The organism is Stenotrophomonas sp. Ker107b, from assembly GCF_053847245.1.
Window position 1 is genome coordinate 396,451 of sequence record NZ_JBSPHX010000003.1, and the last position, 56,413, is coordinate 452,863.

Genomic DNA, 56,413 nt, shown 5'->3' on the forward strand with positions numbered 1-56,413 from the left:
TAATAGGCATCGAAGTAATCCGAGGCATGGCGCAGCTCGTTCCACTCAAAGCCCAGCCAGCGCACGTCATCCTGGATCGCGGCCACGTACTCCGGATCTTCCTTGGCCGGGTTGGTGTCGTCAAAGCGCAGGTTGCACACACCGTTGAACTCACCGGCGATGCCGAAGTTCAGGCAGATCGACTTGGCATGGCCGATGTGCAGGTAGCCATTGGGCTCGGGCGGGAAGCGCGTCTTGATCGCGGCATGCTTGCCGCCGGCCAGGTCCTCGCGGACGATCTGACGGATGAAATCCCGTTTTTCCTGGGTTTCCGGAAGGGCGTCGGTGGGGGCGGCGGTAGACTCGGACATGATGCGCGGTCGCAGTTAAAAGGCAGAAAGACCAACAGTTTAGCCTGTCGGGGGTGGGCTTGCCCGGCCGCGTGGGTCGGCACGCCTTCAGCCCCCGGGCGTATGCTGGGCCCATGTCCTCCGGAGCCGCCCCATGCATGTGATCTACCAGGCCGACAACCTGTTCGACGCCCATCTGGTCAAGCACGCCCTGGAGGACGCCGGCATCCCCGCCTTCGTCTTCGGCGAATCGCTGCTGGGCGGCATGGGCGAGCTCCCGCTGTTCGGCGTCCTGCGCGTGTGCGTCCCCGATCTGGCCCGTCCTGAAGCGGAAGGCATCGTCGCCCAGCTGGACTTGGGCGCGGCCCCGGACGACCCCATATGGGACGGAGACGAAAGCGCCGGCCTGTTGCCGGCCTAGGAGAACGCCATGTTGGGTATTGGAAACGGTCTGTTGGGCATCGGCGCCTTCAAGCAGCGCCTGCCGCGCCCGGAAGAAGCGTTGCCCGGCCGCGAGCAGCCCTTGCCGTTGCTGCACAACCAGCATTACGTCAACAGCCACCCGCTGAAAGACAGCTTCACCGGCCTGGCGCGCATCCGCTTCGCGATGGGCTGTTTCTGGGGCGCGGAGCGCAAATTCTGGACCATCCCCGGCGTCTACTCGACCTCGGTCGGCTACGCCGGCGGCGTCACCCCGAACCCTACCTACGAAGAAGTCTGCTCCGGCCTCACCGGGCACACTGAAATCGTCGAGGTCGTCTACGACCCGGCCATCGTCACCCTCGAACGCCTCCTCCAGGTTTTCTGGGAAAGCCATGACCCCACCCAGGGCATGCGCCAGGGCAACGACACCGGCACCCAGTACCGCTCCGCGATCCACGCCACCACCCAGGCCCAGCACGACGCCGCCCTGACCAGCCGCGACGCCTTCCAGCAGCGCCTCAACGACAGCGGTTACGGCCCCATCACCACCGATATCGTCTTCCCCGCGCCCGAGTACTACTACGCCGAGGACTACCACCAGCAGTACCTCGCCAAGAACCCCAACGGCTACTGCGGCATCGGCGGCACCGGCGTCAGCTGCCCCATCGGCGTGGACGCCTGACAACGGAGAAAGCCGACCAACGGTCGGCTCTACCAGGTCCAGCAGACAGCCCTAGGCTCGCCGCGCTACTGCTCTCCCCAACGCACCAGCCGTACGCGCCAAAAACAAAAGGCCCCGCATGAGCGGGGCCTTTTGTCGTGCAGCCATCCAACCGCCAGCGCTTACAACCGCTCGCGGATCGTCTGCCGCAACGCCTCCAGATCCTTGGCGAACGCATCGATACCGCTCGCCAGCTTCTCCGTCGCCATCGGATCGGCCGCCAGATCCGCCGCAAACCGCGCCCCATCGATCGGCGTCACCTGCACAGGCTCGGCCGCACCGGCCACCAGCCTGCGCGGCAGCGCACCGTGATCGGCGTCCAGCTTTTCCAGCAGATCCGGCGAAATCGTCAGACGATCGCAGCCCGCCAGCGCCTCGATCTGCGCCGTCGAACGGAACGACGCGCCCATCACCACCGTCGGCGAACCGCGGCGCTTGAACTCGGCATACACGCCGCGCACGAACACCACACCCGGGTCTTCATCGATGGTGGCCGGCGCCTGCCCGTTGGCCACGTACCAATCCAGGATGCGGCCCACGAACGGCGAAATCAGGAACGCCCCGGCCTCGCTGCACGCCAAGGCCTGGGTCGGATTGAAGATCAGCGTCAGGTTGCAGTCGATCCCCTCGGCCTGCAGCTGACGCGCCGCGTCCACGCCTTCCCAGGTCGCCGCGATCTTGATCAGCACCTTGCTGCGCGGCACACCGGCCGCCTCGTACATCGCGATGAACTGGCGCGCCTTGGCCACCGTCGCCGCCGTATCGTGGGCCTGGTCCGCATCGACCTCGGTCGAGACACGGCCCGGCACCAGCGTACTGAGCAGCGTGCCCACGCCCACGGTCAGCCGATCGGCCACCGCGTGCACGATGGTCTCGCGCTCACCCGCCTGCTCACGACCCCAGGCCAGCGCGTGCTCGATCAGATCGGCGTACACCGGCAGATCCAGCGCCTTCTTCACCAAGGTGGGATTGGTCGTGCAATCGACCGGCTTCAAACGCTTGATCGCCTCGACATCGCCGGTATCGGCGACCACCACGGACAGATCACGCAGCTGGGAGAGTTTTGACGGCGAAACGGTGCTCATTGCAACTCCTGGTACGAACGGTGGAGCCTGCGCGGATCGCAGCAGGCAGGGGTCAGGCGTGAGACGCGTGGTGAACGGCGGTCACGCGCAGGCGCAGCTTACGGCCACCCGGCGCGTCCCAGTCCATGGTCTGGCCAACCGACAGGCCCAGCAGGGCGGTGCCCACCGGTGCAAGGATCGAGACCTTGCCCTGTTCAACATCGGCTTCGCGCGGATAGACCAGCGTCAGCACGTGTTTCTCGTTCTGCAGCTCATCTTCGCATTCCACGCGCGAATGCATCATGACGGTGCCCTCGGGCATCGCGTCCGGCGCGACAACGGTCGCACGGTTGAGTTCCTGGGCCAGGGCGAGCGCGGCAGGCGTCTGCGCTACGGCGGGGGATTCGAGCATGGCATCCAGGCGGTCCATGTCGTGGCTTGAAACGATGATCGAAGGGGGCAGTCCGCTGGAAGTGGACATGGTGTAGCTCCTTGCGTGTGTGGAAGACCCAGTAAAAAGGCGGCGCCTGCTGGCACCGCCTCGTTCTATTGTGCTGACAATCGTAGGCGGATGCGACCCGTCCGGCGTATCGGCCCCGCCGGACGGTTCAGTCCGGCTCAGCCTGCGCGGGCGCTGCGTGTCTCACCGGCACCAGGGACATCGGTGGTTTCCAACGCAAACAGGCCCTGCGGCAGTCGTTTGAACTGTTGGGCCAGCTGCTCCAGGAAGCCGGTCATCGCCGAACTGCGTCGCCAGGCCATCGCGATGCGGCGGCTGGGGCGGTCATCGCCGCTGAAGTCCAGCAGGCGGATGTTCTCCGAACGCGGCACCGGCGGCTTGACCGAGAGCGTCGGCAGCAAGGTGATGCCCACATCGGCGGCCACCATCTGCCGCAGCGTTTCCAGGCTGGTCGCGCGGAACTCGGATTTTTCGTTGGCGCCGAACAGCCGGCAGACCGCCAACGCCTGGTCGCGCAGGCAATGCCCGTCTTCGAGCAGCAGCAGTTTCTGCGAGGACAACTCCTGCACGTCCAGATGCTGGCGGCGTGCCAGCGGATGCTGCCCGGACACGGCCAGCAGGAAGGGCTCCTCGAACAGGAATTCCGCATGCAGCTGGTCATCGTCCAGCGGCAGCGCCAACAACGCCGCATCCAGCTTGCCTTCGCGCAGTCGCGCCAGCAGCTCGTCGCTCTTTTCCTCGACCAGCAGCAGTTCCAGCTGCGGGAAGCGTTCGCGGATGTTGGGGATCACATGCGGCAACAGGTACGGCCCCAGCGTGGGGAAGATCCCCAGCCGCACCGTGCCGGCTTCCGGATCGCGGCTGCGCCGCGCCGCTTCCTTCATCTGCTCGACCTCGGCCACGATGGTGCGGGCACGCGCGGCGGCTTCCACCCCGGCCGGGGTCAGCATGACCTTGCGCGGTGCGCGCTCCACCAGCGGCAAACCCAGCTCGTCCTCGAGCTTGCGGATCTGGGTGGACAGGGTGGGCTGGCTGACGAAGCAGGCGGCAGCCGCCTTGCCGAAATGGCGGTGGTCGGCCAGCGCCACCAGATACTTCAAATCACGTAGGTTCATTTCCTTGGACCTCTCACGGTAATGGACCGGGTGATGGCGTGGCTTACCCAGCAGACAGACAGGGCTCCCGGCGAACCGGGAACCGGACGTTTCAGGCAGCTTCGGCGACAGCGCCGCTGCTCTTGGGAACGGAGGTGCGGATCAGGTGATCAAAGGCGCTCAGTGCCGCAGTGGAACCGGCGCCCATCGCGATGACGATCTGCTTGTACGGAACGGTCGTGCAATCGCCTGCGGCGAAGACACCCGGCACGCTGGTCTGGCCGCGGTCGTCGATCAGGATCTCGCCACGCGGTGACAGCGCCACCGTGTCCTTCAACCATTCGGTATTCGGCAGAAGACCGATCTGCACGAAGATGCCTTCCAGTTCCACCCGGTGCGAATCGCCCCCGACGCGGTCCTGGTAGACCAGGCCCGTCACCTTCTGGCCATCGCCCAGCACTTCCTGGGTCAGGGCGCTGGTGATGATGGTGACGTTGCCCAGACTGCGCAGCTTCTTCTGCAGTACTTCATCGGCCCGCAGTTTGTCATCAAATTCCAGAAGGGTCACATGCGTCACCAGACCCGCCAGATCGATCGCCGCTTCCACGCCGGAGTTGCCACCGCCGATCACCGCCACGCGCTTGCCCTTGAACAACGGGCCATCGCAATGCGGGCAGTACGCCACGCCTTTGTTGCGGTACTGATCTTCGCCGGGCACGTTCATCTGGCGCCAGCGCGCACCGGTGGACAGGATCACCGAACGCGACTTCAGCGACGCGCCGTTCTCCAGTTTGATCTCGACCAGGCCGTCATCGCCGGCCGGCACCAGCGCGGTGGCGCGCTGCAGGTTCATGATGTCCACCTCGTACTCGCGCACGTGTTGCTCCAGCGCGGCAGCCAGCTTCGGACCTTCGGTCTCCTTGACGGAGATGAAGTTCTCGATCGCCATCGTATCCAGCACCTGGCCACCGAAACGTTCAGCGGCAACACCGGTACGGATGCCCTTGCGTGCGGCATAGATCGCCGCGGCCGCGCCGGCCGGACCACCGCCCACCACCAGCACATCGAACGGGGCCTTGGTGCTCAGCTTTTCGGCATCGCGCTTGGACGCACCGGTGTCCAGCTTGGCCACGATCTGCTCCAGCGTCATGCGGCCCTGATCGAATACCTCGCCGTTGAGGTACACGGTCGGCACGGACATGATCTGGCGCGCTTCGACCTCGGCCGGGAACAAGCCGCCGTCGATCGCGACGTGCTGGATGCGCGGGTTCAGCACCGCCGCCAGGTTCAGTGCCTGGACCACGTCCGGGCAGTTCTGGCAGGACAGCGAGAAGTAGGTTTCGAACCGGTACTCGCCCTCCAGGTTGCGCACCTGCTCGATCAGCTCGGCGGTGGCCTTGGAGGGGTGGCCACCCACCTGCAGCAACGCCAGCACCAGCGAGGTGAACTCATGGCCCATCGGCAGGCCCGCGAACACCAGATGGATGTCCTGGCCCGGCGTGGTCAGTGCGAAGGAGGGCGTACGCGCGTTGCTGTCGCGACGCACGTCCAGGCTGATCTGCGTGGAGAGCGTGGTCAGCGTGTTGAGCAGCTCGAGCATTTCCTGCGACTTGGCGCCGTCATCCACGTGCGCCGTGATCTGGATCGGACGGGTGACACGTTCCAGATAGGTCTTCAGCTGGGACTGGAGGTTGGCATCCAACATCGAAAAACTCCTTGAATCAGGCAAGGGGGCAGCGTCGACGCACCCCGCGGGTGCATCTGCGCGACATGGGGGTGAACCGAAATCGGCGCGTGGGGCACCGGCTTGGGTTCACCCCCATCCCCGGCGGGCGGGGATGGGGATGAGGAGCGGCTTAGATCTTGCCGACCAGGTCCAGCGACGGGGTCAGGGTCTTTTCGCCTTCCTTCCACTTCGCCGGGCACACCTGGTTCGGGTTGGCGGCGGTGAACTGGGCAGCCTTCAGCTTGCGCAGGGTCTCGGAGACGTCACGGGCGATCTCGTTGGAGTGGATCTCCAGGGTCTTGATCACGCCTTCCGGGTTGATGATGAAGGTGCCGCGCAGGGCCAGGCCTTCTTCGGCAATGTGCACGCCGAAGGCGTTGGTCAGCTGGTGGGTCGGATCGCCGACCAGCGGGAACTGGGCCTTGCCGACGGCCGGCGAGGTTTCGTGCCACACCTTGTGCGAGAAGTGCGTGTCGGTGGTGACGATGTAGACCTCGGCGCCAGCCTTCTGGAACTCGGCGTAATGATCGGCGGCGTCTTCAATCTCGGTGGGGCAGTTGAAGGTGAACGCGGCCGGCATGAAGATCAGCACGGACCAGTGACCCTTCAGGGTGCTGTCGGAGACCTTGATGAACTCGCCGTTCTGGTAGGCGTTGGCTTCGAACGGCTGGATCTGGGTGTTGATGAGCGACATCGTTGTTCCTCTTGGTGAAGGGGGTGGGTGAAGCGACCAACACAGGTTAGCGGCTCCGTTCCCATAAGAACAATCCATTGATTGCATCTATACGATAGACAAAGGCTATCAAAATGGTCTGATCCTGCGATGAATGGTGATGGCCAGATCCGTCAGAACCGTTGCAGCGCAATGACCACGGCGCTCGCGCCGATGATGGGCTCAATAGTCTGTGCTTATCCGGGCAGCGGGCAATCTGAACGCTTGCGGCCCATCCCGCGCCGGGGACCCGTGATTTCCGGCCGAGATCGATAGCGAGCACAAATGTAGATATGTGTTGCGATGGTCGAATTCAATCGCGTGGTCGGTCGCGGAAGGCCGTTTTCCCCGACCGATCCTGGCGGTGGCGTGAATTACACTGCGGCCCCCACCGCTGCTCCGATCCGCCATGACCGCCGCCCCGCCAGACGTCCGCCAGCTGCTCGCCGATGCCGCCACCCGCCTGCCCGGCGTGGAAGGCCGCCATGAGGCCGAACTGCTGCTGCTGCACGTGCTGGAACGCGAGCGCAGCTGGCTGTTCGCGCATGCCACCGATCCGGTCGAGCCGGTGCAGGTGGCGGCGTTCGAGGCGCTGCTGGCCAAACGCCTGGCCGGTGAGCCGGTGGCGTACCTGCTGGGCCGCCGCGGCTTCTGGACCCTGGACCTGGAGGTCAGCCCTGCCACCCTGATCCCGCGCCCGGAGACCGAACTACTCGTCGAGCTGGCGCTGGCACGATCGCCCGAAGATGCCGCCTTGCGGGTCGCCGACCTCGGCACCGGCAGTGGCGCGATCGCGCTGGCGCTGGCCAGCGAACGGCCGCAGGCGCAGGTAGTGGCGACCGACCTCAGCGAGGCAGCCCTTGCGGTCGCCGCGCGCAACGCGCAGCGCCACGCACTGGGCAACGTCCGCTTCCGGCAGGGCGCGTGGTACGCACCGCTGGCAGGCGAGCGCTTCGATCTGATCGCCACCAATCCACCGTACATCGCCAGCGACGACCCGCACCTGGCCCAGGGCGACCTGCGTTTCGAACCGCCCACCGCGCTGGCCTCCGGCCAGGACGGGCTGGACGACATCCGCCTGATCATTCACGGTGCGGCAGCGCACCTGCGGCCGGGCGGCTGGTTGCTGATCGAGCATGGCTGGGATCAGGGCGATGCGATCCGCGCGCTGTTGCAGCAGGCCGGTTTCCAGTCGGTCGCCACCGAACGCGACCTGGAACAGCGCGACCGGGTGAGCCTTGGCTGTCTGCCGGCCTGACGGCATGCCATCCCAGCGCTGACCCCGAGGCTAGAATGACCTGTCCACCGGGCCGCCGCGCAGCGTGATGCGGCGACTGTCATTCCACATGGAGTTTCTGTCATGCGTACGCTGTATCCCGCCATCACCCCTTACGACGTCGGCACCCTGAAGGTCGATGACCGCCACACGCTGTACTTCGAGCAGTGCGGCAATCCCGACGGCAAGCCGGTGGTGATGCTGCACGGTGGCCCGGGCGGCGGCTGCAGCGACAAAATGCGCCAGTTCCACGACCCGGCCAAGTACCGGATCATCCTGTTCGACCAGCGCGGTGCCGGCCGTTCCACGCCGCATGCGGACCTGGTCGACAACACCACCTGGGACCTGGTCGCCGACATCGAGACGCTGCGCGAGCACCTCAAAGTGGATCGCTGGCAGGTGTTCGGCGGCAGCTGGGGCTCGACCCTGGCGCTGGCCTACGCGCAGACCCACCCGCAGCGCGTGACCGAGCTGGTCCTGCGCGGCATCTTCATGCTGCGCCGCTGGGAACTGGAGTGGTTCTACCAGGAAGGCGCCAACCGCTTGTTCCCGGATGCGTGGGAGCACTACCTCAAGCCGATCCCGGCGGTGGAGCGTCACGACCTGATCTCGGCCTTCCACCGCCGCCTGACCAGCGACGATGAAGCCACCCGCCTGGCCGCGGCCAAGGCGTGGAGTGTGTGGGAAGGCGCGACCAGCTTCCTGCACGTGGACGACGACTTCGTGAACAGCCATCAGGATCCGCAGTTCGCGCTGGCCTTCGCCCGCATCGAGAACCACTACTTCGTCAACGGCGGCTTCTTCGAGGTGGAAGAACAGCTGCTGCGTGACGCGCACCGCATCGCCGACATTCCGGGCGTGATCGTGCACGGCCGTTACGACGTGGTCTGCCCGCTGCAGAGCGCGTGGGAACTGCACAAGGCGTGGCCGAACTCGACGCTGGAGATCAGCCCGGCCTCGGGCCACTCCGCGTTCGAAGCGGAGAATGTCGACGCGCTGGTGCGGGCGACGGATCGTTTCGCGGGTTGATGGAGGCGTGCCGACCAACGGTCGGCACCTACCGTGTTACCCCCTGACGTCGTGCGGTGGATCACGACCGTTGGTCGTGATGCGGCGGGTTACCAATTACCGCCCAACAATGCCTCCGCCAGCACCTGCAGCTTCGGTGAGGCCTGCCGCGAAGGTGGATAAACCAGCGACAGCACCCGGCTGCGGCCCTCGAAGGGCTGCAGCACCCGCTGCAGCCGCCCGTCGGCCAACGCATCGGCCACCGCGAAATCCATCACCTGCACGATGCCGATCCCGACCAGCGCCCCCTCCACCAGCGGATCGCCGCTGTCGAACACCATCCGCGCCGGTGCAGTGAACTCGCGCAGCTGGCCCTCGGCTTCGCGGAACTGCCAATCCACCAGCCGCCCGCTGCGCAGGTTGCGCACCGCCAGGCAGGCGTGATCCCGCAGCGCGTCCACGGTGGCCGGTTCCCCGTGCTGCGCGATGTAGGCCGGGGAAGCGACCGTGACCCAGTGCAACGGCCGCAGGGGGCGGGCCACCATGCGCACGTCGCTGATCGGCCCGGTGCGCAGCGCGGCATCGAAGCCTTCTTCGACCAGATCGACCAGGCGGTCGTTGAGCACCAGCTCGAACTGCAGCTGCGGGTGCGCCGCCATCAACTGCCCGGCCAGCGGCACCAGCACTTTGCGCCCGAACATCGAGGGCGCCGTCAGCTTCAACACGCCCGACGGCGTGGAGGGGCGATCACCCAGCCGGCGCTCGGCATCCTCCAGCCCGCTCAGCAGCGGTGCGCAGTGCTCGACGAACTGGCGGCCATCCGGGGTCAGGCTGACGTTGCGGGTGTTGCGGTGGAGCAGCCGCACCCCCAGGGCGCTCTCCAGCCGGCTGATCGCCCGTGACAGACCGGATTGGCTGATCCCCAGCTGGCCGGCGGCGACGGTGAAGCTGCGCGCGTCGGCCACCTGCACCAGCATGCGCACGGCGTTGAGGTCCATCGCTCCTCCGATTCATGCGGATATGCATGACAGATATCGAAGTATCCGGGTTTATTTATGCAGCGTCATCAATGAGACTGCCCACCTTCTTACGCAGTACCGAGTCGGCATGACCTCCCCCCTGTCTCCCGCTGGCGCGCCGGCGCCCGCATTTCCGCGCCTGGCCCTGGCGTTGCTGGCCACCGCCCAGCTGATCATCGCGCTGGACTCCACGATCATCTTCGTTGCCCTGCACGAGATGGGCGCGCAGCTGCGCATCAATGCCCAGCAGCTGCAGTGGATCGTCAGCGGCTACACGGTGGCGTTCGGCGGGTGCCTGCTGCTGGGCGGCCGCGCGGCTGATCTGCTCGGTCGCCGCCGGGTCTATCGGTTGGGCATGGCGCTGTTCGCGCTGGCCTCGCTGGTCGGTGGTTTCAGCACCAGTGCGTGGCTGCTGATCGCGGCCCGCGCGGTGCAGGGCATCGGCGCGGCGTTGCTGTTCCCGGCGACGCTGGCGCTGATCAGCACGATCTACGCCGAAGGCGCGCCGCGCAATCGCGCGCTGGCGATCTGGTCGATGGCCAGCGCCGGCGGCCTGGCCTTGGGCACGCTGCTCGGCGGCGTGCTCACCCAGAGCTTCGGGTGGGCCTCGGTACTGCTGGTGATCGTGCCGTTCGCCGGCGGCTGCGCGCTGCTGGGCGGCTGGTGGCTGCCGCGCGATCCTGCGCCGCTGGCGGGCCGCTCGTTCGATCTGGCTGGCTGCGTCACCGTGACCTTCGGCGGCAGCCTGCTGGTGACCACCCTGGTGCAGGGCCCGGAATGGGGCTGGTCGGCGCCGCTCACGCTGATCTGCCTGCTCGTGTCGGCGGTGATGCTGGCCGCGTTCGTGCAGATCGAACGCCGTAGCCGCGACCCGCTGATGCAGTTCTCGCTGCTGCGCCTGCGCAGCCTGCGTGCGGCGATGCTGCTGACGATGCTGTTCATGAGCAGCTACGGCGTGCAGTACTACTTCCTGGCGCTGTACTACCAGGATGGCTACGGCTGGGGTGCGCTGCAGGCCGGCCTGGCGTTCCTGCCGCCGACCCTGGTGTGCACGTTTGGCATCCGCATCGCCGAGCGCATGCTCGCGCAGCGTTCGCCGCGCCAGGTGCTGACGGTGGGCATGCTGGCCGGCGCGATCGGCATCGCCGCGGTCGCCGTCGCGCTGCCGTACGGCGCGACCTACTGGGCGCTGCTGCCGGGCATCGTGGTGCTCAGCCTCGGCCAGGGCATCACCTGGACGGCGATGTGGATCGTGGCCGGGCAGGGCGTGCCCGCCGCGCAGCAGGGCGTGGCCTCGGGCATGGCTGCCACCGCACAACAGATTGGCGGCGCGCTGGGCCTGGCGTTGCTGGTGATGCTGGCCAACGCTGGTCGCGGCAGCGCCGCCGCCAGCAGTGAGGCGGCCCTGCAGGGCATGATCCATGCGCAGTACGGCGCGGCCCTGTTCGCGCTGCTGGGTGTGGGCGTAGCGCTATGGCTGCGGCCGCAGGAAGACGCTGCGGCCGCAGCGACGGTGTCCGCGAATGAAGGATGAGGCGATGACCGACCTGCTTACCCTTTGCCAGGCGCTTGAGGCGATCGCCGGATGCACCAACGATCGTGACGTGTGGGACCGGTATGGCTGGGTCTATGCCACCGACGGCGACGAACGGGATGCCCGGTTCTGGTTGTCCGACCATGACGCTGAGCATGACGACCCCAGCGTGGAGGCGTTCGCTGCCCAGCATGCGCTGAGCACGTATCTGGAGGCCGCCACCTTCGCCGATGTGCTGGACGTGCAGAAGCGCCAGTGTCCGTTGTCCACGCTGGACGACTACGCGCAGGCGCTGGCGTACTACAGCGAGTACGACGCGTTCGCGCCGGTGGCGGGCATCGATGAAGCACTGGGTGAGGCGACGGCCGAGGCACGACAGGCCGCGCATGCGCTGGGCGTGGGGCGCGGGATTTTCGCCGCGTTCGACGTGGCGCTGGTGCAGTGCCCGGCATCGAAGGTGAAGGACGCTGCCCGCATCGTTGCAGCGGTGCTGGATGTCCCGGTGGGCCGGGCGTTGGCGTTGTGCCGTGACCTGCCGGTGGAACTCGGTCGTGACCTGGAGCGCCCGCGTGCCGCTGCCATTGCGGCGGCGTTCCAGGCGGCCGACATCGCGCTGGAGATGCGGGGATACCGTGCGTTTCCGTGGATGGATGCGCCTGCGACAGTACGCCTTATGCCGGTGGCACTGCGTCCAGCTGCGGCTGCAGGGCGGTGAAGATGCGCGCCAGGCGCTGCGCCCAGGCCTGCTGGCCGGCGGCATCGGCAATCAGGTCCTGGCGGATCTCCAGCTCCACGTGCACCAGCCCGCGGCCTTCGCCATGCACCGGCACGGCATAGTCGCTGGTGCTGCTGACCGCGTAGGGCTGGTTGTCGCCCACCACCAGGTCGCCTTCTTCGCGCAGCGCCTGCAGCAGCGGACGCGCAAAGCGCGTGTCCCGGTGGTACAGCACGCCGGCATGCCAGGGGCGCGCAGCATCATTCATCACCGGGGTGAAGCTGTGCATCATCACCAGCAGCGTTGGCCGGGCCTGTGTCTGGCGCGTGTCCAGCTCGGCATCGATGCGTGCATGGTAGGGCGTGTGGATCGCGTCGATGCGCTGCTGACGCTGCAGCGGTGACAGGCGCTGGTTGCCGGGAACCATGGTGAGATCGCTCACCGCCGGCATCAGCGTGGGCGAGGTCAACGGCCGGTTGCAGTCGATCACCAGTCGCGAGTAGGTCTGCGTGATCGCCCACGCATCGAGCAGGCGCGCCAGTTCAAGCGTGACGCCGGCAATACCGATGTCCCAGCCGATGTGGCGGTCACGTTCGCGCTGCGGCAGGCCGAGGCCGGCCAGCGCCGTCGGCACCTGCTGGCCGGCGTGGTCGGCGATCAGCAGATACGACGAGCGACCGTCCGCCTGATGCACGGTGAACGGCGCCGGGTCGGACGGCCCGAGCAGTGACGCACCGGTGTGCGGATGGGCGAACGCATCAGCCACGCGGCGTGCCGTCCAGATGGTGTTCGATCATCCACAGGCCGGCCCACAGCTTGGCGTCCAGTTCATAGCCCTGGCCCATCTTCTCGACCAGCCACGCGGCGGCGCGGGCGCGCGGAATCTCGTGCACGGTGATGTCTTCGCTGGCATCACCACCGCCCTCACCAACCTTGCGCAGGCCGGTGGCACGGACGAAGGCGATTTTTTCGCTGCTGGCCCCGGAGGAGGTCGGGCCGATCATCAGCACCTCGGCGTGATCGGCGGTCCAGCCGGTTTCTTCCTCCAGCTCGCGCACGGCCGAGACCTCGATCGACTCGCCGGCATCGATGTCGCCGACCAGGCCGGCCGGCATCTCGATGGTCCTGGCCTGCAGTGGCACGCGGAACTGTTCGACGAACAGCACCGTGTCGTCCGGGGTGACCGCGATGATGATCGCGGCCAGGCCGCCGGCGTGGGTGCGCTCGCTGTACTCCCACGTGCCGCGCACGACCATGCGCTGGTACTTGCCTTCAAAAACGACCTTCGGGGCTTGCGTATTTGGGCTCATGCGAACTCACTGGCAACGGAAGAGGAATCGGACAGGCCGGCGGCGGTGAACAGGCGGCGCCGGGTCAACGGCCCGAACCGCAGTGCATCGCACAGGCCCTGCAGCATCTGTGCATCGGCCACGCCCCGGCTGAAATCGACGGCGGCGCCGTCCAGCGGCGCATCCAGCGCGATGGTGGTCAGCTGGCGCCACAGCAGCGCATGCTCGCGCTGTTCACGCAGGCGCACCGCCATCTGCGCCGCACCGCGCAGGCGCAGGAAAGGCACTTCATCCAGGCGCTCGTACAGCACGTCCAGGCTGCCGAAATGGGCCAGCAGCACCGCGGCGGATTTGGCCCCGACCCCGGTCACCCCGGGGATGTTGTCGACCGCATCACCGCACAGCGCCAGGTAATCGGCGATCTGGTGCGCATGCACGCCGTGGCGGGCCTTGACGCCGGCCATGCCCCAGCGCTGGTTGCGCGCGTAATCCCACTGTTCGTCATGCTCGAACAGCAGCTGCGAGAGGTCCTTGTCGGCGGAGATGATCACCCCGCGCATCCCCGCATCGCGGCGTGCATGCAGGGCGCTGCCGATCAGGTCATCGGCCTCGTACTCGTGGTGGGCCAGCACGGCCAGGCCGAGCGCGGTGCACAGTGCCTTGCAGTGCGCGAACTGGCGGCGCAGCGCGTCGGGCGCGGGATCGCGGTTGGCCTTGTAGGCGGCGTAGATCCGGTGCCGGAAGCAGCTGTCCAGGGCTTCATCGAAGGCGATGGCGATGTTGGCCGGGCGCTCGCGCTCGAGCAGGTCGAGCAGGAAGCGCGCGAAGCCGTGCACGGCATTGGTCGGCCAACCCTGCTGATCCTGGAACTCATCGGGCATCGAATGCCACGCGCGGAACACGTACAGGCTGGCATCGACCAGGTACAACGGCGCACGCAGCGGCGGTGACGCCATGCCGGGGCCGGCAGCGAGGGCGGACATCTCAGCCCTCCCAGTCCTGCAGCAGCGCTGCCGGGTCCGGGCGCTCGCGTTCGGGTACCTCGGTCTTCGGCGTGCCGATGTGGATGAAGCCGGCGATCTGCTCGCCCTCGGCCAGGCCCAGGTGGGCGTGCACGGCCGGGTCGAAGGCCATCCAGGCGGTCAGCCACTGCGCGCCGAAGCCGAACGCCTGCGCGGCCTGCAGCAGGGCGAAGCAGACGCAGCCGGCGGTCATCAGCTGTTCGGCCTCGGGTACCTTGGGGTTGGGCCGCGGGCTGGCGATGACGGTGATGATCAGCGGTGCATGGGAGAACCGCTGGCGGTCCTTGTCCAGCTGGGCAGCGGACACCTGGGGGTCGCGCTGGACGGCACGGTCGGCCAGGAACGTGCCCAGACTGTGACGTGCATCGCCAGCGATCCGCAGGAAGCGGTAGGGCACCAGTTTGCCGTGGTCGGGCACACGTACGGCTGAGGTGAGCATCCGCAGCAGGGTGTCCGGATCCGGACCGGGTTCGCCCAGTTGCTTGGCGGGGACCGAACGGCGGGCGTCCAGGGCATGCAGCGCGGGGGGAACGGACATGGTCTCTCAATCAGGCTTCACGATGCCCCGATTATAGTCGTCCGTGTTTGTCACACGGTCTTGGGCTATCTCGGTGCAATTTGCGACAAAGCGTGATGAACATCACCTAATCAGCGGACTTCCTTCACGTGGCTGTACTCGCTTCCACGTCCTGCTGCGCTTACGATACAAGGCCTGCCGGGTCACCGGTAATGAGGTCTAACGTGTCGACTGTTTCATTGTCTTTGATCGGTCGGCCGGCCTATCCTCCGAACGTGGGCGCATGGGGTGCGCCGACGTTCGTTGTATCCATGTTGTACTCAGTACCTGTGAAGGTGGGGAGCCTTCTCGCATGATCGCCACGCCCAATGTAGGGGGGCACCCGGGCCGTGACCCGGCGTTGTTGAAGATGGCCCGTGAGGCCGTGCTGCCTGGGCTGATCGAGTCGTTCTCGACGGTGCTGGCGCGCTTCGACGACGTGCTGTTCGACCGTGCCGGCACTGCCGGCGCGTCGCAGTTGCTGTTCCTGGATGGGATGCGCGAGCTGCGCCGCCGCCGGGACGACATCGTGGCCGGGTTCCGCGCTCACCTGACGCAAGGCTGGGAGGCGCTGGAGCGGGGCGACCCGTTGTCGGCCGAAGCCACCTTGGCCGGGCAGATCGAAGATGGCCTCAGCCTGGTTCCTGAACACGTGCTGGAATCCCGCCTGGCGGTGCGCAACTTCGCCACCGTGTTGCTGCGTGACTTCAAGCCGGTGCTGTCGCGGCTCGATCGCCGCCTGGGCGTGATCGCCGGTGGTGTCGAGCTCAATGCCGATACCAATCCGATCAGCCCCGAGCATATCGGCGTTGCCATCCACGAGGCCTTCGCCGATTGTGAACTGGCCCCGGAAGTGCGGCTGGTGCTGATCAAGCTGTGCGAGCGCGATCTGCAGCAGCCGATCGGCAAGCGCTACGAGTACTTGGATGAACAACTGGCCGCTGCGGGCGTGATGCCGCAGATGGCCGCGCGGCGGCCACCGCCGCGCGCACCCTCGCCGCCGCCGCGCCCCGAGCGCGAGGCCGGGTTTGACGGTTTCGATGCCGACACGGCGCTCGGCAGCAGCGCCGAGGAGGGCCAGGCACCGGCCTGGGCCCGCCGCTTCGCCGATCGCTGGGCCGAGAGCCGCGGCCGCCTTCAGGGCAGCCAGACCGGGCATCAGGACCTGCCCGGCGATGCGGGTGACAGCCTCGGCGGCAACCAGGGCATGCTGCTCGATGCCCTGCACGAACTGCTGCAGCAGACCCGCCATGTGCGCGAGGACGCCACGTCGGCGGCCAGCGTCGCGGTGGGCCAGCAGCGCCCGCTGAGCCAGCGCGAGATGATGTCCGTGCTGTCGCTGCTGCAGGCCACGCCGAGCGCGACCCTGCGCGCGGCGATCGGCGAGGACGGCGAATCGCTGGCGCAGCGGTTGAAGAGTGAAGTGCTGTCCGGCGCGACCCGGCTCGGGGTGGATCCCGCGCAGGCGCGGCTGGACCCGCAGGATGAAGATGCGATCGATCTGGTCGGCATGCTGTTCGACGTGATGCTGGACGAGCGCGACCTGGAGGGCCGCTCGCGCGAGCTGATCGGCCGGCTGGTGGTGCCCTTCGTCAAGGTCGCCATGCTCGACCGCCGCATGTTCGTGCAGAAGACCCACCCGGCGCGCAAGCTGCTCAACTCGCTGGCTGAGGCCTGCGAAGGCAACACCGGCGAGAGCCAGGCCGAGCGCGTGCTGATGGGCAAGGTCGAGGAGATCATCGAGCGCCTGGTGGCCGAGTTCAACGAGAACCTGGCCATCTTCCTGACCCTGGAAGAAGAATTCCGCGATTTCCTGACCCAGCACCGGCGCCGGATCGAGATCGCCGAGCGCCGTGCCGCCGAGACCCAGCGCGGCCAGGAAAAACTTGAAATGGCGCGCCAACGGGCCAGCACCGAACTGGACCGGCGGATTGGCGACACGACCTTGCCGCAGGCGATCGGTGAATTCCTGCGCCAGCCCTGGCAGCACCACCTGACTCTGACGGTGCTGCGCGAAGGCGAAGACGGCGCCTCGGTCGGTGAGGCCCTGAGCTTGGCCGATGGCATGCTGGATGAAGTGGCCGAGGCGCGCCGGCATATCGTCGGCAAGCCGTGGCTGCAGGCCTGGCAACCCGCGTTGCGCAAGGTCTTTGCCAGCGTCGGTGTGCATGCCGACGCGGCGACCAGTGCCATCGATGCGCTGCACGACACCCTGCAGGGCATCGCCGAATCGCGCCCGGAGCTGGAACGCGCGCTGCCCGAGCTGCCGCAGGTGGCGTTGCCTTCGCCGCCGGCGCAGGAATCGGCGGCGGTGGAGCTGGGCAGCAAGGTGGATGTCAGCGATTTCGACAATGCCGATGCCGACCGCTTCCGCGGCCTGGAGATCGGCAGTTGGCTGGATTTCGTCGACAAGGACGGCAAGGTGCAGGCCGGGAAGCTGTCCTGGGTGAGTCCGATTTCGCAGCGCCTGTTGTTCGTCAACCGGCGCGGGGTGCGCTTCTGCGTGGCCTCGCCGGAAGAACTGGCGGTGATGGTGCGCCTGGGGCGTCTGCGTGCGCATATCGACGATGGTGCCTTCGACAGCGCCATGCAGGGCGTGATCGATCGCCTGGATACCAAGAACGCCACCGTGCATTGACCCCGGGGGCCACCTTGGCCTGACGATCGGGTTACGATCAGCCCACAATCCGCTGATCGTCGGGGACAGGCATGGCTGTCGAGGTGTTGGTGGTAAAGGAACATGCGCCGGGGGAACGGCGCGTGGCGATGACGCCGGAAACGGCGCGCAAGTTGATCGCGCTGGGGGCGGGCGTCGCATTTGAGCCCGGAGCAGGGTTGGCGGCGGGCTTCCTCGATGCGGCGTATCAGGACGTGGGCGCCCAGCCAGCCGATGACACCCGCCTGGGCCAGGCCGATCTCGTGCTGTGCGTACAGCCACCCTCCAATGACCGCCTTGCCCGACTGAAATCCGGTGCCAGCCTGATCGGCATGCTGCACCCGCAGGCCGACGCCGAACGTGCCGGCCTGATCCAGTCACGTGGCCTGCAGGCGTTCCCGCTGGAGCGTCTGCCGCGCACCACGCGTGCGCAGTCGATGGATGTGCTCAGTTCGCAGGCGGGCATGGCCGGTTACAAGGCCACCCTGATCGCGGCCCAGCGCGCGCCGCGCTTCTTCCCGATGCTCACCACCGCCGCCGGCACGATCCGTCCGTCCAAGGTGCTGGTGGTCGGTGCCGGTGTGGCCGGCCTGCAGGCGATTGCCACGGCCCGCCGTCTCGGCGCGCAGGTGGAAGGCTTCGATGTGCGCCCGGAAACCCGCGAGCAGATCGAATCGCTGGGCGGCAAATTCCTGGATCTGGGCGTGAGCGCGGTCGGCGAAGGTGGCTACGCGCGGCCGCTGACCGATGAAGAGCGCGCCGAGCAGCAGCGTCGCCTCGGCGAGCACCTGCGCACGGTGGACGTGGTGATCTGCACCGCGGCCGTGCCCGGGCGGCCAGCGCCGAAAATCGTCAGTACCGCGATGGCGCGTGGCATGAAACCGGGCAGTGTGATCGTCGATCTCGCCGCCGAAACCGGCGGCAACTGCGAGGCCACGCAACCGGGCGAGGTAGTGGATCTGGACGGTGTGCTCATCGACGGTCCGCTCAACCTGGCCAGCCAGGGCGCGGTGCATGCCAGCGAGATGTACGCCCGCAACGTCTACAACTTCGTCGCGCTGTTCCTGAAAGACGGCGCGGTCACCTTCGACTGGGACGACGAACTGCTCGCCAAAACCCGCTGGGTCGCCGCCTGAAATAACAGGGACGGAGGGGATTAATAACTACCTCCGTCCCTGTTAAGGCGGTCCCTGTTAAGGCGTTCAGCGCTTCGGCGGCGGTGGCGGCGTCGGTGCAGGGTTGGCTTTGAGCCAGGCCTTGCGTTCATCCGGGGTCATCCGCGCCCAGCGGTCGCGCAGCGCCTGCCGCTGCTCCGGGGTCATGCTGCGCATCTGACCGAACAGCGCGCGCGCCTGTTCGCGCTGTTCCGGCGTCATGTTCTCGAAACGGTGGCGGCCCCGGTGCGCCTGCGCGCGCTGTTCCGGGGTCATGGTCAGCCAGCGCTGGCCGTGCTGCAGCATGCGCTCGCGTTGCGGCGCCGGCGCGTCGTTCCAGCGGTCACGCACGGGCGCGATCAACGCCTCGCGCTGCTGCGGGCTGAGTGTGTCCCAGTCCGGCAGCGGGGCGGTCTGCGCCCAGCCGGCCGCACTCAGCGTCAGCAACATCAGCCCCAGGGACAGTCGCAGTTTCATCATCACTCCATTGCCAGGTCGGTACTGCCCAGCCACACATACAGATCGGGATTTTCGTCGAGAACGTCGCTGCCGTCATCGGCCGCGCTCGCCACGACCGGTGCCGGCGGGGCGGTCGATTCGCCGAGGAGGAAACTGTAGCCCAACGCGAGCGCGACCACCGCCGAACAGGCCGTGGCCATCCACCAGGACGGGGTGTGCCGCTTGGCCGACGGGCCGGCATGACGCGCGCTGCGCAGCCGCGCCAGCGTGGTCGGCGAGAGCGTATCCAGCGCCTGCGCATGCAGCTGCCGCAGGGCGGCATCGTCATGTATCGAAGGGGGCAGGGGGCGGTTCACAGGGCGATCTCCAGAGACTGCTGCAGCGCCTGGCGGGCGCGCGAAAGATGGGTTTTGACCGCGCCTTCGCTGCAGCCCATGGCCTTGGCCGTGGTGGCGCCGTCCAGGTCCTGCAGCACGCGCAGGGTAAAGGCCTCGCGCTGGCGCGCGGGCAGCTCCCGCAGCGCCTGCACCAGTTGTGCGTACTGATCGCGCTGCTCATGGGCCTGGGCCGGGCCGGGCGCGTGGTCGGCCCAGTCGATGTCATGGTCGCCGCCGGCCTCGTCGCTGCTGCGCCAGAACTTGAGGCGGAAGCCACGGCGGCGCTGCAGATCCACCACGCGGCGGCGCAGGATGCTCCAGAACAGCGGTGCCCATTCGGCGGCGGGTTTGTCGCGGTAGCCGAGCATCTTCAACATGCTGTCCTGCACCGCATCCAGCGCGTCCTCGCGCTGGCGCAGGCCGGCCTCGGCGAAGCGGAACGCGCGCGGGCCGATGCCGGCCAGGAACGCATCCAGCGACACCGGCAGCGCCGCTTCGGCAGGGGCGGGCAGTTCAGCATCCATCGACGGTAGGGGAGAGCTCACCAGCACAGGGTAGCGGTCCGGCAGGGGGATACCGTGAGAACGCCCCAGGGCGGCCGCGGTTGACCGGCCCGCCCGATTGGTTCAGCGCATGGTTATGATGCAGGGGACGGGATGACCGCCTGGGAGACTGACTGCAATGAGCGACGGGTTCGTGGCGTTGTATATCTTCATGCTGGCCGCCATTGCCGGCCACGTGATCATTTCGCGGGTGCCGGTGATCCTGCATACCCCGTTGATGTCCGGCTCCAACTTCATCCACGGCATCGTGCTGATCGGCGCGATGGTGGTGCTGGGACACGCGCAGACCCCGCTGGAGAAGATCATCGGGTTCATCGCGGTGGTGCTCGGCGCGGGCAACGCGGCCGGTGGCTACGTGGTGACCGAACGCATGCTCGACATGTTCAAGCCCAGCGCCAAGCGCGACGCCGGGGAGAAGACGCCTTGAACGTGACCACCGCGCAACTGCTGCAGTGGCTGGTCCAGGTGAGCTATCTGGTGGCCGCCACCCTGTTCCTGCTCGGCCTGCAGCGCATGGCCTCGCCGATGACCGCGCGCAGCGGCATCCGCTGGGCCGGGCTGGGCATGCTGATCGCCACGGTGGCGACGTTCTTCCTGCCCGAGCTGCACAACATCCCGCTGATCCTGGCGGCGGTGGCGATCGGCACGGGCGTGGCGTGGTGGTCGGCCAAGCGCGTGGCGATCACCGACATGCCGCAGATGGTGGCGCTCTACAACGGCATGGGCGGCGGCTCGGCGGCGGCGATCGGTGCGGTCGAACTGCTGCGCTTCTCGTTCCTGACCAATCGCGATACCACGCACTGGAGCGAGCAGGCACTGGCCGATCTCGCCGCGCGCCAGCCGTCGGCCACCGTGCTGGCGCTGGCGGTGATCGGTTCGGCGATCGGTGCGGTCTCGCTGTCCGGCTCGATCATCGCCTGGGCCAAACTCGATGGTCGGCTCGACCGTCGCGTCACCTTCCCGGGGCAACAGGTGTTCAACCTGCTGGTCGCGCTGGCGATGGTGGTGCTGGGCATCTGGGCAGCGGTCACCCTGAGCCCGGTGGCGATCATCAGCTTCTTCGTGGTCGCCCTCGCGCTGGGCGTACTGATGACGCTGCCGATCGGTGGCGCGGACATGCCGGTGGTGATCTCGCTGTACAACGCCTTCACCGGCCTGGCGGTGGCCTTCGAGGGTTACGTGCTCGGCAACGAGGCCTTGATCATCGCCGGCATGATGGTCGGCGCGGCCGGCATCCTGCTGACCCGTTTGATGGCCAAGGCGATGAACCGGCCGATCAGCGGCGTGCTGTTCTCCAACTTCGGCGGCGGCGGTGTCGCGCAGGAAATCAGCGGCGCGCAGAAGCCCATCGAGGCCAGCGACGTCGCTGCGATGCTGGCCTTCGCCGAGCGCGTGGTGATCGTGCCCGGCTACGGCATGGCCGTGGCCCAGGCGCAGCACAAGGTGTGGGAGCTGGCGCAGCGGTTGATCGATCGCGGCATCAAGGTGAAGTTCGCGATCCACCCGGTGGCCGGGCGTATGCCGGGGCACATGAACGTGCTGCTGGCCGAAGCGGGCGTGCCCTACGATCTCATCGCCGACATGGACGACATCAACCCGGAATTCCCGAACACCGACGTGGTGCTGGTGATCGGCGCCAACGATGTGGTCAATCCGGTCGCGCGCACCGACCCGGCCAGCCCGATCTACGGCATGCCGATCCTGGACGTGGTCAACGCCCGCAACGTGGTGGTGATCAAGCGCGGCAAGGGCACCGGCTTTGCCGGCATCGAGAATGCGTTGTTCTATGCCGACAACGCCCGCATGCTGTACGGCGATGGTGCGGGTGCGGCGAGCGCGCTGGTCAGTGAGCTCAAGGCGCTCGACGGCGGGTAAACGTCATCGCATGCGCGCTGACGCCCCACGTTCTGCTGCGCACAACGCGGGCCCGGACTCATCAGCACCCAGACACCCGCGCCTTCGGCGCCGCCCCCTGACTCAGGGGGCTCTCCTCCAGCTGCATTCCGACAGCGTGCAGGGGAGCCGCCTGCTAGCTGGCATTACCGACGGAGCAGCAGCGCGAATGCGATGACGTTACCTCGCCACCCACCAACCCACGACCAGCCCCACGCCCAGCCACAGCCATTCGACCGCGCCATTGGCCAGGCCGCTCAGGGTCCAGGCCAGATAGGGCCCCATGCGCAACGCTGATTCCCACGGGGTGAGTCCCATCGAGCCGCCGAGGTAGGCCGAGGCGATCCCCCAGTTGGCTGCCAGCGCCACCAGCACGGTGGCCAGCAGGGTCAGCACCACCCGCGCGGTACCGGTGCGCAGGGTGCCCAGACGCAGCATGAGGGCGATCTCCAACGCCGCCAGAACCGCCATCCAGCCGGCCTGGCGGCCGGTCAGCAGGGCGATGAACAACCAGGCCAACGTGGCCGTGACGACACCAAGCAGCAACATCGGGGGCCAGAGCCAGTGGCGGCTCCGGACAGGCACGGACGTGGGCGACATGCAATCTTCCTGTAAGTCCCCACAGGATACCGGCTTGCGGGGTGACCGGCGCGTGGGCGGCCACTGGGCTAAAATGGTCGCCTTGCGGGAATTGGCCGCGACCCCCATATCGATCCACATGTATTCCCGTAGCAGTGAACCTGTCCACTTCGAACGCGACTGCGAGGCCGTCATGGTCCCGCAGGGCGAAACGGTCACGCTGCCCGCTGGCAGCTATGGCTACATCACCCAGGCCCTGGGTGGGAGCTATACCGTCTTTGTCGAAGGCAATCTGTTCCGCATCGCCGGCAAGGATGGCGATGCCATCGGCAAGGAAGCGCCCCCGGCGCTGGAACTGCCCGCCGATGCCTCCGACGAGGAGGTCGAAAAACTGGTGTGGCAGCAGCTGCGCACCTGTTTCGATCCGGAAATCCCATTCAACATCGTCGATCTGGGCCTGGTCTATGAAGTGGACCTCAAGCACCTGGATGACGGCCAGCGCGAGGTCGAGATCAAGATGACCCTGACCGCCCCCGGCTGCGGCATGGGCGAGATCCTGGTCGATGACGTACGCAGCAAGCTGGAAATGATCCCGACGGTGGCGCAGGCCGACGTCGAGCTGGTGTTCGACCCGCCGTGGGGCCGTCACATGATGTCCGAGGCCGCCCGGCTCGAAACCGGCATGCTGTAACCGCCCATCGCCAGCCGGCGTCACGGCGTTCCCCGTAACCAGAACAGGAAATATCCGGTGTCCCAGTCTTCCGTGAGCTTCAACACCACCCGTTCCGCCCAGCCGCGCAGCAGCGAGGAGCGTGAGCGCATCCTGGCCGCCCCCGGTTTTGGTCTGCACTTCACCGATCACATGGTGGAAGTGCGTTGGGACAAGGACACCGGCTGGCACGATGCCGTGGTGCGCCCGTACGGCCCGCTGCAGCTGGATCCGGCCGCCGCGGTGCTGCATTACGGTCAGGAAATCTTCGAAGGCATCAAGGCCTACCGCCACGCCGACGGCTCGATCTGGACCTTCCGCCCGGAGGCCAACGGCCGCCGCCTGCAGCGTTCGGCCCAGCGCCTGGCGCTGCCGGAACTGCCGGTGGACATCTTCGTCGAATCGCTCAAGCAGATGATTGCCGTGGACGCCAGCTGGGTGCCGTCGGCCGACGAATCCAGCCTGTATTTCCGTCCCTTCATGATCGGCGATGAAGCCTTCCTCGGCGTGCGCGGCGCGCACAAGGCCGGCTACTACGTGATCGCCAGCCCGGCCGGTCCATACTTCGCCAAGGGTGTGGCGCCGGTGTCGATCTGGCTGTCCACCGACTACGCACGCGCAGGCAAGGGCGGCACCGGCGCGGCCAAGTGCGGTGGCAACTACGCTGCCTCGCTGCTGCCACAGCAGAAGGCGCAGGCGCAGGGCTGCTCGCAGGTGCTGTTCCTGGATCCGGTCGAGGGCAAGTACCTGGAAGAACTGGGTGGCATGAACGTGTTCCTGGTCTACAAGGACGGCACCCTGGTGACCCCGTCGCTGTCGGGCAGCATCCTGGAAGGCATCACCCGCGAAAGCATCCTGCAGCTGGCCCGCGACCGCGGCATGAAGGTTGAAGAGCGCAAGGTCACCCTCCAGGAGTGGAAGGACGGCGTGACCTCCGGCGATATCGTGGAAGCGTTCGCCTGCGGCACCGCGGCAGTGGTCACTCCGATCGGCCAGCTCAAGGGCGAAGGCTTCTCGGTGGGCGACCTCAACGCGCCGGCCGGCGAAGTGACGATGTCCCTGCGCAAGGAACTGACCGACATCCAGTACGGTCGCCTGCCGGACCGTCACGGCTGGCTGGTCCGCCTGGACGCCTGATCCCTGCGGAGCCGAAGGGAACCAACGAAACCCGCCTGGTGACAGGCGGGTTTTTTGTTGCCTGTCCTGCGGTGGCAATGTCGCAAGCCTTTGATGCGCAAGCGTTGTCCGGGTGTCGGGGACAGTGAGAGCCATTTCGGACATTTCTTGACGCAGGCAGAGCGTTCAAACGCTGCCGAGACCCTTCACTTTCACAAACCATCGACACAGAAAGTCTCAAATCCGACATTTCATGTCACTGAAGTGCAGCTGAAACATTGTTGATCGTGCGGTGAGCCACTAGCGTCGGTGTGGGCGGTTTGATGTCAGGGGAACCGATCCACTCACCCGGCCCGATCCGCGCCATCGCTTCCCGCAGCCCCCGGATCGGACCAGGATTCTCAGCCGCGACGACGGCATTCACTGTCTGAAAGGGAAATCCGATGTCTCATGTCTCGCAACACCGTTTGCGTCACCGTGCATGGGTTGTACTGGGCGCCTCTGGTCTGTCGACCCTGCTGCTGGCCACGCCGGCCTTCGCCGGCGACGTGCAGTTGAGCGGCCTGTCCTCGGCGCCGACCCACCAGCGCTTCATCGTGAAGTACAAGGATGGCAGTACCGAGGTCGCTACCCCGACCGCGCTGGCCAGTTCGCTGAAGGCCGCCGCCGCGGCCGTGCCGGCGGCCCAGGGCCGTGCGCTGGGGCTGCAGAAGCTGCGCCAGCTGGCGATCGGCCCGACCGTGGTCAAGGCCGACCGGCCGCTGGACCGCGCCGAAGCCGAACTGCTGATGCGCCGACTGGCGGCCGACCCGGGCGTGGAATACGTTGAAGTCGATCAGCTGATGCAGGCCACCCTGGTGCCCAACGACACCCGCTTTTCCGAGCAGTGGGGCTTCGGCACCAGCAACGCCTCGATCAACGTACGCCCGGCCTGGGACAAGGCCACCGGTACCGGCGTGGTGGTGGCGGTGATCGACACCGGCATCACCAACCATCCGGACCTCAACGCCAACATCCTGCCAGGCTATGACTTCATCAGCGACGCGGCGATGGCGCGCGACGGCGGTGGCCGCGACAACAACCCCAACGACGAAGGCGACTGGTACGCCGCCAACGAGTGTGGCGCGGGCATTCCGGCCTCCAATTCCAGCTGGCACGGCACCCACGTGGCCGGCACCGTCGCGGCGGTGACCAACAACAGCAGCGGCGTGGCCGGCACCGCGTTCAATGCCAAGGTCGTCCCGGTGCGCGTGCTCGGCAAGTGCGGCGGCTACACCTCCGACATCGCCGACGCGATCGTCTGGGCTTCCGGCGGTACCGTCAGTGGCGTCCCGGCCAATGCCAACCCCGCCGAAGTGATCAACATGTCCCTCGGCGGCGGTGGCAGCTGCTCCACCACCTACCAGACCGCGATCAACGGCGCCGTCTCGCGCGGTACTACCGTGGTCGTCGCGGCCGGCAACAGCAACACCAACGTCTCCTCCTCGGTCCCGGCCAACTGCGCCAACGTCATCGCCGTTGCCGCGACCACCTCGGCCGGTGCCCGCGCCAGCTTCTCCAACTACGGCGCCGGCATCGACATCTCGGCCCCGGGGCAGGGCATCCTCTCCACCCTCAACAGTGGCACCACGGTGCCGGGCACCGCATCGTATGCCTCCTACAACGGCACCTCGATGGCCGCCCCGCACGTGGCCGGCGTGGTCGCGCTGATCCAGTCCGTTGCCCCCACCGCCCTGAGCCCGGCCGCCATCGAGAGCCTGCTCAAGAGCACCGCACGGCCGTTGCCGGGCGCCTGCTCCGGCGGTTGCGGCGCGGGCATCGTCGATGCCGATGCGGCGGTGACGGCGGCCCTGGGCGGGACCAACCCCAACCCGGGCACCGGCAACGTGCTGCAGAACAACGTGCCGGTCACCGGCCTCGGCGCCGCCAGCGGTGCGTCGCTGGCCTACACCGTGACCGTGCCGTCCGGCCGCAGCCAGCTGAAGGTCACGATCGCCGGCGGCAGTGGCGATGCCGATCTCTACGTCCGCTCCGGCAGCGCCCCGACCGACACCGTCTACACCTGCCGCCCCTACCTGAGCGGCAACAACGAGACCTGCACGATCACCTCACCGGCGGCCGGCACCTGGCACGTACGGGTCAAGGCCTACTCGACCTTCTCCGGCCTGAGTCTCACCGCGCAGTACTGATCGCGGTCCCATCGCACCAACGCAGAACGCCCCGGCATGCCGGGGCGTTCGTTCAATCAACAGTGATTACGCAGCTTCGAACCGGTTCGCCGCCACGTTCTTGCGCACCTGTTCCGGATTCCAGATCCGGCCGTTCATCGCAATGTACACACCGCTCGGCAACGACTGCACCGCACCGATCGCACACCCGATGTTGAACTCCGCATCCGAGCCGCGGAAGCGCGCCGGGCTCAACGCACCGGTCATCACGATCGTCTTGTCGGTGATCGACTTCAGCACCTGGCCGGTCTGCACCATCGAATCGGTGCCGTGCGTCACCAGCACATGCCGCGTCGGCTGCGCGGCGATCGTGGCCCGGATCAACTCACGGTCCTCGTCGGTGATGTGCAGCGAATCCTTGCGCAGGATCGGAATCACATTGAAACGGAAGGTCACGCCCAGCTCGCGCAGGATCATCCCGATCTGCGGATCACCGATCTGATAGTCCGACTTGTCGTCGAAGTAGATCTTGTCGATCGTGCCACCGGTGGTGATGATCAGTAGTTCTTCCATTGCAAGCATCCTGGGTACCAGACAGAAGGGCACGGAACCGCCGCGCCGACCCGTAGATGATACGGCTGCCGCCCGCCCGATGCAGGCTCGGGACGCCGGGCGGTCAGCCAGCCGTCGTCTTGCGGCCGAAGCGCCGGCGCAGCCCCGGCGTGCTGGCCACCCCGATCACGGCCAGGGCCAGCCCCAGCTCGAGCCAGGCCCACAGCGCCACCTCCGGATGGCTCCAGGCGCTCATCACCCCGTGGCTGAACCAGAACAGCGCCAGCACGCCGGCCCAGAACATCGCCTTGCCACGCCGCACCAGCACGCCCAGCGCCAGCAGCAGCGGCGGCAGGGTGAACACCAGCTGGGTGGCCAGCCAATGCTTGTCCTGCGCGAACCAGACCGCGAACAGCACCGCCAGCGCCACCAGCAGCAGCGCAAGAACGATTTCCTGGGCGCGCGTGCTCACGCCAACCGCCGCGCGATATCGGCCACCCTGCGTCCCAACGCCCGCGCCAGGATGCTCTCATCCTCACTCGGCACCGGGTTGTCGTCCGCGCCGGCCACGTGGCTGGCGCCGTATGGCGTGCCGCCGGTGGTGGTGTGGCTCAGCGCCGGCTCGGTGAAGGGAATGCCGACGATCAGGCAGCCGTGGTGCAGCAGCGGCACCTGCATCGACAACAGCGTCGATTCCTGCCCACCGTGCAGCGAGGCTGTCGAGGTGAACACGCCCGCCGGCTTGCCGGCCAGGGTGCCGTTGACCCACTCCGCGCCCAGCCCGTCCAGGAAGTGCTTCACCGGCGCGGCCATGTTGCCGAAGCGGGTTGGGCTGCCCAGCAGCAGCCCGGTGCACTCGGACAGGTCAGCTACGCTCACATACGGTGCGCCGTCCTCGGGCACCGGGGGCAGCGCGGTCTGCGTCACCGCCGCCACCGGGGGCACCGTGCGCAGCCGCGCGCTCATGCCCGGCACCTCGCCGATGCCGCGCGCAATCTGGCGGGCAAGCCGTGCCACTGAACCGCCACGGCTGTAGTACAGCACCAGGATCTCCGCCATTTCGCTTTCATCTCATTGCGTCCGATGCCGGCAGTATGGCAACGCAGCCCGCTCAGGGCGAGGCCGGGCACTGTGAGCCGGCGTGCATGCCCCACACCCGTCATCGGGTACCCTTGCGCCGATGGAACCTCTCGATACGATCAACCTGTGGATCGAACGCGTCCGGGACCGCGCGCGCACGATCAGCTTCGGCCGCTTCCTGTGGCGCCGCTTTCTGGATGACCGCCTGTTCCAGGCGGCCGCCTCACTGGCCTACACCACGGTGTTCGCGCTGGTGCCGCTGGCCATCGTGGTGTTCGGGGTGCTCTCGGCGTTCCCGGTGTTCGACCGCTGGAGCGACACCCTCAGCGACTACGTGTTCTCCAACTTCGTGCCCAACGCCGCGCGCGCCGCCGAAGGCTACCTGCGACAGTTCTCAGCCAGCGCCGGGCAATTGACCGCCGCTGGCTTCATCGCCCTGGTGGTCTCGCTGCTGATCACGCTCAACAGCGTGGAAGAAACCTTCAACCAGATCTGGCGGGTGAGTTCGACCCGGCCGAAGCTGACCCGCTTCCTCGTGTACTGGACCGTGCTCACCCTCGGCGCGATGCTCGCTGCGGCCTCGCTGGCGGTCTCGGCGCGGGTGTTCGCGCTGCCGCTGTTCGGCACCAGCGAAGGCCGCTGGCTGGCCAACGTCTCACTGACGGTCGCGCCGATCCTGATCGAGTTCGTCTGCATCATGCTGGTGTATCGCGTGGTGCCGCACCACACGGTCAAATGGCGCCATGCCGTCCCCGGCGCGATCCTGGCCGCGATCATGCTGGAGCTGGTGAAGTGGGGCATGGGCGCCTACCTGGGCAGCTTCCAGTCCTACCAGAAGCTTTACGGCACGGTCGCCTTCGTGCCGATCCTGCTGCTGTGGATCTACCTGTGCTGGGTCTCGGTGCTGCTCGGCGCGTCGCTTGCCTCCTCGATCGCCGCGTTCCGCTACCAGCCGGCCGACCTGCGCCTGCCGGTGGGGTATGAGATCTATGGCCTGCTGCGCCTGATCGGTCGCTTCCACCAGGCCCGTGCCGATGGCCGCAGCCTGGATGACGACGAGATCCTGAAGCTGGAGCCGATGCTGACCGATTCGCTGTTGCAGACGTTGCTCTGCGATCTGGAAGCGATCCGCGTGGTGCGCCGCGACGAGCAGGGCGAATGGCTGCTCGCGCGCGACCTGGACAAACTCACCCTGGCCGATCTGTACGAGACCACGCAGATGCGGATCCCGATCAAAGAAGCCTACCTGCCGTATCGCGACGACAGCCTCGGCACGGCCTCGGTGGCCGCGCTGGACACCTTGCGCCTGCCGCTGCGCGAACTGCTCAAACGCCGCGTCAGCGACATCTACTCGACCCCCGGAGACAAACCATGACCGCCAAGCCCCTGCTGCTGGCCCTGGGCCTGCTCACGCTGGCCGCCTGCAACAAGCCCGCCGCACAGAGCGAGGCCACTGCGCCTGCCGCCCCGGCCCCGATCAACGCGCCCGCCGCGCCGCCGACCGAAGCCGTGCCGGCCACCGAGCGCAAGACCGTCGAACAGCCGACGCTGAAGGCCAAGGCGCTGGATGGCACCGACTACGACCTGGCCGCGCACCGCGGCAAGTGGGTGGTGGTGAACTTCTGGGCAACCTGGTGCGCCCCGTGCCGCAAGGAAATGCCCGAGCTCTCGGCGCTGCACGCGATGCGCAATGAGATCGAAGTGGTCGGGCTGGCCTTCGAGGACATCGAACCGGCCGAGATGAAGGCGTTCCTTGAGAAGCGTCCGGTCACCTATCCGATCGTGATCGTGGACACCTACAACCCGCCGGAAGACTTCGCGATCCCGCGCGGCCTGCCGATGACCTACCTGATCGCGCCGGACGGCAAGGTCGCCAAGGAGTTCCTTGGCCCGGTCACCGCGCACGACATCGAAGCGCGCATCAAGGAAGGCTGAGCCTGACGGGCGTGCCGTTGAATGGCCGGCACGCCTTTGCCCCGCTGCGCGCCGTAGACCCACGCCGTGCGTGGAGACCGAGTGCAGCAAAGCATCCCCGCATGGCGTGGATCTACGTGGTGACGAAGGGTTCGATCGGCTTCAGCACGCCGAAGTGCTCCTTGTGCAGCTTGCCCTTCAACGGCGGCAGCGCCAGCACTGGCTCGTCCACGCGGGTATCGGGCAGGCGGTCGAGCAGGTTGCGGATCAGGCCCAGCCGCCCGCGCTTCTGGTCGTTGAAGTCCACCAGCGTCCACGGGGCATCATCGTTATGCGTCGCGCGCAGCATCGCTTCGCGGCTCTCGGTATAGGCGCTGTACTTGCTGCGTGACTTCAGGTCCACCGGCGACAGCTTCCAGCCCTTGAGCGGATCGAGGTGGCGCTCGGCGAAGCGTTTCTCCTGCTGCGCCTGGTCCACGCTGAGCCAGTACTTGAACAGCACGATGCCATCGTCGATCAGCAGCTTCTCGAACACCGGCGTCTGCGCCAGGAAGCTGCGGTACTGCGCCTCGGTGCAATAGCCCATCACATGCTCGACGCCGGCGCGGTTGTACCAGCTGCGGTCCATCAGCACGATCTCGCCCGCCGCCGGCAGGTGCGAGACATAGCGCTGGAAATACCACTGCGTGCTTTCGCGATCGGTTGGCTTGGGCAGCGCGACCACCTTGCACTGGCGCGGATTGAGATGCTCGGCGATCGCCTGGATCGCACCGCCCTTGCCGGCCGTGTCGCGGCCTTCGAACAGCACCAGCACGCGCTGCCCGGTGTGCTGCACCCAGCGCGCCATCGCCGCCAGTTCCAGTTGCATTGGTTCCAGCAGGGCCTGGTAGTCCTTGCGCTTGAGCTTGCCCATCGGCGTGCCTCGGTGATTCACAGGGAAGCCCGAGCCTAGCGCAGCCGATGCTCAGGCGATGTGTGGGCCCTGCCAGCCGCGTTCGCGCGCGAGCGTTTGGATCACCTCGGTGAGGTCGCGCGCGAAACCGGCCATGTCGAACAGGCCGCTGGCCTCGCGCCGTTGCGCCAGCGTGGCACGCGCCGCCTGCAGTGCAGCCGGGTCGTTGCCCAGCTGGATGGCGGTGGCCACGAACGCCGCGTCATCGGCCACGTTGAACGCATGCATGCCCAGGTGATGATTGAGGCTGCCGGCCACGCGCGAGGCGAACGTCGTGCCCGGGCAGGTCAGCACCGGGCAGCCGGCCCACAGCGCATCGGAGGCGGTGGTGTGGGCGTTGTACGGATGCGTGTCCAGGAACAGATCGGCGTGCTGGTAACACGCCAGGTACTGCGGGTGCGGCAGGCGCGGCATGAACACCAGCCGCGCCGGATCCAGCTGCGCCTGGCGTGCGGCGCTGCGCAGGCGCGCGTCGGCGTTGCCCGGGCCGGAGAGCAGCCACAGCACGCTGCCGGGCACGCCGTGCAGCGCTGCGAACAGCCGCTGCATGCTGCGCGGATTGAGCTTGTAGCTGTTGTTGAAGCAGCACAGCACCACGCCCTGCACGGGCAGGCCGCAGTCCTCGCGCGAGGGCGCCGGCTCCAGCACGCGGGTGTTGTCCGAGGGCTGGAACGCGCGCGGCAGGCGCCGCACGTTCTCACTGAACGCCGGTGCCAGCGCGTCGGGCAGCACGAAGGCATCGGCCAGTACATGATCGATCCACGGCGCGCCGGAGGTGCCCGGGTAGGCCAGCCAGTTGATCTGCACCGGGGCCGGGCGCATCGCCAGCACCTGCGGGGTGCCGCCACCGCCCCAGCCGCGCAGATCGAACAGCACGTCGATGCCGGCCTCGCGGATGCGTCGGGCGATCACCTGATGCGGCTGCGCGCTGACATCGTGCAACGTGTGGGCGGCCTGCTGCAGACGCTGACGGATGCTGCTGCCGTCATCCGCGCTGAGCGCGAACAGATGCAGGTCCAGCATGCCCAGCGCGCGCAGCTGTTCGAACAGGGCGACGGTCAGCAGGCCGGTGGGATGCGCGCCGAAGCCGTTGGAGAGGAAGCCGGCCCGCAGCGTGCCGTGCGGGCGCACCGTGGCCGGCGGCAACGGCGGGATGCCTTCGGCCAGCGCCGCCGCGCGCTGGCGGGCGCAGGCCAGCTGCTCGGCGGCGCTGCTGTCTTCGCTGAGGAAGGCGAACGGCTCGACCACCGCCTGGCCCTGCGCGACGGCCTGGCGAACCCGCGCCGACAACCGCTCCAGATCCCGCCAATCGCACAGCCGGCGCTGCCAGTTGAGCAGCTGCGCAGTGATGTAGGGCTCGCCCGGCAGCAGACGGTGCGCATGGCGATACGCATCCGCCGCCGCCTCCGGTTGCCCCGCATCTTCCAGTGCGTGGCCGAGCCACAGGGTGATGCCGGGGTGCTGGGGCGCGCGATCCGCCGCCTGGCGCAGCAGTGTGGCGGCCTCGCCATGGCGGCCCTGCATCCAGCGTGCGCGACCCAGCCGGGCCAGGGCCTCGGGATGGTCGCCGCGCAGCTGCAGCGCACGGGTGGCGGCCTGTTCGCCGGCACGCACATCGCCGGCTTCCAGCTCCGCGTCGGCCAGCATTACCCACGCAATGAAATCGGCCGGTTGCCGCTGCACCGCCTGGCGCAACTGCAGGCGCTGCGGATCGGCACTCATCGCTGCCGCGCCCGGGCGGGCATGCTCAGCTGCCTTCCGCGAGCCGGGCCAGCTCGTCGGCCTGGTGTTCGTGGGTCAGGCGGCTGACCAGCGCATCGAGATCGCCGGTCAGGATGTTGGGCAGGTCGTAGAGGGTCAGCCCTTCCACGCGGTGGTCGGTGATCCGGCCCTGCGGGAAGCTGTAGGTACGGATGCGCTGGCTGCGGTCGCCACTGCCGACCTGCAGCCGGCGGCTTTCGGCCTGGGCGGCGGCCTGCTTGCTGCGCTCGGTATCGAGCAGCTGCGCTTTGAGGCGTTTCATCGCCTTGTCGCGGTTGGCGTGCTGGCTGCGCTCGGTCTGGCATTCCACCACCACGCCGGTGGGCAGGTGGGTGATGCGGATCGCCGATTCGGTCTTGTTGACGTGCTGGCCACCGGCGCCGGAGGAGCGGTAGGTGTCCACACGCAGGTCGGCCGGGTTGATCACCACGTCCTCGACGTCATCCGCCTCGGGAATGATCGCCACCGTTGCGGCCGAGGTATGGATGCGGCCCTGTGACTCGGTCGCCGGCACGCGCTGCACGCGGTGCGTGCCCGATTCGAACTTCAGCCGCGAGAACGCGCCACGGCCGACCACGCGCGCCACCACTTCCTTGTAGCCGCCATGTTCGCCCGGGTTGTCCGATTCGATCTCGACCTTCCAGCCCTGGCGCTCGGCATAGCGGGCGTACATGCGGAACAGATCGCCGGCGAAGATCGCCGCCTCGTCACCGCCGGTACCGGCGCGGACTTCCAGGAACAGGTTGCCGTCATCGCGCGGATCGCGCGGCACCAGCAGCAGGGCCAGTGCTTCGTCCAGCTGCTGCAGGCGCTGCTGCGCGGCGATGATCTCCTCGTCGGCCAGTTCGCGCAGGTCCGGGTCCTCGCGCATCGCTTCGGCGGCGGCGAGATCGGCCTTGGCGCAGGCTTCGTCGGCCAGCGCGTTGGCGACCGGCTCCAGCTGCGAGAACTCGCGCGACAGCGCGCGGAAACGGTCGTTGTCGCCGACCACGGCGGGGTCGGACAACAGGCGTTCCAGTTCTTCGCGGCGCTCGGCCAGCGCTTCCAGCTTACGGCGCAGGGTCGGCGTCATCATTCCTCGCTACATCGGTACGCACGGCAGGGTGCTGGTAACCCGGCTTGGCCGGGAACAGGCGCTCGGCGGCGCGGGTGAGTTCAGTATCGCCGCTGAGCGCGGCCGCGCGCAGGGCGGCGGTCGGCGGGTGCAGCAGGCGGTTGGTCAGGCCGTGCGCGAGCAGCTCGAGCACCTCTTCCGGCGATTTGCCGTGGGCGAGCTGCTGGCGGGCTTTCTCCAGCATCTCCACGCGGGTCGCTTCGCCATAGGCGCGCAGTTGCCGCAGCGGGGCCTGGTGCACGCTGGCCTGCAGCGTTTCCACGAAGCGGGCGACCTGCAGCTCGATGATCGCTTCGGCCTCGGCCGCGGCTTCACGGCGGCTGCGGCGGTTGTCTTCGACCGCGCGTTCCAGATCATCCACGGTGTACAGGAAGGCGTCGGCCAGTTCGCCCACGCCGGCCTCGATATCGCGGGGCACGGCCAGATCGAACAGCAGCATCGGCTTGTGCTTGCGGGTTTTCAGTGCCGCAGCCACATGTGCGCGGGTGATCACCGGCTCACGCGCGGCGGTGGCCGAGAACACCACGTCGGCCTCGCCCAGATGGCGGTCCAGCTCACTCAGGGGCAGGGCGACGCCGCCATGACGGCTGGCCAGCTCCTGCGCATGGGCCAGGGTGCGGTTGGCGATCAGCAGCCGCCGCACGCGCCCTTCGCTGAGATGGCGCGCGGCCAGCTCGATGGTCTCGCCGGCGCCGACCAGCAGCACGGTGGAATCTTCCAGCCGCGCGAACGAGTTCTGCGCCAGGCGCACCGCGGTGGAGGCTACCGACACCGGGTTGGCGCCCACGCGGGTATCGGTGCGGGCGCGCTTGGCCACCGAGAAGGTCTGCTGGAACAGCCGGTCCAGGCGCTGACCGAGCAGGCCGTGATCACGCGCCAGGGCCCAGGCATCCTTCACCTGGCCCAGGATCTGCGGCTCGCCCAGCACCATTGAATCCAGCCCGGTGGCGACCCGGAACAGGTGGCGGACCGCGTCGGCGTCGGCGTGCTGATAGAGGTACCCGTGCAGCGTGCCGGCATGCGACTCCAGCCACTGCGCCAGCGCGTCACCGGATTCGGCCACCGCGTACAGCTCGGTGCGGTTGCAGGTGGAGAGCAGGACCGCCTCGGCCACCTGTGGCGTATCGCGCAGCGACGCCAATGCCTGGGGCAGGGCGTCGCCGCCAAAGGAGGCGCGTTCGCGCAGTTCCACTGGCGCGGTCTGGTGATTCAGTCCGAGCACCCACAGGGTCATTGTTCAGTTGCTTGCGATAAGCTGCTGGCCATTCAAGTCGTCATTTTAAGGCTCAGATGCCCCCGATGCCCGCATTGATTCGCATCTCCAGCGTTCTGCTGCTGTCGTTGTTCACCGCCAACGCCCTGGCCGCCCCCCCGGCAGCCCCGGCGAAGGCCAAGAACAGCACGGCCGAGGCGGTCCCCCTGGCCCCGGTCATGGCGGGCGAATTCGCCCTGCAGGCCGGCAAGCTGGGCGACGCCGCGCGCTGGTACCTGGAGGCGGCCGAGGCCAGTGAAGGCGATGCCGGCCTGGCTGAGCGCGCCTCCCGGATCGCCATGCTGGCCAACGATGACAAGCGCGCCGCCCGCGCGCTGGCCCTGTGGGAGCAGCGTGCGCCGCGCTCACTGGCCATGCGCAGCAGCACCGCCGCGCTGGACATGCGCCAGAACAAGGTGAAGGCCGCCCGCACCGAACTGCAGGCGCTGCTCAAGGACCCGGACCCCACCGCCTGGAAGTTCGCGATCGGCGCCTTGGTCAGCGGCGGCAGCGATCCCAAGGTTCCGGCCCAGGTGCTGGGCGAGCTGGTGGATGCCAATGCCATCCCCGACCGCCTGGAGGTCTGGCAGGAGTTCGGCCGCCTGGCCATGCGCATGGAGCAGCCCGAGCTGGCCCGGCGCATGGTGGATGAGGTGGTCAAGCGTTTCCCGGATGAGCCGCGCGTGGCCCTGCTGCACGCCAGTCAGCTCAACCAGGCCGGTAAGTCCGATGAGGCGCTGGCCCTGTTGAAGGGCGTGGAACCCAAGACCACGCAGGACCCCGAGCTGCGCAACGCGGTGGCGATCTCCTACGACCTGATGGGCCAGCCTGCTGCGGCCGAGCGCGTGCTGGCGGTTGGCCCGCAGGATGTGCAGACCTACGGCATGCGCGCCTCGCTGCTGGCCAAGCAGAAGGACGACCCGGGCCTGCTGGCCCTGTATACCGAACTCTCCGGTCGGGCGACCAAGCCGGATCCGGCCCAGCGCCTGCTGCTGGGCAAGATCGCCGAGTACCTCAAGCGCTACGAGGAAGCGGTGAACTGGTATCACAGCGTGCCCGGAGGCCCGGAGCGCGATGAATCGCGCCTGCGCGCGGCCAATGCGCAGAACGAACTGGGCCGCACCGACAAGGCGCTGGCCGAAGTGCACGCCATCCAGTCCGATGCCACCGTCGATGACGATGCCCGCCGCGATGCCTACCTGCTCGAGGCCGAGCTGCGCCAGCGCGGCAACGACGATGCCGGTGAGCTGGACGCGCTGGCCCGTGGCCTGGCCGCGTATCCGGACGAAAACGCGCTGCTGTATGCCCGCGCGCTGGCCTGGGAGCGTCGCGACGACATCGCGCGCGCCGAGGCCGACCTGCGCAAGGTGCTGGTCACCGATCCGGAGAACATCGCCGCGCTCAACGCGCTCGGCTATACCCTGGCCGACCGCACGCAGCGTTATCAGGAAGCCTTGGAACTGATCGACCGCGCGCGCGTGGCCGAGCCGGACAACGCCGCCATCGTCGACAGTTACGGCTGGGTGCTGTATCGCCTGGGCCGCAACGAAGAAGCACTGGTGCAGCTGCGCCGCGCCTGGACCCTGGCCAAGGATGCGGAGATCGCCGCGCATGTGGGCGAGGTGCTGTGGGTGTTGAACAAGAAGGACGAGGCGCGCCACTTCTTTGAAGAGGCTCGCAAGCTGGACCCGGACAACCGCGCCCTGCAGCGCGTGATCGAGAAATACGGCGTATGAATCTGCTGTCCCTGAAGGCCGCGTTCGCCGCGGCCGTGGCGTTGTCGCTCTCCGCCTGCGTGTCGCTGGATGAGCGCAAGGCGCCGTCCGCCCCGACCGTGGTCGCCGCGGTATCGGCCGCTGCGCAACAGGCCGAGGCCGAGCGCATCGCGGCCGTGCGGGCGCAGCCGGCCTGGTCGTTCCAGGGGCGGGTGGCGATCAGCAAAGGCCGCAATGGCGGCAGCGGCCGCATCGACTGGCAGCAGCAGGCGGCCGGCTATGTGGTCGAGCTCAGCGCGCCGGTCACCCGGCAGAGCTGGAAGCTGACCGGCGACAGCCATCACGAGGGCGGCCGCCTGGAAGGTCTGGAAGGCGGCACGCGCGAAGGCGAGGATGCCCAGCAGGTCCTGCTGGAGGCCACCGGCTGGGACATCCCGGTCAACCAGCTGCCGGATTGGGTGCGCGGTCTGGTCGCCAATGCTGCCCCGGCCGAGTTGGTCGAGCGCGACGGCGAAGGCCGCCCGCGTCGCGTGCAGCAGCTGGGCTGGGAGATCCAGTACCTGGATTGGTACCCGGCCGAAGCCGGTCGCCCGGTGCTGCCGCGCCGGATCGAAGCGGTCAAAGGCGACGCGAAGGTGCGCCTGGTGGTCGACAGCTGGGTACTGGCCACGCCATGAGCAGGTTGGATGGAGTCGACGGCGGGTCGACCTGGCCGGCCCCGGCCAAGCTGAATCTGTTCCTCCACATCACCGGCCGGCGCCCGGACGGTTATCACCAGCTGCAGACCGTGTTCCGGCTGCTCGATTGGGGTGATCGGATCCATCTGCGTGTCCGCGACGACGGCCGGATCCGCCGTGAGGGCACCTCCGTGGCTGGCGTTGCCGAGGCCGATGATCTGGCGATCCGCGCCGCGCACCTGTTGAAGGCTGCGGCGAAAATCGGCCAAGGTGCCGATATCGGCGTCGAAAAACGCGTGCCGGCGGGCGGTGGCTTCGGCGGCGGGTCCTCCGATGCCGCCACCGTCCTGGTCGCGCTGAACCGCCTGTGGGGCGCCGGTCTGGAGGTCGATGCGCTGGCCGCGCTGGGTCTGCAGCTGGGCGCGGATGTGCCGATCTTCGTGCGCGGGCACAACGCCTGGGCCGAGGGCGTGGGCGAACTGCTGACCCCGATCGCCCTGCCGCCGGCCTGGTTTGTGCTGGTCCATCCCGGCGTTCACGTGCCGACTCCCGCACTTTTCGCATCACCGGATTTGACGCGGGATGCCCCAGTGGCGAAAATAGCGGACTTCGCTTCCGGGTCTTTGCTCGGGAATGCGTTCGAGCCGGTCCTGCGCCGCCGCGAACCTGCCGTAGAGGCAGCGCTCGCAGCGTTGAGCAGTATCGGCCGGGCACGACTCACCGGGTCGGGAAGCGGTTGTTTCGTCGAGTTCGCTACGCGCGCTGCTGCAGAGCAGGGCCTGGCGCAATTGCCGAAGGAACTGCGGGCATGGGTGGCTGCGGGCGTGGAGCGCTCGCCACTGCTTGATGTACTCGAGCGTTACTGATTTTGATGCAGGGGCGTCGCCAAGAGGCCCAAGGCACCAGGTTTTGATCCTGGCATTCGGAGGTTCGAATCCTCCCGCCCCTGCCACTAGCGGATATCTGCCGCGACTCCATGCGCATGTCTGCGCGGGCGCGGTGCATACGCCGCGGTGTTGTCACCGCAGACACCTCCGGGTGCCGGCGGCCCAGTTCTCCGCCAATCGCTCCCGCCCGAGACCGTCATGATGCAAGAACACCCCAACCTGCTGGTATTTTCCGGCAACGCCAACAAGCGCCTTGCGCAGAGCATCTGCAAGGAACTGGGGGTGCGGCCTGGCAAGGCATTGGTGTCGCGCTTCTCCGATGGTGAAGTGCAGGTCGAGATCGAGGAGAACGTCCGTAAGCAGGACGTGTTCGTGATCCAGCCGACCTGTGCACCCAGCGCAGAGAACCTGATGGAACTGCTGGTCCTGATCGATGCGCTCAAGCGCGCTTCGGTCAACAGTGTCACCGCCGTGGTGCCGTATTTCGGCTACTCGCGCCAGGATCGCCGCATGCGCTCCTCGCGCGTGCCGATCACCGCCAAGGTGGCCGCAAAGATGTTCAGCGCTGTCGGGGCTGACCGGGTACTGACGGTGGATCTGCATGCCGATCAGATCCAGGGCTTCTTCGACATGCCGGTGGACAACGTATACGCCTCGCCGCTGCTGCTCGCCGATATCTGGCGCGCCTACGGCACGGAAAACCTGATCGTGGTGTCCCCGGACGTGGGCGGTGTGGTGCGCGCGCGCGCCGTCGCCAAGCGCCTGGACGATGCCGATCTGGCGATCATCGACAAGCGCCGCCCGCGCGCCAACGTCTCCACCGTGATGAACATCATCGGTGACGTCGAAGGCAAGACCTGCGTGATGGTCGATGACATCGTCGATACCGCCGGCACCCTGTGTGCGGCCGCTGCAGCCCTGAAGGCGCGTGGCGCCCTCAAGGTCGCCGCGTACTGCACCCACGCCGTGCTCTCGGGCCCGGCGGTGGACAACATCAACAACTCCCAGCTCGATGAGCTGGTGGTGACCGACACCATCCCGCTGCGTGAAGAGGCGCGGGTGTGCAGCAAGATCCGCCAGCTCAGCGTGGCGGAAATGCTGGCCGAGACGATGCGCCGCATCGCCTTCGGTGAGTCGGTCAGCTCGCTGTACGTGGATTGATTTTTCCGCCCACCGGCAACGGTGGGTGGTTTCCCGGGGAGATCTGGTCGCGGATCTCCCCTCATCGCCTCGCCATCATGGCGCGGCAAACAACGAAGGTAGTAAATCAGCATGGCCAAGAATCATGAAATCAAGGTCGTCCAGCGCGAACTGCAAGGCAAGGGTGCGAGCCGCCGCCTGCGTGGCGCTGGCCAGATCCCGGCGATCATCTACGGCGGCGACGTCGAGCCGAGCGTCATCCAGCTCAACCACAACGAAATCTGGCTGGCCCAGCAGAACGAGTGGTTCTACTCGTCCATCCTGGACCTGAACCTGGATGGCAAGGTCACCAAGGTGCTGCTGCGTGACATGCAGCGCCACCCGTTCAAGCAGCTGATCCTGCATCTGGATTTCCTGCGCGTGAACGAGAACGAAGCGCTGACCGCCAACGTCCCGCTGCACTTCATCAACGAAGACACCTCGCCGGCTGGCAAGGCTGCCGACGTCGTGGTCACCCACGAACTGAAGGAAGTCAGCATCACCTGCCTGCCGAAGGACCTGCCGGAATCGATCGACGTCGACCTGGCCGACCTGAAGGCGGGTGACGTGATCTACCTGTCGGACATCAAGCTGCCGAAGGGCGTCGAGATCCCGGCGCTGGCCCAGGGCAAGGACCATGACGATGCGATCGTCACCGCCAAGCTCGGCAAGGAAGAAGCTGCCGACGAAGCGCCGGCTGCAGAGTAAGTGATTGCGGCGCCTGTCCTTCGGGGCAGGCGCCGTTTCTGTATGTACCGGCACAGGGCGGGTACCGACGAAGAAGAGTAATGACAGGATTGCGATTGATCGTTGGTCTGGGCAACCCCGGACCCGAGCACGCCCAGACCCGGCACAATGCCGGGTTTCGTTTCATTGACGCCTTGGTTGAACAGGCCGGCGCGCGCTGGAGCGTGGACAGCAAGTTGTTCGGCGAGACCGCCAAGGTCGATATCGCCGGCCAGCCGGTATGGCTGCTCAAGCCCGCCACCTTCATGAACCTCAGTGGCAAATCGGTCACCGCGGCGCAGCGCTTCTGGAAGATCGAACCGGAAGAAACGCTGCTGGCGCACGACGAGCTGGACCTGCCGCCCGGCGTGGCACGGCTCAAGTTCGACGGTGGCCACGGCGGCCAGAACGGCCTGCGCGACACCATCCGTCTGCTCGGCCATGGCAGATTCCACCGCCTGCGCATCGGCATCGGCCATCCCGGCCACAAGGACCGCGTGGTCCCGTGGGTGCTGGGGCGTGCCAGCAAAGACGATGATGTGCTGATCGGTCATGCCGTCAACGATGCGATCGACGTCCTGCCGCTGGCAGTGAAGGGCGATTTCAGCGAAGCGATGAAGCGGCTGCACACCCCGAAATAACGTAACCGGTGACTGACGTTACCGGTAGGTACCGACCGTTGGTCGCTACGGAAAATGATTGGAAAAGCAGCGCCGAACGTCGCTGTTTCCCCAATCACTTTCACCCCAGAGGTTGTCAAAGATGGGTATCAAATGCGGCATCGTCGGTCTGCCCAACGTCGGCAAATCGACCCTGTTCAATGCGCTGACCAAGGCGGGCATCGCGGCGGCCAACTTCCCGTTCTGCACGATTGAACCGAACGTCGGCATCGTGCCGGTGCCGGATCCGCGCCTGAACGAGCTGGCGGCCATCATCAACCCGCAGAAGGTCATCCCGACCGCGGTCGAGTTCGTGGACATCGCCGGCCTCGTCGCCGGCGCGGCCAGTGGTGAAGGCCTGGGCAACAAGTTCCTGGCCCACATCCGCGAAGTGGATGCGATCACCCACGTGGTGCGCTGCTTTGAGAATGCCGACGTCATCCACGTCAACAACAAGGTCGACCCGCTCTCGGATATCGACACCATCGATACCGAACTGGCCCTGGCCGATCTGGACAGCGTCGAGAAGGCGCTGAACCGCGCCGAGCGCGCTGCCAAGGGGGGCGACAAGGAAGCCGCAGCCCGCAAGCCGGTGCTGGCCAAGCTGCAGGCCGCGCTGGCCGACGGCAAGGCGGGTCGCACCGCCGGCCTGGACGAGGAAGAGAAGGCGCTGGTCCGTGACCTGTTCCTGCTGACCCTCAAGCCGGTGATGTACATCGCCAACGTGCTGGAAGACGGTTTCGAGAACAACCCGCATCTGGATGCCGTGCGCGCCCGTGCCGCCGAAGAGGGCGCGCAGGTGGTGCCGGTCTCGGCTGCGATCGAAGAAGAGCTGTCCCAGCTCGACGACGAAGACCGCGACACCTTCCTGGCCGACCTGGGCCTGTCCGAGCCGGGCTTGAACCGCGTGATCTACGCCGCGTACCAGCTGCTGGGCCTGCAGACCTATTTCACCGCTGGCGTGAAGGAAGTCCGCGCCTGGACCGTGCGCAAGGGCGCCACCGCCCCGCAGGCCGCGGCCGTCATCCACACCGACTTCGAGAAGGGCTTCATCCGCGCCGAAACCATCGCGTATGACGACTTCATCAAGTACAAGGGCGAGGCCGGTGCCAAGGAAGCGGGTCGTCTGCGCCTGGAAGGCAAGGAATACCGTGTCCAGGAAGGCGACATCCTGCACTTCCGCTTCAACGTCTGATTCCATCGCACGTTGAGGTCCGCAACGCCCCGCCTTGAGCGGGGCGTTTGCGTTTGGGGGAAGCGCCTTCCACGCCATGAACAGGCTGGATAAAAAATGACCAGCCATCGAAATGCTTGCCTGGTATGCCTCCGCCTGACTTGTCCACAACAAACCCCCACGCCTCTCCACGCACCATGTGCAAAACCCGCGCGCGGTAGTGCCGGCCGCTGGCCGGCAACCCATCTGACCCGCCCGCAAGCGACGTGGACAATTTCTGACCACCACTGAAAACCGTTGCAGTGCATCGCTCACACAGGGTTGTCCACAGCAAACCCCCATCGCTTTCCACGGAGTGTGTGGAAAACCGCGATGGGTATCTGGATAAAAATTCACCATGCACCGCAAAGCCTTCTGGCAAACGGCTCGCCGCCGCTTATCCACATGATTTGCATGTGTCGTTCCACATGGCGTGTGGAAAAAGAGGGTGTTCATTCCTCCACGCTGTCCCCATGACCTTGTGACAACGTGGAACCGTCTCGCCTGAGCACGTCAACCGCACTGCACAAGTGCCACGTCGCCTTCCACACCCGCTGCGCACAACCGATACTGTGGCCCCGACACGGACGCCGCTCCATGACCGATCTACCCCGCGAATCTGCACGCAGCGTGCTCTCCCAGTTCCTGCTGGTTACCGCCGTTCTGGTCTGCAGCGCCATCGCGGTGCTGGCGGTGCTGCTCGCCTTCGCCGTGCAGCCGGATGCGCACAGATACGCTTACATAGCCATCCTGATCGATCAGCGACCCATGGCCGACGCCACGTTGCGTTTTCTCCATGAGCGATTGACCTCCGGCACCCAGGTGATCACCGCGATCGCGCTCCTGCTGGCCGGCGCGTCGTGGTGGTTGGCCAGTGTCGCCAAGGCCGCGTGTCTGCGCTACAACAGTCGCCCGCTACCGCCTGCCATCCCGGCTGTTCCGGCGCGCACGCGCCTGCTTGCCTGGTGCATCCGGCTGGGGCTGGCCACCGCCGCTGTGCCGTTGCTTTACAGCACCTGGGTGCTGGGGCTGGAGATCATCGTCCTGCTGCTCAGTCCGGATCCTTATTCCGCGGATGAGCGGACGCACAGCGCCTTGCAGGTGCTGTACTGGACACTGAGCGCGAATGGGACGCTGCCGATCACCGCGGCCTGCGTGTTGACGCTGGCGGGTTTGGTGACCGCCTATTGGCTGACGAACCGACTGCTGCTTCCATCGCCCGCCACGCCGGATGTCGCGTAGCGTCCTGCGCCTGGAGGCGCGGCCGGGCCGCATCGCCGGGACAGAACTCCCCAGCGGCCCCCAAACGGTGCGCTGCCCGCTTCCGGTCACATGACCGGAAGCGGGCAAGCCGTTACCAGTTCAAGGAAACACCCAGCTGTGCGCTGGTATCGCGATAGCCCTGGCTGCCGGTCTGGTGGCTGATCTGGCCCCAACCACGCCAGCCCCCGGACAGGTTGACCTGCACGCCGGCCTTGGCCTCGTACAGGTCGTCAGGCAGATCACGACGGATCGCTTCGCCGTCCACCGCGATCGCCGACGCATTGCCGCCCGACCACCAGTTCACCGCGACGAAGGGATGTACTTGACCCTGCTTCCGGGTCAGCGCGCGGGTATACAGGCGCGCGCCGAGCCGGGTGCTGGTGCCACCCACGCGGCGGCTTTCCACGACCGTGCCATTGTTCTCGACGACCTCATCGGCGTTGTAGTGGTTGTGGATCACCTGCAGCTGCGGTTCCAGATATACACCCCGCTGCCCATTGCTGTGCAATGGCAGGGTATAGCCGCCTTCCACAGAGCCACTCCAGCTGCGTGAGCGGTACCGTTGCTCGGCCAGGCCCTGGCCCTGCACGCGGTTGCGGAAATGGGCGTACTGCAACCAGCTGTCCACATACGCACCGGGAAGGATGCCGGCCTCCTGCAGCCAAGTGCCGTAGAGGCCCAGGCTGGTACCGGACACTACGCCGCGCGCGGTGTAGCCGGTCACCCGCGAGGTGGCGTCATTGGTGGCGCGGCCATGTCCACCCATCAACCCAACCTGCAGCTGGCCACCCGCGGTTTCGGCAAGAGCATGTCCAACGCCCATCATCACGCTGTCCACGCGGCTGTCCACGCGCACCTGCTCCCCCGCAGCGTGGCGATCCATGGTGCTGCTGCGCACGTTTGCCCAGGCGAGCGCGCCGGGGGAGTCGTCGGATGGGACGCGCATGGGATCACCCGCACGATCATGCAGACTGTGCTGGAACATGCGCAGCGCGGTGGATTGGTTGGCGAGATAGACGGCGGGCTCCGGACGTTCCACCTTCAGTGCAGGTGGTGTCCCCGGGTCAACCGGATCAGGGCGTGCTGGATCCACGGGATCCACTGGTGCAAGGGGATTCGCCGGATCAACCGGATCAACCGGATCAACCGGATCAACCGGATCGACCGGATCGACCGGATCGACCGGATCAACCGGATCGACCGGATCAACCGGTTCAACCGGATCAACGGGCGGTACATACACCGAGCGCAGGTACCAATTGCCGTCATCCGGATCGGCCACGCCCCCCTTGTACAGGAAGTAGTCGTACGCACCTGCAACCGCGCGGCCCTGCAGGGTGAACTGCGCCTCCGACTGGCCGGCCACGCTGATCAGGCGGATGCCTTCGCTGGTCAGTGCACCTGCACCGCCTGCGTTGTCGACCCTCACGTTGGCGGTGCCGCTGCTGTTGCCCTGGATCACCAGCGCATCGCCACGGGAGTTGTCATCGCCAAGCTGGCGGTTCATCACCCAGGTGCCGCCGTTGCCGAGGTAATCGCCAGTGATGGTCAGGGTCTTGAAGTCGTCCTGCGTGGGCGCGACGAACGCGATGGTACCGGCATGCTGCAGCGTGCCCACGGTGGAGTCGCCACGCAGGTTCCAGCGGCTGCTGTCATCCAGTGACAGCGAGGCCACGTGGAAGCCGCTGTCGCTGCGCAGTGCGCCGCTCAGCACGCTGCCGTTGCCCAGGGCCATCCGTACGTTGGCGGTGGCGCTGTCCACGACCACATCGCCGGTCAGGCGGCTGTTGTCAGCGGTGAACAGGATGTCGGAGGTCGCCACCGAGCTGCCATCGGTGAACACGGTGTCGCTGACACGCAGCAGGCGGCCGCCTTCCACCGCACCGGCCTGGCGCGCGATCACATCCGTATCGGTGAGGGTGAGATCCTGATTGCTGCCCTGCAGCCACAACGCCGGTCCGTCCGCAGTCTGCAGCTGGCTGTTGTTCAATGCCAGCCGGTTCCAGTACGGACCGAACACCGTGATGTAGGAGCGGTAGACACCGGAACCGGCTCCCTGCGCATGGACCGCGACGTTGTCTGCGGTGAGTACCGCAGTATTCATCTGCACGATGCCGAACGACGCATCGCCCAGCACGTTGATGTGGCCGCCGTCCAGTTGAACGTCTGCGGTACTGCCGCCCAGGAACACACCGCCACCGCCATTGCCGTAGGTGGTGATATCCAGTCCATTGGCGCGGATACGGGAGTACGGCGTTGGTGGGTTGCTGCCCGACGCGCGGAGTCCGTACACACCGTCGCCATGGGTGTCGATGCTGCCGCCGTTGATCGTTGCAGTGCCGCCCCAGACATCGATGCCATGGCCATAGCCATTGGTGCCGTACGTGCTGATCACGGTATCGGTCAGATCTGCCAGCGACGCCGAGCTGGACAACCACAGTCCGGATTGCCCGTCACGCACAGTGAAATGCGCCCCGTTGGCGGTCAGCCGGCCCCAGTCGTTGATGTTGACGCCGTAACCACCGGTCGTCTCGAAACGGCCCCCGGTCACGTCGGCTGTTGCGTACAGCCGATTGGTCTTGTTGCCCAGTAGACGGATACTGCCACCCGTCGTGGTGGCGCTGCCCCCGCTCATGCGCAGCAGGCCGCCGCTGCTGATATCGAAGTAGCCGTTGGTGACATCGACATCGGTCAGCGACAGCACGCTGCCAGTATCACTGGAGGAGAGGCGCCCGCTGAAGCCGTTGTTGCCTGGCGCAAAGGTCAGCTGCAGTGATTCCATCGACAACAGCGCGCCGGATGCCGCCTGCACGGCACTGTTGGCGCCGCTGTCGATACCCGTGCCGACAACATGCAGTTCACTGCCACTCCCGGTGGCGTAAAGCGCATGGCCAGCACTGCTCACGTGGCCGCCGGTCAGCCAGACTTTGCCGCCGCCGGTGGCATTGACCGTGCCGTAGCCCGAGCCGTTGCGGTAGGCATCGATGACCAGGTTGTCGGCGCGGATGACGCTGCCGGCACCGCTGGCGTTGAGCGCATAGCCAACGCTGGCGCTGCCATCGCCCAACTGCAGGTGCCCGCCGTTGATCACTGCACTGCCGCCGGACATGGCGCCGATGCCGCTGCCATTGGCGGTCACGCGTAGGTCCAGGTCGGTACTGGTCAGCGCGGCATCCTGGCCCTGCACCGTGACGGCATAGCTGCTGCCGGCGTGGATTACGCTGTCACCACGGGCCAGATCGAACGCGTCGCCGGCATTGACCGTGATCGGGGTGGTGTACTCCACCGCGGCGGCGGGCAGCGCCGCCAGCAGCGCGACGCACAGCGCCAGCCGTGTCGACAGGCCACCGCCACGCGTGGCGGTCACGCCTGAGTGCGTGCCGCGCCGCTGGGCATATTCGGACGCAACCACGCAGCGTCCACTCACGGGATCCCGTACCAATCGGTAGATTCTGTTCATCCTGCCTATCTCGTTGCAAGGCAGCCGCCCGGCGTGCACCCGGTGCGTCTGCAGGCCATGACGATCGCCACGTTGGCGATCACCTTCGGGGCATCACCGGAGATGGCCGGCAACGCTGCATGGCGACAAGGCGCGGGGGAGGAGGGCAAGATGGCGATGCCATCGCCACGACACGCAAGTGCGTGTCTCAGGGGCGTCCTTGAAGCCGTACCGGCGAAGGCGCAGGGCACTGCCGTGATCAGGCACGACCGTTGCGCCACCGGTATGCACAGGCTAGGCAGTGGGTGCCGCTGCTGACATCAGGCGATCCTTAAACTGCTTCAGGCAGGCGCTGGGATTGGGCCGCCAGTCAGTTGCCGCATGTCTGCGCGGGCGGTGCACCCGGCCGTCACCGGCCTTCGCGGCTCAGTTGAACAGGTCCGAGGCCAGGCAGAAGGTGATCAGCTCCTGGTCGGTCTTGGCGCCCAGCTTGCGCATCGCGCTGACCTTCTGGGTGCTGACGGTTTTGCTGCTGCGATTCAGGCGCCTTGCGATGTCGCCCACACTCTGGCCGTTGGCAAACAACCGGATGACTTCGAACTCGCGCGGCGACAGCAATGACGCCGACGATGCATCGCCTGTCGCGGGCAGAGCGTCCTCGCGAGGCAGGTCCGGCGAGCGGTAGATGCGCTGCGCCAGCAATGAGGCGAGGGCGACGTTGAGTTCCTTGAGATCGCCGCTTTTACGTACCACGCCACTCGCACCGGCCCGGTACATCTCGGCGATGATCGACGGATTGGAGACCATGGTCAGGATCAGGATGCGCGTGTCTGGAAAGTTGCGGTCGAGATACGAGATCAACTTGATGCCATCGCCCAGCGTGTCATCGCCTGGCATGTTGTAATCGGTAATCACGATGTCCGGACCGAGCGTCTGCATCAGCTCGACCAGCGCGGTGGGGTTCTGCGCTTGACCCACCACCTGCAGGCGCGGGTCCCGTTCGATCACATCGCGGATACCCGCCAGAACGATCGGGTGGTCATCGGCAATGACGATCTTGGTCTGCATGCGTGTTCTCGGCACCGGTAGTAGCAATCAAGGGACATCCAGGGTTCCCGGCGGCGAGCCTTCCAGTCGCACCAATGCGTGTTCCAGGCGCGCCAGGAACGCACCGCACGCGTCCACCGCGGCACCTGCGGCACCTGCGGCGAGTCTATCTTCGATCGCCTCGGCAGCGTCGACCAACGGCTGTGCCGACACCATAACCAATGCGCCCCGGATGCGATGCAGCATCTGTCCCGCCGCGACGGCGTCACGAGCCTGTATCGCGTGGGACAGCTCACGCAGGTCGCTGCGCATGGTGGTCAGAAAGAGTGCACGCAGATGGTCGGGGACGAGGATGGTATCGCCCGGCATATCGTGACCTGGTGAAGCATCGGCCGTGATCGGGGGCTCCCGCTCAACCACGCCGCTCAATTGGCGATACAGCGCCTGGAGCGAAATCGGCTTCACCAGGCAGCTGTCCATGCCTGCGCTGCGGCAGCGCTCACGCTCTTCGGGCGCCGCGTTGGCGGTCGCACCGATGATCGGGACACGCACGCCCTTGGCACGCAGCTGGCGGGTGAGGGCGTACCCGTCGATATGCGGCATGTTCACATCGGTCAGCACGGCGTCGAACCGGCGCTGCGTCCAGTAACCCAAGGCTTCGTCGCCATCGCTTGCGACCACGGCGTGGCAGCCGAGCTGTTCCAGCTGCTCGCGCAGGATCATCTGGTTGATGGGATTGTCCTCGGCGACCAGCACGTGCAGTCCCAGACGGCGGAACTGCGGTGCGGGCGCCGGTACGCAAAGCGGTGCGTCATCACCGCCAGCCATCAGCAGCGCATCCACGATCGCATCCAGGTTGTGCAACGCCACGTCCCATCGTCCGTCGATCAGCTCGGGGTGGTCGCCGCCATCTGTCCTGGCCACGACGTGGGGTCCGGGCCAGTCCGGAACGGGCTCGTCCAGAACAGCGTCGAGCATGGCGGTCTCCGGGTTGAAATTCTGTGCCGATTCGCGGTGATAGACCTGCGCCGCAGCGCCACGCTGGCGCAGGCGCTCACACAGGTTCTCGGCCAGTTCGCGCACTGAGGAGCGCACGTAAACCGCAGGATGCTGCGCAAACGTGGGGCGGATCTCCGGCAGCTCGGGGCTCTCTGCCAGCGCCAGGTCGAAGCTGAAGCTGCTGCCCAGCCCGCTGTCGCTGACCACCCGCAGTTCGCTGTCCATCAGCTCCAGCAGATGGGCGCTGATCGCCAGTCCCAGGCCGGTTCCCCGCATCGCATCGGTGGCCGGGTTGGCCTGGTAGAACGGTTCAAAGAGGCGGAGCTGGTGTTCCTGCTGGATGCCGATCCCCGTGTCGGCCACCTGCCATCCCAGCTGCGGCAGCTCGCCCGGCTCGCTGAGTCCACGCAGACGTACCACGATGCGACCCACATCGGTGAACTTGATCGCGTTGCTGATCAGGTTGTTGAGCACCTGCCGGATCCGCGCGGCATCGCCGATGACCAGCGCGGCGACATGGCTGTCGATGCAGGCATACAGCTGCAGCCGCTTGCGCGTGGCCGATCCCGCATAGGAGCGCACGACGTCCTCGGTCAGACCGGCAGGGCAGAACGCCACCGGCTCCAGCACCAACTGGCCGGCCTCTGCCTTGGAGACATCCAGGATGTCGCTGATCAACTGCATCAGGGTCGATGACGATCGCTGGATGGTCCCCACGTATTCCTGCTGGCGGCTGTCCAGTGGCGTCAGACCGAGCAGCTCCAGCGTTCCCAGTACCCCGTACAGCGGCGTGCGTATCTCATGGCTCATGGTGGCCAGGAACAGGCTTTTGGCACGATTGGCCTGGTCGGCCGCCACCCGGGCCTGCTGCAGGACCTGTTCGGCCTCATGCTGAGCGGTGAGATCGATGAACAGGCACAGCATCACCGGTTCGCCCCGGTAGCGAGCGGCCGTGGCGGTGATCAACAGGTGGCGTCCGTCGGGCGTGGTGTACGGTTGCGCGGCCGGCCGCTGCGCATCCACGTCGGCCAGTGCGTCGTCGCGCCACACCCCGTGCCAGCCGGGTGCATCCTGGTCTTCCCCCAGCCAGCTGCGTACCAGCGCGTTTTCGAGAATCATCTGTCCGTCGCGACGGCGCAGCAGGCACAAGCCGATCGGTGCGGCGTCCAGCACGGTGCGGCTGAACGCTTCGCTTTCCAACAGACGTTCGTGGTTCTCGCGTAGGGGTACCAGTACCGATCGCCGATAGCTGCGCAGCACCAGCACGCCACCGAGGGCCAGCAACAGTGCGGCGACCACACTGCCGATCAGGGGGCCGCGCGGATGGCTCAGCAGGCGCGCCCACCGCACCTGATAGACCGCCTGCCAGCCGTCACTGGTTCGCATGCGGTAGACCACGCCCGTTGGCGTGAAGCTGCGCTCCGCGCCGCGGCCATCGCCGTTCAGGGCAGGGCCGTGCACGGGTCGGCCGTTCGGGTCGATGATGGACAGCTCATCGTAGATCGCCTCGCCGAGAATCTGACGGTGCGCATCGAGGCGGGAAAGGTCCAGAAGGCATGCGATCGCTGGCATCGCCGCCGCGTCCACATCGCCCCATGCGCTGATGTCCTGCGGCGCCTGCGCGATCGAGAGAAGGCGATTGTTGCCGTCGCCCGGGTCGCGCTGGAACCAGCGCACATCACCACGTTGCAAGGACACACTGGCCGCTACCGCGTGGATGTAGTGCAGAAGCGCCTGCGACGATGCCGACGAGGGGCGCACCGGATCGATGTCATCGACCGTCAAGGGCACCAGCAGCCCGGCGGTTCCCTCGCCACTGACCAGCAGGCAGCGCGGTGAGGGGTACAGCGATTCCGCCCAGAACGCCCCATAGAAGCCGGAGAACCGCACACCGAGTGACGCGGCGGACGTCGGCGGCGGCGTGTCGTCGTGCAGGACCGAGAAGGGGATGAACGCGAGCGTCGCGCTATCTGATTGACGCACACGGGACAGCGGCTCGCTGCGCACCGTGCCCGGTGGCCCGCCCGGTGCCGGCGCACGCTCATGGTCGTGGGCACGCCATCGCCGCATGAAGCGTTCCTGTTCCTGCAGCGCACCACTCAGCCGGCGGAAGTGGAAGTCCACCTTGCCCTGTTCTTCGTTCAACAGCTGCAGCGTGGTCGACAGCACCAGCCCTGCCTGCACCGTGGCCAGAACGATGACGCCGATCAGCAGCGCATGCACGCGCAGGGAGCGGCGGGCGAGTCGGCGGATGGGTGCAGCCTCGGGCATGGAAGTCCCCTCTGTGATGGTGGCTCAGGGCGCCGGCCGCAGCGCACTGCCGTCTTGCCCGTTGGATCATGCACTGCGCGCCAAGCATGCGGAGCAGGGTTTGACGACGTGGTGAATGCGGGCGGACACCGCCTCAGCGCGGGGCCAGTGCACCCGGCTGGCCCAGCTCAGTATGCCGGTGCGCCGCCTTTTCCTGGTCCAGCAGCGCGCCGAACGTCTCGGCCGGGATCGCCCGCGAAATCAGGAAGCCCTGGACCTGGTTGCACCCCAGCTTGCGCAGCGTAGCCAGTTCGGCGTCGGTCTCCACGCCTTCAGCGACGATGTTCAGTCCCAATCTGCTGCCCAGCGCGATCACCGTCGCCAGCGCGCTGTGCAACGCGGGGTCCCGCGCGCACCCACGGACCAGGGCACCGTCGATCTTGACCTCGGTGAAGGGGGTGCTGACCAGGTTGTGCACCGTGCTCAAGCCCTGGCCAAAATCATCCTGGGCCAGCCCGAAGCCCTTCATGCGCAGGCGGCACGCGCCGGCGTAGTAGTCGCTGACGTGGTGCGTGGTACTGCTCTCCATCAGCTCAAAACACAGGTCGGCCGGTGTGCCGCCCTGTTGCAGAGTCAGATCCAGCAGTTCGTCCGGCAGGTTGCCTCGCTCCAGAAGGTGAGGCGGCAGATTGATCGATACCGGGATGCGGAATCCCTGCTCGCGCCAGCGTGCCTGGGCCTGGATGCTGGCCTTGAGGATATGGCGCAGCACCGCCGATTCGAGCCCGTGCTGCTCGATCAGAGGCAGGAAGCGGCCAGCCTGCAGCGTGCCATGTTCGGGATGGCGCCAGCGCACCAGCGCCTCGGCGGCCACCACCAGGCCGGAATCCAGCGACTTCTTCGGCTGGAACCACGCGGTGATCTCCCCGTCATCGATCGCCCGGCGCAGGCGTTCGCGGGTTGCTTTGATCGGTACCTCGACCGGCGCGTGCGCGGGGCCTTCTCCACTGCGGGCGTCGTCCAGCCGTGCCAGCAGCTCACGCACGTCGGCCGGCGAGACCGGCTTGGGCAGGATACCGAGCACGGTGATGCCCAGCGACTCGGCCATCAGCCGCGCCGAGGCCATCATCCGCTGCGACACGGAGCTGACCAGCGCCAGCATCGGCCTGTGCTCCTGTGCGGCCAGCGCCTGGATGAACTGGATGCCATCCACGCCTGGCATCATCAGGTCCGTCACCACCAGGTCGTAGCGCTGCCAGTGGCACATCTCTATCGCGTCGGCGGCATCGCCCGAGGTATCCACGGTGACGCCGGGTGCGGCGTTGAACATGTTGGCGAGGAACCCGCGCTGGAAGGCCTGGTCTTCGAGAATCAGTACACGTTGGTGGCTCATGCCATGGCTCCTGCGGTCAATCCGCCCAGCGCACGGCGGAGGGTGGCGATATCGATCGGCTTCACCAGGTAGTCATCCATGCCCTCGGCCAGGCACCGTTCGCGCTCGTCAGGGGTGGCATTGGCGGTTGCGCCGATCACGGGCGTCGCGTAGCCCTGCTGGCGCAGGTGCCGTGTCAACGCGTGGCCGCCGAGGCCGGGCATGTTGATGTCGGTCAACACCACATCGAAGGGCTGGGCGCGGCAGCAGGCCAGTGCCTCATGACCATCGGAGGCGGTCGCCACGTGGCAGCCCAGCGTCTCCAGCTGCTCCTTGAGGATCAGCCGGTTGATCGGATTGTCCTCGGCAACCAGCACCCTCAGTCCGAGCGGGGCAGACACGATCGGTGTCGACGTGGCGACCGTCACCTGGTTTCCCTGTTGCAGGCGGAACACGGCATCGGCGATGGCACGGATGCTGAGCAGGGTGACCGTCAGCTGGTCCGGGCGCATCGGATCCTCGCAGGCCGGGTCGCCGCCGTCGGCGGTTGCGACCACGCGCGGGCCCGGCCACTCGACCGGAATGGCATCGCGCGGATCACTGTCAAGCAGGATCGCGCCCGGTTCGATCGGACCCGTTGCGTCCTCGCTGTAGCGTCGTGCCGTGGCGCCCCAGCGCTGCAGCCATTGACAGGCGCTATCGGTGAGCTCGGTGATGGCGCAGCGCACGTACACCGGGGGGTGCGGCAGCAGCGCTGGGCCGTCATCCACGGCGGCGGCGTTGATCGGGGTGCCCTCCTGTACGCCCAGCGGCAGGATCACGGTGAAGCTGCTCCCCAGTCCGGGCTCGCTCACCAGGCGCATTTCACCGTTCATCAGGCGCACCAGGTGGTCGCTGATCGACAGCCCCAGTCCGGTGCCATCGTTGCGACCCTGGGCACCTGCCTGGCGGAACGGCTCGAACAGCCGGGGATGATCGGCGGCCGCGATACCGATCCCGGTGTCGGTGACCTGCCAGCTCATGGTGGCGGTGCCGCCTTCGCAGGCGAGCAGCCTGACCCGTAATACGATGCGTCCGCTGTCGGTGAACTTGATCGCATTGCTGAGCAGGTTTCCCAGTACCTGGCGGATCCGGTCGGCATCCCCGGTCACCTGCGCCGGCAGCCGCGGATCGGTGCAGACCACGATCTGCAGCTGCTTGCGCGCCGCGGCGGCGGCATAGGCACGCAGCGTGGTTTCGGCCAGTTCCAGTGGCGAGAACGCCACGGTGGCCAGGGTCAGCTGGCCCGATTCGATCTTGGATACATCCAGGATGTCGCTGATCAGCTGTAACAGTACCGATGATGACTGCTGGATGGTCTTGAGGTACTGCGCCTGGCGTGAATCCAACGGCGTGTTGCCCAGCAGTTCCAGCGTGCCGAGGACCCCGTACAGCGGTGTGCGGATCTCATGGCTCATGGTGGCGACGAAGGCGCTCTTGGCCTGGCTGGCTTCATCGGCGGCCTGCTTGGCGGCGGACAGTGCAGCCTGGATCTGGCGATGCCGCGTGATGTCGTTGAACACGCACAGCAGTACGTCATCACCGTGGTACCGCGTGGCCGCGGACAGTACCTGCAGCTGCCGTCCATCCCGGGTCGTGAAGTCGACTCCGCGCCGGTGCGAACGACAGGGGGCAGGGCCGCTTGCGCAGCGCCAGGCGCCGGTCCAATCGCCCGTGCGGGTATCGCTCCCGAGCCAGTCGCGGGCCAACTGGTTCTCCAGCATCACCTGGGCGTCGTGGCAGCGCAGCACGCACATGCCGACCGGCGCCATTTCGATCACGGTGCTGCCGAAGTCGAAGCTGTCCCTCAGCTGCAGGTGCTGCTGATGGGCCGGCTGGATCAGCTGGCGGTCGATGCGTCGGATGAGCACACGCAGCGCGCATACAGCGGCCAGGCACAGCAGCAGCGACACTGCGGCGTGTCCGGCCAGGTCGCGCAGCAGCAGGGTGGAGGGAACGTGGTAGACAAGCCGCCAGCCGTCCTGGCCGATACTCTTGATCAGTGCCAGCCCCTGCGGCAGCCCACGCGCCCAGACGAAGGCGAACGCATCGTCGCGCTGGCCGTACAGCCAGGTCGCGGGTGGACCGGTGTCCGCTCGGCTGGAGAGTACTGGCTTGCTACGGCCGTCGAGCAGGAGGAAATCCTCGATGCCTTGTCCATTGACCATGCTTGCCACAGCGCCTGGCGCTAGCGCCAGCACCAGCCAGTTCGTGGGATCGGGCGCTTCGTCGGCGGCCCGAAACAGGTAGAGGGTGCCCCCTGGCCGGTCGGAACTCAGCCAGTACACGCTTGTGCCAGGCGCCGCACGGAGGGCATGTGCGCGTAGAAGGGAGGCCGTCAGCTCGACCGGCGGGGGCGTTGCCGGGGTCCGCTGGCCGTGCAGCCACTGACGCGGCGCGTCCGGATCGGCGCTGACGTGGATGAGCTGTGCGCTGAACTCGGCCAGCGTCCGCTCGGCGCGTGAGGACAGCAGCAGAGTGAGCTGGCGGCCATCACGACCCGTTCCCAGCGGCAGGCGCTGGACCTCGCTGTCGTCCCGGCTGGCGGGACGGGGCAGTGCGGAGGCTGGGATCGACGGCGAGGACTCCACCACCGAATCCACCAGATAGTTCAACAGCGCCTCGCGATGATCGAAGTACAGCTGGGCGCGGTAGGCGGCGGCATTCATGTCGCGGCGATGCACCGAGACATCATCGCTCAGCTGCGCCAGCAGGTAGAACCCTGCGGTGCCGATCAGGCAGAACAGCACGCAGAGCGACAGCCAGCGCAGCAATACGTTGGCCGCCACCACCGGGGCGTCAAGGGAGGAGCGTCGGGGCAGAAGACGGTGCATGCGCGCATGCTAGGAAGCGAAGGCGGGCAGGCCCATCAGTCGATCCCTAAAACCGTGCGCCGAGGCGCGAGCGCATGGCTGCGGTTCAGCGGGGTGAAAACCAACGGGCCCGCACAATGGCGGGCCCGTCAGCGATGCGATGGTGGCGGCGGATTAAAGTGCCGTACCGCCAAACTTGTGGGTGTACTGCAGGTTGATCGTCCGGCCCACGGTGTCGAACCAGGACACGTCGTAATACGGATACGGCGTATACGTCGCATCCTTCGGCGGCAGCTTGTTGGCGATGTTGACCACCGACAGCGACAGGCGCGAATGATCATCGAAGCGGTACTGCAACGACACGTTGTACCGGTACGTCGCGCCGATCCACGGGCTGTCGCCGCTGTCCGGATCGAAACTCTGGTCGTAGCTGTCGTAGGTGGGCAGTTTGCCCAGGCGCGAGCCGTACAGCGTGGCCGACCACGCCGCGTTTTCCCAGGTCACGCTCGCACTGGTCTTGGTGCGCGGAATGTCGAAACCGCTGTTGATGGCGAACTGGTCCTCGACCACATCGCCGTCAAACTGCTGGAAATCGTGCGTCTTCACCCAGGTGTGGTTGCCGCTGAGGATGAAGTCACCGATCCCGGTGCTCAGGCGGTAGCGCAGGCCCACATCGATGCCGCGGGTCGTTTCGCGCGCGATGTTGATCGGGCTCACGTGCACGCCGTACAGGCGGCCATCACTGGTGCGGGTAACCCGGCTGATCGCATCCACGCAGGTCGGCGACGCCGCGTCCGCGTCGCCCAGGCGGCAGGCCGCCTCGTCGCGCAGGATGGTGCTCACATCCATGTCCTGCACCTGGTCGCGCATGTCGATATCGAACCAGTC

The 56,413-nt window shown here is 67.1% G+C and carries 51 protein-coding genes and 1 tRNA gene (2 of these 52 running past the window's edge); 24 read left to right on the plus strand and 28 right to left on the minus strand.

Annotated features, from left to right (window positions below):
• Positions 1–350, minus strand: the 5' portion of a protein-coding gene (locus tag ACWV8V_RS17040) for a glutamine--tRNA ligase/YqeY domain fusion protein (RefSeq protein WP_455900285.1). The gene continues 1,399 nt to the left of window position 1, outside the view; the window shows 350 of its 1,749 coding nt (coding positions 1–350); the start codon lies at positions 348–350; the stop codon falls past the left edge of the window.
• Between the two features lie 133 nt (positions 351–483).
• Here ACWV8V_RS17040 and ACWV8V_RS17045 point away from each other — a divergent pair, with 133 nt between their 5' ends.
• Together ACWV8V_RS17045 and msrA are read left to right on the plus strand one after the other, a co-directional pair.
• Complete coding sequence (locus tag ACWV8V_RS17045; RefSeq protein ID WP_259261890.1) at positions 484–750, plus strand: putative signal transducing protein; 267 nt, start codon at positions 484–486, stop codon at positions 748–750.
• A gap of 30 nt (positions 751–780) precedes the next feature.
• On the plus strand, positions 781–1,434 hold the full coding sequence (gene msrA, locus ACWV8V_RS17050) for a peptide-methionine (S)-S-oxide reductase MsrA (protein WP_455900312.1): 654 nt from the start codon (positions 781–783) through the stop codon (positions 1,432–1,434).
• Between the two features lie 161 nt (positions 1,435–1,595).
• Here the strand turns inward: msrA and ACWV8V_RS17055 are convergent, their stop codons facing one another.
• The 5 genes from ACWV8V_RS17055 to ahpC all read right to left on the minus strand — a co-directional run bounded on the left by ACWV8V_RS17055 (position 1,596) and on the right by ahpC (position 6,511).
• Entirely contained in the window at positions 1,596–2,558 is a 963-nt protein-coding gene (locus ACWV8V_RS17055) for a transaldolase (protein WP_455900286.1), read from the minus strand.
• A gap of 52 nt (positions 2,559–2,610) precedes the next feature.
• Positions 2,611–3,018 (minus strand): nucleoside diphosphate kinase regulator, encoded by a 408-nt coding sequence (gene rnk / locus ACWV8V_RS17060; RefSeq protein WP_123728408.1) that lies wholly within the window; start codon positions 3,016–3,018, stop codon positions 2,611–2,613.
• Positions 3,019–3,155: 137 nt separating this feature from the next.
• Positions 3,156–4,112: a DNA-binding transcriptional regulator OxyR gene (oxyR, locus tag ACWV8V_RS17065; protein WP_123728409.1), complete on the minus strand. Its 957-nt coding sequence runs from the start codon at positions 4,110–4,112 to the stop codon at positions 3,156–3,158.
• Between the two features lie 91 nt (positions 4,113–4,203).
• Positions 4,204–5,796 carry an alkyl hydroperoxide reductase subunit F gene (gene ahpF / locus ACWV8V_RS17070; RefSeq protein ID WP_455900287.1) on the minus strand — a complete coding sequence of 531 codons (1,593 nt, stop codon included), beginning with the start codon at positions 5,794–5,796 and terminating at the stop codon, positions 4,204–4,206.
• Between the two features lie 151 nt (positions 5,797–5,947).
• Positions 5,948–6,511: an alkyl hydroperoxide reductase subunit C gene (ahpC, locus tag ACWV8V_RS17075; RefSeq protein WP_123728411.1), complete on the minus strand. Its 564-nt coding sequence runs from the start codon at positions 6,509–6,511 to the stop codon at positions 5,948–5,950.
• Positions 6,512–6,938: 427 nt separating this feature from the next.
• Between ahpC and prmC the strand changes: the two genes are divergently transcribed.
• Complete coding sequence (gene prmC, locus ACWV8V_RS17080; RefSeq protein WP_259262163.1) at positions 6,939–7,787, plus strand: peptide chain release factor N(5)-glutamine methyltransferase; 849 nt, start codon at positions 6,939–6,941, stop codon at positions 7,785–7,787.
• Between the two features lie 102 nt (positions 7,788–7,889).
• On the plus strand, positions 7,890–8,834 hold the full coding sequence (pip, locus tag ACWV8V_RS17085) for a prolyl aminopeptidase (protein WP_259262161.1): 945 nt from the start codon (positions 7,890–7,892) through the stop codon (positions 8,832–8,834).
• A gap of 89 nt (positions 8,835–8,923) precedes the next feature.
• Here the strand turns inward: pip and ACWV8V_RS17090 are convergent, their stop codons facing one another.
• Positions 8,924–9,811 (minus strand): LysR family transcriptional regulator, encoded by an 888-nt coding sequence (locus tag ACWV8V_RS17090; RefSeq protein WP_455900288.1) that lies wholly within the window; start codon positions 9,809–9,811, stop codon positions 8,924–8,926.
• Positions 9,812–9,920: 109 nt separating this feature from the next.
• Here ACWV8V_RS17090 and ACWV8V_RS17095 point away from each other — a divergent pair, with 109 nt between their 5' ends.
• The gene (locus ACWV8V_RS17095; RefSeq protein WP_455900289.1) at positions 9,921–11,366 is read left to right on the plus strand and encodes an MFS transporter; all 1,446 of its coding nucleotides are present in this window, start codon (positions 9,921–9,923) and stop codon (positions 11,364–11,366) included.
• A gap of 4 nt (positions 11,367–11,370) precedes the next feature.
• Positions 11,371–12,081, plus strand: a complete 711-nt coding sequence (locus ACWV8V_RS17100; RefSeq protein WP_455900290.1) for a DUF7716 domain-containing protein — start codon at positions 11,371–11,373, stop codon at positions 12,079–12,081.
• On the opposite strand, the gene ACWV8V_RS17105 is transcribed toward ACWV8V_RS17100, so the two are convergent.
• The 4 genes from ACWV8V_RS17105 to ACWV8V_RS17120 are packed head-to-tail and all read right to left on the minus strand — an operon-like array spanning position 12,038 to position 14,930.
• Positions 12,038–12,847 (minus strand): N-formylglutamate amidohydrolase, encoded by an 810-nt coding sequence (locus tag ACWV8V_RS17105; RefSeq protein ID WP_259262156.1) that lies wholly within the window; start codon positions 12,845–12,847, stop codon positions 12,038–12,040. The two genes, ACWV8V_RS17100 and ACWV8V_RS17105, sit on opposite strands and share 44 nt — an antisense overlap.
• Entirely contained in the window at positions 12,840–13,391 is a 552-nt protein-coding gene (locus ACWV8V_RS17110; protein WP_123728417.1) for an NUDIX hydrolase, read from the minus strand. Before ACWV8V_RS17110 ends, ACWV8V_RS17105 begins: the two co-directional genes overlap by 8 nt.
• A complete protein-coding gene (locus ACWV8V_RS17115; protein WP_259262167.1) occupies positions 13,388–14,326 on the minus strand; it encodes a 5'-3' exonuclease in 939 nt (312 codons plus the stop codon). The genes ACWV8V_RS17110 and ACWV8V_RS17115 overlap by 4 nt, the downstream gene beginning before the upstream one ends.
• A gap of 28 nt (positions 14,327–14,354) precedes the next feature.
• Positions 14,355–14,930, minus strand: coding sequence for a nitroreductase family protein (locus ACWV8V_RS17120; RefSeq protein ID WP_259262155.1), 576 nt, complete (start codon positions 14,928–14,930; stop codon positions 14,355–14,357).
• A 331-nt stretch (positions 14,931–15,261) separates the two neighbouring features.
• Between ACWV8V_RS17120 and ACWV8V_RS17125 the strand changes: the two genes are divergently transcribed.
• Both ACWV8V_RS17125 and ACWV8V_RS17130 read left to right on the plus strand, forming a co-directional pair.
• Positions 15,262–17,586 carry a DUF1631 domain-containing protein gene (locus ACWV8V_RS17125; RefSeq protein WP_259262154.1) on the plus strand — a complete coding sequence of 775 codons (2,325 nt, stop codon included), beginning with the start codon at positions 15,262–15,264 and terminating at the stop codon, positions 17,584–17,586.
• A 71-nt stretch (positions 17,587–17,657) separates the two neighbouring features.
• Positions 17,658–18,740 (plus strand): NAD(P) transhydrogenase subunit alpha, encoded by a 1,083-nt coding sequence (locus tag ACWV8V_RS17130; protein ID WP_259262153.1) that lies wholly within the window; start codon positions 17,658–17,660, stop codon positions 18,738–18,740.
• 66 nt (positions 18,741–18,806) lie between these two features.
• On the opposite strand, the gene ACWV8V_RS17135 is transcribed toward ACWV8V_RS17130, so the two are convergent.
• Genes ACWV8V_RS17135 through ACWV8V_RS17145 form a run of 3 tightly spaced genes read right to left on the minus strand, consistent with a single transcriptional unit; the run spans position 18,807 to position 20,145 of the window.
• Positions 18,807–19,238, minus strand: a complete 432-nt coding sequence (locus ACWV8V_RS17135) for a DUF3106 domain-containing protein (RefSeq protein WP_259262151.1) — start codon at positions 19,236–19,238, stop codon at positions 18,807–18,809.
• On the minus strand, positions 19,238–19,573 hold the full coding sequence (locus tag ACWV8V_RS17140) for a hypothetical protein (protein WP_259262150.1): 336 nt from the start codon (positions 19,571–19,573) through the stop codon (positions 19,238–19,240). The genes ACWV8V_RS17135 and ACWV8V_RS17140 overlap by 1 nt, the downstream gene beginning before the upstream one ends.
• Complete coding sequence (locus tag ACWV8V_RS17145) at positions 19,570–20,145, minus strand: RNA polymerase sigma factor (protein WP_259262148.1); 576 nt, start codon at positions 20,143–20,145, stop codon at positions 19,570–19,572. Before ACWV8V_RS17145 ends, ACWV8V_RS17140 begins: the two co-directional genes overlap by 4 nt.
• 130 nt (positions 20,146–20,275) lie before the next feature.
• Between ACWV8V_RS17145 and ACWV8V_RS17150 the strand changes: the two genes are divergently transcribed.
• Positions 20,276–20,584: an NAD(P) transhydrogenase subunit alpha gene (locus tag ACWV8V_RS17150; RefSeq protein ID WP_121044596.1), complete on the plus strand. Its 309-nt coding sequence runs from the start codon at positions 20,276–20,278 to the stop codon at positions 20,582–20,584.
• Complete coding sequence (locus ACWV8V_RS17155) at positions 20,581–22,032, plus strand: NAD(P)(+) transhydrogenase (Re/Si-specific) subunit beta (RefSeq protein ID WP_102789567.1); 1,452 nt, start codon at positions 20,581–20,583, stop codon at positions 22,030–22,032. Before ACWV8V_RS17150 ends, ACWV8V_RS17155 begins: the two co-directional genes overlap by 4 nt.
• 198 nt (positions 22,033–22,230) lie before the next feature.
• Here the strand turns inward: ACWV8V_RS17155 and ACWV8V_RS17160 are convergent, their stop codons facing one another.
• Positions 22,231–22,650 (minus strand): hypothetical protein, encoded by a 420-nt coding sequence (locus ACWV8V_RS17160; protein ID WP_259262146.1) that lies wholly within the window; start codon positions 22,648–22,650, stop codon positions 22,231–22,233.
• A 118-nt stretch (positions 22,651–22,768) separates the two neighbouring features.
• On the opposite strand from ACWV8V_RS17160, the gene sufT reads away from it, so the two are divergent.
• The 3 genes from sufT (at position 22,769) to ACWV8V_RS17175 (ending at position 26,643) form a co-directional block, all read left to right on the plus strand.
• Positions 22,769–23,320 (plus strand): putative Fe-S cluster assembly protein SufT, encoded by a 552-nt coding sequence (sufT, locus tag ACWV8V_RS17165; protein WP_123728426.1) that lies wholly within the window; start codon positions 22,769–22,771, stop codon positions 23,318–23,320.
• Between the two features lie 57 nt (positions 23,321–23,377).
• The gene (locus ACWV8V_RS17170) at positions 23,378–24,475 is read left to right on the plus strand and encodes a branched-chain amino acid aminotransferase (RefSeq protein ID WP_455900291.1); all 1,098 of its coding nucleotides are present in this window, start codon (positions 23,378–23,380) and stop codon (positions 24,473–24,475) included.
• 422 nt (positions 24,476–24,897) lie between these two features.
• Entirely contained in the window at positions 24,898–26,643 is a 1,746-nt protein-coding gene (locus ACWV8V_RS17175) for a S8 family peptidase (protein WP_259262143.1), read from the plus strand.
• Positions 26,644–26,709: 66 nt separating this feature from the next.
• On the opposite strand, the gene ACWV8V_RS17180 is transcribed toward ACWV8V_RS17175, so the two are convergent.
• From ACWV8V_RS17180 to wrbA, 3 genes are all read right to left on the minus strand, one after another.
• Positions 26,710–27,195, minus strand: coding sequence for an asparaginase domain-containing protein (locus tag ACWV8V_RS17180; protein WP_026070231.1), 486 nt, complete (start codon positions 27,193–27,195; stop codon positions 26,710–26,712).
• Positions 27,196–27,298: 103 nt separating this feature from the next.
• On the minus strand, positions 27,299–27,646 hold the full coding sequence (locus ACWV8V_RS17185) for a DUF2069 domain-containing protein (RefSeq protein WP_346467400.1): 348 nt from the start codon (positions 27,644–27,646) through the stop codon (positions 27,299–27,301).
• The gene (gene wrbA, locus ACWV8V_RS17190) at positions 27,643–28,233 is read right to left on the minus strand and encodes an NAD(P)H:quinone oxidoreductase (RefSeq protein WP_455900292.1); all 591 of its coding nucleotides are present in this window, start codon (positions 28,231–28,233) and stop codon (positions 27,643–27,645) included. Before wrbA ends, ACWV8V_RS17185 begins: the two co-directional genes overlap by 4 nt.
• 121 nt (positions 28,234–28,354) lie before the next feature.
• Between wrbA and ACWV8V_RS17195 the strand changes: the two genes are divergently transcribed.
• Positions 28,355–29,629: a YihY family inner membrane protein gene (locus ACWV8V_RS17195; protein WP_455900293.1), complete on the plus strand. Its 1,275-nt coding sequence runs from the start codon at positions 28,355–28,357 to the stop codon at positions 29,627–29,629.
• Entirely contained in the window at positions 29,626–30,189 is a 564-nt protein-coding gene (locus ACWV8V_RS17200) for a TlpA family protein disulfide reductase (protein ID WP_346467401.1), read from the plus strand. Before ACWV8V_RS17195 ends, ACWV8V_RS17200 begins: the two co-directional genes overlap by 4 nt.
• Positions 30,190–30,301: 112 nt before the next feature.
• Here ACWV8V_RS17200 and ppk2 read toward each other — a convergent pair whose 3' ends face one another.
• The 4 genes from ppk2 to hemA are packed head-to-tail and all read right to left on the minus strand — an operon-like array spanning position 30,302 to position 35,229.
• Positions 30,302–31,081, minus strand: a complete 780-nt coding sequence (gene ppk2, locus ACWV8V_RS17205) for a polyphosphate kinase 2 (protein WP_123728431.1) — start codon at positions 31,079–31,081, stop codon at positions 30,302–30,304.
• A gap of 51 nt (positions 31,082–31,132) precedes the next feature.
• Entirely contained in the window at positions 31,133–32,842 is a 1,710-nt protein-coding gene (locus ACWV8V_RS17210; protein WP_455900294.1) for an O-linked N-acetylglucosamine transferase, SPINDLY family protein, read from the minus strand.
• Between the two features lie 25 nt (positions 32,843–32,867).
• The gene (gene prfA, locus ACWV8V_RS17215) at positions 32,868–33,953 is read right to left on the minus strand and encodes a peptide chain release factor 1 (protein WP_455900295.1); all 1,086 of its coding nucleotides are present in this window, start codon (positions 33,951–33,953) and stop codon (positions 32,868–32,870) included.
• Positions 33,931–35,229 (minus strand): glutamyl-tRNA reductase, encoded by a 1,299-nt coding sequence (hemA, locus tag ACWV8V_RS17220; protein ID WP_019186102.1) that lies wholly within the window; start codon positions 35,227–35,229, stop codon positions 33,931–33,933. The genes prfA and hemA overlap by 23 nt, the downstream gene beginning before the upstream one ends.
• 65 nt (positions 35,230–35,294) lie before the next feature.
• On the opposite strand from hemA, the gene ACWV8V_RS17225 reads away from it, so the two are divergent.
• The 9 genes from ACWV8V_RS17225 to ACWV8V_RS17265 all read left to right on the plus strand — a co-directional run bounded on the left by ACWV8V_RS17225 (position 35,295) and on the right by ACWV8V_RS17265 (position 43,545).
• Complete coding sequence (locus ACWV8V_RS17225; protein ID WP_455900296.1) at positions 35,295–36,983, plus strand: tetratricopeptide repeat protein; 1,689 nt, start codon at positions 35,295–35,297, stop codon at positions 36,981–36,983.
• Positions 36,980–37,639 carry a lipoprotein insertase outer membrane protein LolB gene (gene lolB / locus ACWV8V_RS17230; RefSeq protein ID WP_455900297.1) on the plus strand — a complete coding sequence of 220 codons (660 nt, stop codon included), beginning with the start codon at positions 36,980–36,982 and terminating at the stop codon, positions 37,637–37,639. Before ACWV8V_RS17225 ends, lolB begins: the two co-directional genes overlap by 4 nt.
• Positions 37,636–38,505 carry a 4-(cytidine 5'-diphospho)-2-C-methyl-D-erythritol kinase gene (ispE, locus tag ACWV8V_RS17235; RefSeq protein WP_455900298.1) on the plus strand — a complete coding sequence of 290 codons (870 nt, stop codon included), beginning with the start codon at positions 37,636–37,638 and terminating at the stop codon, positions 38,503–38,505. Before lolB ends, ispE begins: the two co-directional genes overlap by 4 nt.
• Before the next feature lie 9 nt (positions 38,506–38,514).
• Positions 38,515–38,591 (plus strand) — tRNA-Gln (locus tag ACWV8V_RS17240).
• A 136-nt stretch (positions 38,592–38,727) separates the two neighbouring features.
• Positions 38,728–39,687, plus strand: coding sequence for a ribose-phosphate diphosphokinase (locus ACWV8V_RS17245; protein ID WP_026070235.1), 960 nt, complete (start codon positions 38,728–38,730; stop codon positions 39,685–39,687).
• A 111-nt stretch (positions 39,688–39,798) separates the two neighbouring features.
• Positions 39,799–40,413 (plus strand): 50S ribosomal protein L25/general stress protein Ctc, encoded by a 615-nt coding sequence (locus ACWV8V_RS17250; RefSeq protein ID WP_102789571.1) that lies wholly within the window; start codon positions 39,799–39,801, stop codon positions 40,411–40,413.
• An 80-nt stretch (positions 40,414–40,493) separates the two neighbouring features.
• Positions 40,494–41,072, plus strand: a complete 579-nt coding sequence (gene pth / locus ACWV8V_RS17255) for an aminoacyl-tRNA hydrolase (RefSeq protein ID WP_121044551.1) — start codon at positions 40,494–40,496, stop codon at positions 41,070–41,072.
• 121 nt (positions 41,073–41,193) lie between these two features.
• Positions 41,194–42,285, plus strand: coding sequence for a redox-regulated ATPase YchF (ychF, locus tag ACWV8V_RS17260; protein ID WP_088434937.1), 1,092 nt, complete (start codon positions 41,194–41,196; stop codon positions 42,283–42,285).
• A 615-nt stretch (positions 42,286–42,900) separates the two neighbouring features.
• A complete protein-coding gene (locus ACWV8V_RS17265) occupies positions 42,901–43,545 on the plus strand; it encodes a hypothetical protein (RefSeq protein WP_259262128.1) in 645 nt (214 codons plus the stop codon).
• Positions 43,546–43,657: 112 nt separating this feature from the next.
• On the opposite strand, the gene ACWV8V_RS17270 is transcribed toward ACWV8V_RS17265, so the two are convergent.
• The 6 genes from ACWV8V_RS17270 to ACWV8V_RS17295 form a co-directional block, all read right to left on the minus strand.
• The gene (locus ACWV8V_RS17270) at positions 43,658–47,026 is read right to left on the minus strand and encodes an autotransporter outer membrane beta-barrel domain-containing protein (protein ID WP_455900299.1); all 3,369 of its coding nucleotides are present in this window, start codon (positions 47,024–47,026) and stop codon (positions 43,658–43,660) included.
• Positions 47,027–47,431: 405 nt separating this feature from the next.
• The gene (locus ACWV8V_RS17275) at positions 47,432–48,073 is read right to left on the minus strand and encodes a response regulator (protein ID WP_455900300.1); all 642 of its coding nucleotides are present in this window, start codon (positions 48,071–48,073) and stop codon (positions 47,432–47,434) included.
• A gap of 27 nt (positions 48,074–48,100) precedes the next feature.
• Positions 48,101–51,322 carry a response regulator gene (locus tag ACWV8V_RS17280; RefSeq protein WP_455900301.1) on the minus strand — a complete coding sequence of 1,074 codons (3,222 nt, stop codon included), beginning with the start codon at positions 51,320–51,322 and terminating at the stop codon, positions 48,101–48,103.
• A gap of 133 nt (positions 51,323–51,455) precedes the next feature.
• Positions 51,456–52,694: an EAL domain-containing response regulator gene (locus ACWV8V_RS17285; RefSeq protein WP_259262124.1), complete on the minus strand. Its 1,239-nt coding sequence runs from the start codon at positions 52,692–52,694 to the stop codon at positions 51,456–51,458.
• Positions 52,691–55,546, minus strand: a complete 2,856-nt coding sequence (locus tag ACWV8V_RS17290; RefSeq protein ID WP_455900302.1) for a response regulator — start codon at positions 55,544–55,546, stop codon at positions 52,691–52,693. Before ACWV8V_RS17290 ends, ACWV8V_RS17285 begins: the two co-directional genes overlap by 4 nt.
• 153 nt (positions 55,547–55,699) lie before the next feature.
• Positions 55,700–56,413: the final stretch of a TonB-dependent receptor plug domain-containing protein gene (locus ACWV8V_RS17295; RefSeq protein WP_259262122.1), read on the minus strand. 2,034 nt of this gene lie beyond the right edge of the window; only the last 714 of its 2,748 coding nucleotides appear in the window; the start codon falls outside the window, past its right edge — the gene reads right to left on this strand; the stop codon is at positions 55,700–55,702.

Excerpts from the sequence above, each read along its gene's own strand:
- ispE (WP_455900298.1), top strand. The coding sequence starts at position 37,636 with ATGAGCAGGTTGGATGGAGTCGACGGCGGGTCGACCTGGCCGGCCCCG.
- ACWV8V_RS17045 (WP_259261890.1), top strand. The coding sequence starts at position 484 with ATGCATGTGATCTACCAGGCCGACAACCTGTTCGACGCCCATCTGGTC.
- lolB (WP_455900297.1), top strand. The coding sequence starts at position 36,980 with ATGAATCTGCTGTCCCTGAAGGCCGCGTTCGCCGCGGCCGTGGCGTTG.
- wrbA (WP_455900292.1), bottom strand. The coding sequence starts at position 28,233 with ATGGCGGAGATCCTGGTGCTGTACTACAGCCGTGGCGGTTCAGTGGCA.
- ACWV8V_RS17280 (WP_455900301.1), bottom strand. The coding sequence starts at position 51,322 with ATGCCCGAGGCTGCACCCATCCGCCGACTCGCCCGCCGCTCCCTGCGC.
- ACWV8V_RS17210 (WP_455900294.1), bottom strand. The coding sequence starts at position 32,842 with ATGAGTGCCGATCCGCAGCGCCTGCAGTTGCGCCAGGCGGTGCAGCGG.
- ACWV8V_RS17110 (WP_123728417.1), bottom strand. The coding sequence starts at position 13,391 with ATGAGCCCAAATACGCAAGCCCCGAAGGTCGTTTTTGAAGGCAAGTAC.
- ACWV8V_RS17100 (WP_455900290.1), top strand. The coding sequence starts at position 11,371 with ATGACCGACCTGCTTACCCTTTGCCAGGCGCTTGAGGCGATCGCCGGA.
- ACWV8V_RS17180 (WP_026070231.1), bottom strand. The coding sequence starts at position 27,195 with ATGGAAGAACTACTGATCATCACCACCGGTGGCACGATCGACAAGATC.
- rnk (WP_123728408.1), bottom strand. The coding sequence starts at position 3,018 with ATGTCCACTTCCAGCGGACTGCCCCCTTCGATCATCGTTTCAAGCCAC.
- pth (WP_121044551.1), top strand. The coding sequence starts at position 40,494 with ATGACAGGATTGCGATTGATCGTTGGTCTGGGCAACCCCGGACCCGAG.
- ACWV8V_RS17130 (WP_259262153.1), top strand. The coding sequence starts at position 17,658 with ATGGCTGTCGAGGTGTTGGTGGTAAAGGAACATGCGCCGGGGGAACGG.
- ACWV8V_RS17290 (WP_455900302.1), bottom strand. The coding sequence starts at position 55,546 with ATGCACCGTCTTCTGCCCCGACGCTCCTCCCTTGACGCCCCGGTGGTG.
- ACWV8V_RS17195 (WP_455900293.1), top strand. The coding sequence starts at position 28,355 with ATGGAACCTCTCGATACGATCAACCTGTGGATCGAACGCGTCCGGGAC.
- ACWV8V_RS17245 (WP_026070235.1), top strand. The coding sequence starts at position 38,728 with ATGCAAGAACACCCCAACCTGCTGGTATTTTCCGGCAACGCCAACAAG.
- ACWV8V_RS17270 (WP_455900299.1), bottom strand. The coding sequence starts at position 47,026 with ATGAACAGAATCTACCGATTGGTACGGGATCCCGTGAGTGGACGCTGC.
- ACWV8V_RS17120 (WP_259262155.1), bottom strand. The coding sequence starts at position 14,930 with ATGTCCGTTCCCCCCGCGCTGCATGCCCTGGACGCCCGCCGTTCGGTC.
- ACWV8V_RS17150 (WP_121044596.1), top strand. The coding sequence starts at position 20,276 with ATGAGCGACGGGTTCGTGGCGTTGTATATCTTCATGCTGGCCGCCATT.
- ACWV8V_RS17250 (WP_102789571.1), top strand. The coding sequence starts at position 39,799 with ATGGCCAAGAATCATGAAATCAAGGTCGTCCAGCGCGAACTGCAAGGC.
- ACWV8V_RS17175 (WP_259262143.1), top strand. The coding sequence starts at position 24,898 with ATGTCTCATGTCTCGCAACACCGTTTGCGTCACCGTGCATGGGTTGTA.
- ACWV8V_RS17200 (WP_346467401.1), top strand. The coding sequence starts at position 29,626 with ATGACCGCCAAGCCCCTGCTGCTGGCCCTGGGCCTGCTCACGCTGGCC.
- ACWV8V_RS17055 (WP_455900286.1), bottom strand. The coding sequence starts at position 2,558 with ATGAGCACCGTTTCGCCGTCAAAACTCTCCCAGCTGCGTGATCTGTCC.
- ychF (WP_088434937.1), top strand. The coding sequence starts at position 41,194 with ATGGGTATCAAATGCGGCATCGTCGGTCTGCCCAACGTCGGCAAATCG.
- ACWV8V_RS17135 (WP_259262151.1), bottom strand. The coding sequence starts at position 19,238 with ATGATGAAACTGCGACTGTCCCTGGGGCTGATGTTGCTGACGCTGAGT.
- ACWV8V_RS17160 (WP_259262146.1), bottom strand. The coding sequence starts at position 22,650 with ATGTCGCCCACGTCCGTGCCTGTCCGGAGCCGCCACTGGCTCTGGCCC.
- sufT (WP_123728426.1), top strand. The coding sequence starts at position 22,769 with ATGTATTCCCGTAGCAGTGAACCTGTCCACTTCGAACGCGACTGCGAG.
- ACWV8V_RS17275 (WP_455900300.1), bottom strand. The coding sequence starts at position 48,073 with ATGCAGACCAAGATCGTCATTGCCGATGACCACCCGATCGTTCTGGCG.
- ACWV8V_RS17090 (WP_455900288.1), bottom strand. The coding sequence starts at position 9,811 with ATGGACCTCAACGCCGTGCGCATGCTGGTGCAGGTGGCCGACGCGCGC.
- oxyR (WP_123728409.1), bottom strand. The coding sequence starts at position 4,112 with ATGAACCTACGTGATTTGAAGTATCTGGTGGCGCTGGCCGACCACCGC.
- ACWV8V_RS17225 (WP_455900296.1), top strand. The coding sequence starts at position 35,295 with ATGCCCGCATTGATTCGCATCTCCAGCGTTCTGCTGCTGTCGTTGTTC.
- ACWV8V_RS17285 (WP_259262124.1), bottom strand. The coding sequence starts at position 52,694 with ATGAGCCACCAACGTGTACTGATTCTCGAAGACCAGGCCTTCCAGCGC.
- ahpF (WP_455900287.1), bottom strand. The coding sequence starts at position 5,796 with ATGTTGGATGCCAACCTCCAGTCCCAGCTGAAGACCTATCTGGAACGT.
- prfA (WP_455900295.1), bottom strand. The coding sequence starts at position 33,953 with ATGACGCCGACCCTGCGCCGTAAGCTGGAAGCGCTGGCCGAGCGCCGC.
- pip (WP_259262161.1), top strand. The coding sequence starts at position 7,890 with ATGCGTACGCTGTATCCCGCCATCACCCCTTACGACGTCGGCACCCTG.
- ppk2 (WP_123728431.1), bottom strand. The coding sequence starts at position 31,081 with ATGGGCAAGCTCAAGCGCAAGGACTACCAGGCCCTGCTGGAACCAATG.
- ahpC (WP_123728411.1), bottom strand. The coding sequence starts at position 6,511 with ATGTCGCTCATCAACACCCAGATCCAGCCGTTCGAAGCCAACGCCTAC.
- ACWV8V_RS17115 (WP_259262167.1), bottom strand. The coding sequence starts at position 14,326 with ATGGCGTCACCGCCGCTGCGTGCGCCGTTGTACCTGGTCGATGCCAGC.
- ACWV8V_RS17095 (WP_455900289.1), top strand. The coding sequence starts at position 9,921 with ATGACCTCCCCCCTGTCTCCCGCTGGCGCGCCGGCGCCCGCATTTCCG.
- hemA (WP_019186102.1), bottom strand. The coding sequence starts at position 35,229 with ATGACCCTGTGGGTGCTCGGACTGAATCACCAGACCGCGCCAGTGGAA.
- ACWV8V_RS17125 (WP_259262154.1), top strand. The coding sequence starts at position 15,262 with ATGATCGCCACGCCCAATGTAGGGGGGCACCCGGGCCGTGACCCGGCG.
- prmC (WP_259262163.1), top strand. The coding sequence starts at position 6,939 with ATGACCGCCGCCCCGCCAGACGTCCGCCAGCTGCTCGCCGATGCCGCC.
- ACWV8V_RS17265 (WP_259262128.1), top strand. The coding sequence starts at position 42,901 with ATGACCGATCTACCCCGCGAATCTGCACGCAGCGTGCTCTCCCAGTTC.